The organism is Telluria aromaticivorans, assembly GCF_013003915.1.
GTDB classification, from domain to species: Bacteria; Pseudomonadota; Gammaproteobacteria; order Burkholderiales; family Burkholderiaceae_D; genus Telluria; species Telluria aromaticivorans.
The window spans coordinates 630,843-687,731 of sequence record NZ_JABAIV010000002.1; the positions used below are offsets into that span (position 1 = coordinate 630,843).

General features: G+C 65.5%; 50 protein-coding genes and 1 tRNA gene (1 of these 51 cut by a window edge). 22 read left to right on the plus strand and 29 right to left on the minus strand.

The features are described 5' to 3' along the window. The 5 genes from HGB41_RS08155 to HGB41_RS08175 form a co-directional block, all read right to left on the minus strand. Positions 1-585: the 5' end (the start) of a TolC family outer membrane protein gene (locus HGB41_RS08155; RefSeq protein ID WP_229422908.1), read on the minus strand. The gene continues 726 nt to the left of window position 1, outside the view; only the first 585 of its 1,311 coding nucleotides appear in the window; it begins with the start codon at positions 583-585; the stop codon falls past the left edge of the window. Between the two features lie 57 nt (positions 586-642). Beyond that, positions 643-3,696 carry an efflux RND transporter permease subunit gene (locus tag HGB41_RS08160; protein WP_171082984.1) on the minus strand — a complete coding sequence of 1,018 codons (3,054 nt, stop codon included), beginning with the start codon at positions 3,694-3,696 and terminating at the stop codon, positions 643-645. Beyond that, entirely contained in the window at positions 3,693-4,781 is a 1,089-nt protein-coding gene (locus HGB41_RS08165) for an efflux RND transporter periplasmic adaptor subunit (protein WP_371868485.1), read from the minus strand. The genes HGB41_RS08160 and HGB41_RS08165 overlap by 4 nt, the downstream gene beginning before the upstream one ends. 221 nt (positions 4,782-5,002) lie before the next feature. Beyond that, the gene (locus HGB41_RS08170; protein WP_229422910.1) at positions 5,003-5,740 is read right to left on the minus strand and encodes a TetR/AcrR family transcriptional regulator; all 738 of its coding nucleotides are present in this window, start codon (positions 5,738-5,740) and stop codon (positions 5,003-5,005) included. Next, on the minus strand, positions 5,737-6,468 hold the full coding sequence (locus tag HGB41_RS08175) for a TetR/AcrR family transcriptional regulator (RefSeq protein WP_171082987.1): 732 nt from the start codon (positions 6,466-6,468) through the stop codon (positions 5,737-5,739). Before HGB41_RS08175 ends, HGB41_RS08170 begins: the two co-directional genes overlap by 4 nt. Before the next feature lie 206 nt (positions 6,469-6,674). On the opposite strand from HGB41_RS08175, the gene HGB41_RS08180 reads away from it, so the two are divergent. The 7 genes from HGB41_RS08180 to HGB41_RS08210 all read left to right on the plus strand — a co-directional run bounded on the left by HGB41_RS08180 (position 6,675) and on the right by HGB41_RS08210 (position 16,552). Next, the gene (locus HGB41_RS08180; RefSeq protein WP_171082989.1) at positions 6,675-8,510 is read left to right on the plus strand and encodes an AI-2E family transporter; all 1,836 of its coding nucleotides are present in this window, start codon (positions 6,675-6,677) and stop codon (positions 8,508-8,510) included. 99 nt (positions 8,511-8,609) lie between these two features. Further along, positions 8,610-9,752, plus strand: a complete 1,143-nt coding sequence (locus tag HGB41_RS08185) for a VOC family protein (protein WP_171082991.1) — start codon at positions 8,610-8,612, stop codon at positions 9,750-9,752. Positions 9,753-9,797: 45 nt separating this feature from the next. Continuing rightward, the gene (locus HGB41_RS08190) at positions 9,798-10,754 is read left to right on the plus strand and encodes a fumarylacetoacetate hydrolase family protein (protein WP_171082993.1); all 957 of its coding nucleotides are present in this window, start codon (positions 9,798-9,800) and stop codon (positions 10,752-10,754) included. Next, entirely contained in the window at positions 10,751-11,770 is a 1,020-nt protein-coding gene (locus tag HGB41_RS08195; protein WP_171082994.1) for a quinone oxidoreductase family protein, read from the plus strand. Before HGB41_RS08190 ends, HGB41_RS08195 begins: the two co-directional genes overlap by 4 nt. Before the next feature lie 9 nt (positions 11,771-11,779). Beyond that, positions 11,780-13,720, plus strand: coding sequence for an acyl-CoA synthetase (locus HGB41_RS08200; RefSeq protein WP_171082996.1), 1,941 nt, complete (start codon positions 11,780-11,782; stop codon positions 13,718-13,720). Further along, positions 13,717-15,384: a bifunctional 3-(3-hydroxy-phenyl)propionate/3-hydroxycinnamic acid hydroxylase gene (locus HGB41_RS08205; protein ID WP_171082998.1), complete on the plus strand. Its 1,668-nt coding sequence runs from the start codon at positions 13,717-13,719 to the stop codon at positions 15,382-15,384. Before HGB41_RS08200 ends, HGB41_RS08205 begins: the two co-directional genes overlap by 4 nt. 67 nt (positions 15,385-15,451) lie before the next feature. Next, positions 15,452-16,552: a transporter gene (locus HGB41_RS08210; protein WP_171083000.1), complete on the plus strand. Its 1,101-nt coding sequence runs from the start codon at positions 15,452-15,454 to the stop codon at positions 16,550-16,552. A 70-nt stretch (positions 16,553-16,622) separates the two neighbouring features. Here HGB41_RS08210 and HGB41_RS08215 read toward each other — a convergent pair whose 3' ends face one another. The 3 genes from HGB41_RS08215 to HGB41_RS08225 all read right to left on the minus strand — a co-directional run bounded on the left by HGB41_RS08215 (position 16,623) and on the right by HGB41_RS08225 (position 19,177). Next, complete coding sequence (locus HGB41_RS08215; RefSeq protein WP_171083001.1) at positions 16,623-17,225, minus strand: TetR/AcrR family transcriptional regulator; 603 nt, start codon at positions 17,223-17,225, stop codon at positions 16,623-16,625. Between the two features lie 111 nt (positions 17,226-17,336). Next, positions 17,337-17,960, minus strand: a complete 624-nt coding sequence (locus HGB41_RS08220) for a TetR family transcriptional regulator (protein ID WP_171083005.1) — start codon at positions 17,958-17,960, stop codon at positions 17,337-17,339. Between the two features lie 299 nt (positions 17,961-18,259). Beyond that, on the minus strand, positions 18,260-19,177 hold the full coding sequence (locus tag HGB41_RS08225) for a LysR family transcriptional regulator (protein WP_171083006.1): 918 nt from the start codon (positions 19,175-19,177) through the stop codon (positions 18,260-18,262). Between the two features lie 113 nt (positions 19,178-19,290). Between HGB41_RS08225 and HGB41_RS08230 the strand changes: the two genes are divergently transcribed. From HGB41_RS08230 to HGB41_RS08245, 5 genes are all read left to right on the plus strand, one after another. Next, on the plus strand, positions 19,291-19,938 hold the full coding sequence (locus HGB41_RS08230; RefSeq protein WP_171083008.1) for an FMN-dependent NADH-azoreductase: 648 nt from the start codon (positions 19,291-19,293) through the stop codon (positions 19,936-19,938). A 43-nt stretch (positions 19,939-19,981) separates the two neighbouring features. Next, positions 19,982-20,836 carry a pirin family protein gene (locus tag HGB41_RS08235; RefSeq protein WP_171083011.1) on the plus strand — a complete coding sequence of 285 codons (855 nt, stop codon included), beginning with the start codon at positions 19,982-19,984 and terminating at the stop codon, positions 20,834-20,836. Between the two features lie 376 nt (positions 20,837-21,212). Beyond that, entirely contained in the window at positions 21,213-21,365 is a 153-nt protein-coding gene (locus tag HGB41_RS23435; protein WP_229422912.1) for a hypothetical protein, read from the plus strand. Then, positions 21,346-21,519, plus strand: coding sequence for a hypothetical protein (locus HGB41_RS23440; RefSeq protein ID WP_229422914.1), 174 nt, complete (start codon positions 21,346-21,348; stop codon positions 21,517-21,519). The genes HGB41_RS23435 and HGB41_RS23440 overlap by 20 nt, the downstream gene beginning before the upstream one ends. Before the next feature lie 227 nt (positions 21,520-21,746). After that, positions 21,747-22,325 (plus strand): porin family protein, encoded by a 579-nt coding sequence (locus tag HGB41_RS08245; protein WP_171083013.1) that lies wholly within the window; start codon positions 21,747-21,749, stop codon positions 22,323-22,325. 236 nt (positions 22,326-22,561) lie between these two features. Here the strand turns inward: HGB41_RS08245 and HGB41_RS08250 are convergent. The 11 genes from HGB41_RS08250 to ybiB form a co-directional block, all read right to left on the minus strand. Further along, positions 22,562-22,640: transfer RNA gene (locus HGB41_RS08250), tRNA-Ile, on the minus strand. 136 nt (positions 22,641-22,776) lie between these two features. Continuing rightward, the gene (gene rpoD / locus HGB41_RS08255; protein WP_371868486.1) at positions 22,777-24,969 is read right to left on the minus strand and encodes an RNA polymerase sigma factor RpoD; all 2,193 of its coding nucleotides are present in this window, start codon (positions 24,967-24,969) and stop codon (positions 22,777-22,779) included. A gap of 291 nt (positions 24,970-25,260) precedes the next feature. Next, positions 25,261-27,054, minus strand: coding sequence for a DNA primase (gene dnaG, locus HGB41_RS08260; protein WP_171083017.1), 1,794 nt, complete (start codon positions 27,052-27,054; stop codon positions 25,261-25,263). Between the two features lie 281 nt (positions 27,055-27,335). After that, positions 27,336-27,785: a GatB/YqeY domain-containing protein gene (locus HGB41_RS08265; protein WP_171083019.1), complete on the minus strand. Its 450-nt coding sequence runs from the start codon at positions 27,783-27,785 to the stop codon at positions 27,336-27,338. Positions 27,786-27,924: 139 nt separating this feature from the next. After that, on the minus strand, positions 27,925-28,137 hold the full coding sequence (gene rpsU / locus HGB41_RS08270; RefSeq protein ID WP_005665410.1) for a 30S ribosomal protein S21: 213 nt from the start codon (positions 28,135-28,137) through the stop codon (positions 27,925-27,927). Between the two features lie 108 nt (positions 28,138-28,245). Beyond that, positions 28,246-29,466 carry a BaiN/RdsA family NAD(P)/FAD-dependent oxidoreductase gene (locus HGB41_RS08275; protein WP_171083022.1) on the minus strand — a complete coding sequence of 407 codons (1,221 nt, stop codon included), beginning with the start codon at positions 29,464-29,466 and terminating at the stop codon, positions 28,246-28,248. Between the two features lie 221 nt (positions 29,467-29,687). Then, complete coding sequence (locus HGB41_RS08280; protein ID WP_171083024.1) at positions 29,688-32,267, minus strand: MSCRAMM family protein; 2,580 nt, start codon at positions 32,265-32,267, stop codon at positions 29,688-29,690. Between the two features lie 204 nt (positions 32,268-32,471). Beyond that, positions 32,472-33,329, minus strand: a complete 858-nt coding sequence (locus HGB41_RS08285; protein ID WP_171083025.1) for a fimbrial biogenesis chaperone — start codon at positions 33,327-33,329, stop codon at positions 32,472-32,474. A 9-nt stretch (positions 33,330-33,338) separates the two neighbouring features. Continuing rightward, on the minus strand, positions 33,339-33,833 hold the full coding sequence (locus tag HGB41_RS08290) for a DUF4402 domain-containing protein (RefSeq protein ID WP_171083028.1): 495 nt from the start codon (positions 33,831-33,833) through the stop codon (positions 33,339-33,341). Between the two features lie 34 nt (positions 33,834-33,867). Next, positions 33,868-34,401: a DUF4402 domain-containing protein gene (locus HGB41_RS08295; RefSeq protein WP_171083030.1), complete on the minus strand. Its 534-nt coding sequence runs from the start codon at positions 34,399-34,401 to the stop codon at positions 33,868-33,870. 476 nt (positions 34,402-34,877) lie between these two features. Beyond that, complete coding sequence (gene ybiB / locus HGB41_RS08300; protein WP_171083032.1) at positions 34,878-35,837, minus strand: DNA-binding protein YbiB; 960 nt, start codon at positions 35,835-35,837, stop codon at positions 34,878-34,880. A 120-nt stretch (positions 35,838-35,957) separates the two neighbouring features. Between ybiB and HGB41_RS08305 the strand changes: the two genes are divergently transcribed. The 3 genes from HGB41_RS08305 to HGB41_RS08315 all read left to right on the plus strand — a co-directional run bounded on the left by HGB41_RS08305 (position 35,958) and on the right by HGB41_RS08315 (position 39,254). Then, positions 35,958-37,016 (plus strand): 3-deoxy-7-phosphoheptulonate synthase, encoded by a 1,059-nt coding sequence (locus HGB41_RS08305; RefSeq protein WP_171083517.1) that lies wholly within the window; start codon positions 35,958-35,960, stop codon positions 37,014-37,016. A gap of 197 nt (positions 37,017-37,213) precedes the next feature. Then, on the plus strand, positions 37,214-38,254 hold the full coding sequence (tsaD, locus tag HGB41_RS08310) for a tRNA (adenosine(37)-N6)-threonylcarbamoyltransferase complex transferase subunit TsaD (protein WP_171083034.1): 1,041 nt from the start codon (positions 37,214-37,216) through the stop codon (positions 38,252-38,254). Positions 38,255-38,408: 154 nt separating this feature from the next. Then, positions 38,409-39,254, plus strand: coding sequence for an endonuclease/exonuclease/phosphatase family protein (locus tag HGB41_RS08315; protein ID WP_171083036.1), 846 nt, complete (start codon positions 38,409-38,411; stop codon positions 39,252-39,254). 15 nt (positions 39,255-39,269) lie between these two features. On the opposite strand, the gene HGB41_RS08320 is transcribed toward HGB41_RS08315, so the two are convergent. The 3 genes from HGB41_RS08320 to HGB41_RS08330 all read right to left on the minus strand — a co-directional run bounded on the left by HGB41_RS08320 (position 39,270) and on the right by HGB41_RS08330 (position 41,410). Then, on the minus strand, positions 39,270-39,947 hold the full coding sequence (locus HGB41_RS08320; RefSeq protein WP_171083038.1) for a DsbA family oxidoreductase: 678 nt from the start codon (positions 39,945-39,947) through the stop codon (positions 39,270-39,272). 265 nt (positions 39,948-40,212) lie between these two features. Beyond that, entirely contained in the window at positions 40,213-40,833 is a 621-nt protein-coding gene (plsY, locus tag HGB41_RS08325) for a glycerol-3-phosphate 1-O-acyltransferase PlsY (RefSeq protein ID WP_171083040.1), read from the minus strand. A gap of 88 nt (positions 40,834-40,921) precedes the next feature. Continuing rightward, entirely contained in the window at positions 40,922-41,410 is a 489-nt protein-coding gene (locus tag HGB41_RS08330; protein WP_171083519.1) for an aminoacyl-tRNA deacylase, read from the minus strand. Positions 41,411-41,448: 38 nt separating this feature from the next. Here HGB41_RS08330 and HGB41_RS08335 point away from each other — a divergent pair, with 38 nt between their 5' ends. Further along, positions 41,449-42,423 carry an endonuclease/exonuclease/phosphatase family protein gene (locus HGB41_RS08335; protein WP_171083043.1) on the plus strand — a complete coding sequence of 325 codons (975 nt, stop codon included), beginning with the start codon at positions 41,449-41,451 and terminating at the stop codon, positions 42,421-42,423. A gap of 238 nt (positions 42,424-42,661) precedes the next feature. On the opposite strand, the gene HGB41_RS08340 is transcribed toward HGB41_RS08335, so the two are convergent. From HGB41_RS08340 to HGB41_RS08360, 5 genes are all read right to left on the minus strand, one after another. Then, entirely contained in the window at positions 42,662-44,899 is a 2,238-nt protein-coding gene (locus HGB41_RS08340) for a putative bifunctional diguanylate cyclase/phosphodiesterase (RefSeq protein ID WP_371868487.1), read from the minus strand. Between the two features lie 259 nt (positions 44,900-45,158). After that, a complete protein-coding gene (locus HGB41_RS08345; RefSeq protein WP_171083045.1) occupies positions 45,159-45,353 on the minus strand; it encodes a hypothetical protein in 195 nt (64 codons plus the stop codon). 82 nt (positions 45,354-45,435) lie between these two features. Continuing rightward, entirely contained in the window at positions 45,436-46,341 is a 906-nt protein-coding gene (gene xerD / locus HGB41_RS08350; RefSeq protein ID WP_171083046.1) for a site-specific tyrosine recombinase XerD, read from the minus strand. Then, a complete protein-coding gene (locus HGB41_RS08355; protein WP_171083048.1) occupies positions 46,314-46,838 on the minus strand; it encodes a methylated-DNA--[protein]-cysteine S-methyltransferase in 525 nt (174 codons plus the stop codon). Before HGB41_RS08355 ends, xerD begins: the two co-directional genes overlap by 28 nt. Positions 46,839-47,232: 394 nt before the next feature. Continuing rightward, positions 47,233-48,231 (minus strand): TRAP transporter substrate-binding protein, encoded by a 999-nt coding sequence (locus HGB41_RS08360; RefSeq protein ID WP_171083524.1) that lies wholly within the window; start codon positions 48,229-48,231, stop codon positions 47,233-47,235. 134 nt (positions 48,232-48,365) lie between these two features. Here HGB41_RS08360 and HGB41_RS08365 point away from each other — a divergent pair, with 134 nt between their 5' ends. The 3 genes from HGB41_RS08365 (at position 48,366) to HGB41_RS08375 (ending at position 51,691) form a co-directional block, all read left to right on the plus strand. Further along, complete coding sequence (locus HGB41_RS08365) at positions 48,366-50,381, plus strand: two-component system sensor histidine kinase NtrB (protein ID WP_171083050.1); 2,016 nt, start codon at positions 48,366-48,368, stop codon at positions 50,379-50,381. Between the two features lie 65 nt (positions 50,382-50,446). Beyond that, positions 50,447-51,028, plus strand: a complete 582-nt coding sequence (locus HGB41_RS08370; protein WP_171083052.1) for a response regulator transcription factor — start codon at positions 50,447-50,449, stop codon at positions 51,026-51,028. A gap of 282 nt (positions 51,029-51,310) precedes the next feature. Then, positions 51,311-51,691, plus strand: a complete 381-nt coding sequence (locus tag HGB41_RS08375) for a DUF3052 family protein (protein WP_171083054.1) — start codon at positions 51,311-51,313, stop codon at positions 51,689-51,691. Here HGB41_RS08375 and queG read toward each other — a convergent pair. Continuing rightward, positions 51,686-52,780 carry a tRNA epoxyqueuosine(34) reductase QueG gene (gene queG / locus HGB41_RS08380; RefSeq protein ID WP_171083056.1) on the minus strand — a complete coding sequence of 365 codons (1,095 nt, stop codon included), beginning with the start codon at positions 52,778-52,780 and terminating at the stop codon, positions 51,686-51,688. The two genes, HGB41_RS08375 and queG, sit on opposite strands and share 6 nt — an antisense overlap. A 51-nt stretch (positions 52,781-52,831) precedes the next feature. Here queG and tsaE point away from each other — a divergent pair, with 51 nt between their 5' ends. The 3 genes from tsaE to HGB41_RS08395 are packed head-to-tail and all read left to right on the plus strand — an operon-like array spanning position 52,832 to position 55,531. Then, positions 52,832-53,314 carry a tRNA (adenosine(37)-N6)-threonylcarbamoyltransferase complex ATPase subunit type 1 TsaE gene (tsaE, locus tag HGB41_RS08385; RefSeq protein WP_171083058.1) on the plus strand — a complete coding sequence of 161 codons (483 nt, stop codon included), beginning with the start codon at positions 52,832-52,834 and terminating at the stop codon, positions 53,312-53,314. Then, positions 53,281-54,723 (plus strand): N-acetylmuramoyl-L-alanine amidase, encoded by a 1,443-nt coding sequence (locus tag HGB41_RS08390; protein WP_171083061.1) that lies wholly within the window; start codon positions 53,281-53,283, stop codon positions 54,721-54,723. The genes tsaE and HGB41_RS08390 overlap by 34 nt, the downstream gene beginning before the upstream one ends. Positions 54,724-54,736: 13 nt before the next feature. Further along, a complete protein-coding gene (locus HGB41_RS08395; RefSeq protein ID WP_171083063.1) occupies positions 54,737-55,531 on the plus strand; it encodes an aldose epimerase family protein in 795 nt (264 codons plus the stop codon). 210 nt (positions 55,532-55,741) lie between these two features. On the opposite strand, the gene HGB41_RS08400 is transcribed toward HGB41_RS08395, so the two are convergent. After that, positions 55,742-56,839 (minus strand): carbonic anhydrase, encoded by a 1,098-nt coding sequence (locus HGB41_RS08400; RefSeq protein WP_171083065.1) that lies wholly within the window; start codon positions 56,837-56,839, stop codon positions 55,742-55,744. Positions 56,840-56,889: the final 50 nt, after the last annotated feature.

Consider the following 56,889-nt stretch of genomic DNA (forward strand, 5'->3'; position numbering starts at 1 on the left):
CGTGGCCTGGATCGCCACCTGCTTGGTGGTGACGGCATCCATCCGGGCCTGGGCCTCGCGCACGTCGGTGATATTGCCCTGGCCAACGTCGAAGCGGGCCTGGGCGCGGTCGCGCTGGCGGCGCACCGCCGCCAGTTCGGCTTCGGCCACGCGCACCGCTTCTTCCGCCACCAGCACGCCGAAGTAGTCCTTCGCCACCCGTAGCGCCAGGTCCTGGCGCGCGGCGTCGAAGCGGACCTGGGCCAGCACCGACTGCTCGCGCAGCTGCTCACGGCCGGCGTGGGCGGCGCGGTTGTAGAGCGGCTGCACCAGCTGCACGCTGACCTGGCTCGAGGTGCCGGAACTGCTGGAAGCAAGCAGGCCAGCGATTTGCGGCGGCAGCTCGCCGCCCTGGCTGTGGTGGATGCGGCTGACTCCCGCCTGCAGGTTGACGCGCGGCTTGAGCAGCGCATCGCCCTGTACCGCCATTTCACGTCCGGCCAGCAGGGCCTGGTTGGCCCCCAGGCTGGTCGGTTCGTGGGCAAGGGCCAGGCGGTAGGCCTCGGCCACGTCCATGGCGCTTGCGGCGCCGCCTTGGAGGGACATCAGGAGCGCCGCGGCGCCTGCGAAAATTTTTAGCTTGTTCATCGTTTTACAACCTCATCAAGCGCGGGTGGGACGCTGTGCGCGATACCACGCCGCATACAGGGCCGGCAGGAAAATCAGGGTCAGCAGGGTCGCCACGAACAGGCCGCCCATGATGGCCCAGGCCATCGGGCCCCAGAACACGGAACCGGTCAGCGGCACCATCGCCAGGATCGCGGCAAGCGCCGTCAGGACGATCGGGCGCAGGCGCCGCACCGCGGCTTCGACGATCGCATCCCACAGCGGCACGCCGGCGACGACGTCCTGGTCGATCTGCACCACCAGGATCACCGAGTTCCGGATGATCATCCCGGCCAGTGCGATCACGCCCAGCATCGCCACGAACCCGAAGGGGATCTGGAAGGCCGCCATGATGATCGACACGCCGATCAGGCCCAGCGGCGCAGTCAGCAGCACCAGCGCCATTTTCTTCATGTCCTGCAACTGGAGCATCAGCAGCACCAGCACGACGATGATGGTGATCGGCATGACCTGGAACACCGAGCGCTGCGCCTTGGCGCTCGATTCGGTCGCGCCGCCAGCCTCGATGCCATAGCCGAGCGGCAGTTTCTTGGACAGGGCATCCAGCTTGACCTGGAGGGCAGCCGTGACGTCCGGTGCCTGGGCCCCGGTCACGTCGGCCCGCACGGTCAGGGTCGGGATGCGGTTGCGGCGCCACATTTCGCTCTCCTCGCTGTCGAGGCTGATGCGCGCCACTTGCGAGACCGGCACGAACTTGCCTTCGCGCAGATAGATCCTGGCGTCCTTCAGGTTGTTCAGGTCGGTGCGTTCGGCCGCCACCAGGCGCGCCACCACGGCAATCGCCTGGTCATCCTCGCGGTACTGGGTAATCGGGGTTCCCGACAGCGAAGCCTCGAGCGTGGTCTTGATCTGGTAGGAACTGACGCCGAGGGCACGCGCCTTGTCCTGGTCGACGTCGACGCGCACGCGCTTGACGCGCTCGCCCCAGTCTGCGTTCACGGCGCGTACATGCGGGTCGCTGCGCACGGTGGCAGCCACCTGTGCGCCAATCTCGCGCACCTTCGCCGGATCGTTGCCGAACACCCGGAACTGCACCGGATAGCCGACCGGGGGGCCATTCTCGAGGCGGTTGACGCGGCCCCGCACGTTGGGGAAGCGCTCCTCGAACAGCTTGCGCACGCGTGCCACCACGCGTTCGCGCGCTTCACCGCCCTTGGTCATCACCAGCATCTCGCCCAGGTTCAGGTTCGGCGTCTGCACGTCCAGCGGCAGGTAGAAGCGCGGCGCGCCGTCACCGACGAAGCTGGTCACGGCTTCGACGTCCGGGTCGCCCTTGAGCAGGCCTTCCAGTTCGCGCACTTCGCGCTCGCTGGCCTCGAAGGTGGCCGCCTTCGGCATCCACAGGTCCACCATGAGTTCTGGGCGGTCGGAAGCCGGGAAGAACTGCTGCGGGACCGTCTTGAACAGCATCAGCGAACCGACGAAGGCTGCCAGCGTAATCGCGATCACCCAGCCGCGGCGCTGCAGGCACAGATCGACGAAGCGGCGGAACTTGACATAGAAGCCTCGCTGGTACACCGCGTCCTCGTCGTGCGACGCATCCTTGTGCTCCTTGAGCAGCTTGAAGCCGATATATGGGGTGAACAGCACCGCCACCACCCAGGACAGGACCAGCGAGATGCCCACTACCTGGAACAGCGAGTACACGTATTCGCCGGTACCGGATTTGGCAAAGCCCACCGGAAGGAAGCCGGCCGCCGTGATCAGGGTGCCCGTCAGCATCGGAAACGCGGTCGCCGTATAGGCATAGGTCGCGGCGCGGAACTTGTCCCAGCCTTGCTCCAGCTTGAGCTGCATCATTTCCACCGCGATGATGGCATCGTCCACCAGCAGGCCAAGGGCGATGATCAGGGCCCCCAGCGAGATGCGCTGCAGCTCGATGCCCATGAGGTACATGACCAGGAAGGTCGAAGCCAGCACCAGCGGGATGCACAGCGCCACCACCAATCCGGGGCGCACGCCCAGCGAAAAGAAGCTCACGGCCAGCACGATCAGCACGGCTTCGGCAAGGCTCTTCTTGAATTCATGCACCGATTCCTCGACCACGCGAGGCTGGTCGCTGACGGCATGTATCTCGACCCCGACCGGCAGGCTGGCGCGAATGCGCTTGACTGCCGCGTCGAGTTCCTCGCCGAGATGGATCACGTCGCCGCCCTTGCGCATGCTCACTGCCAGGCCAAGCGCTTCCTGTCCGTTGTAACGCATGCGCGCCACTGCCGGCTCGACGAAGCCGCGCTTCACGTCGGCGATGTCGCCGAGGCGGAAGGTGCGCTCGCCGGCGCGGATGCCGATGGCGCGGATACCCTCGACCGAATCGAATTCGCCGCTGACCGTCAGGCGCACCTGCTCCGCCCTGGTCTGCACCGTACCGGCCGCGGCGACCGCATTGGTCTGTGCCAGCGTGCTTGCGATCAGGGCCGGGTCCAGGCCCAGCGACGCAAGTTTGGCGGTCGACATCTCGACATAGATCTTTTCTTCCTGCTTGCCGACGAGCTCAACCTTGTTGACGTCGGACACGCGCAGGAATTCGTTGCGCGCCGCGTCGGCCATCTTGCGCAGGTCGGCGTAGTCGAAGCCGTCGCCCGTGACCGCATACATGTTGCCGTAGGTATCGCCGAATTCATCGTTGAAGAACGGCCCCTGCACGCCCTGCGGGAGGGTGTGGCGGATATCGGCGACCTTCTTGCGCACCTGGTACCACACGTCCGGCACGCGCGACGGCGGAACTTCCTCGCGCAGGTTGATCTTGATCTGGGTTTCTCCCGGCTTGACATAGGTCGAGGTGTAGTCGATCTCGGCCACGCCCTGCAGCGTGCGCTCGACCCGGTCGGTCACCTGGTCGGCCATCTGCTGGGCCGAGCTACCCGGCCAGTAGGCCTGCACCACCATGGTCTTGATGGTGAAATCCGGGTCTTCCTTCTGGCCCAGGCTGGAATACGCCAGGATCCCGGTGACCGTCATCAGCAGCAGCAGGAAGGCGATCATCTGCTGGTGCTTGAGTGCCCATTCGGACAGGTTAATGCCTTTCACTTGCCACCTCCGCCCAACAGGACCTTCTGGTTGGGCTGCAGCATGTGCACGCCTGCGCTGACGACGATCTCGCCGCCCTCCAGGCCGCTCGTCACCAGCACGCTGTCGTCCTGGGCGCTTCCCAGTTTCACTTCGCGCGCGGCGACACGGCCGCTCTTCGGATCCACGATCCACACGGTGCGCTTCGCGCCATGGTCGACCACGGAGGTCAGCGGCAGCCGGATTGCCCGCTTGCCGTCGACATCGGGGGCCAGCACCGAGGCGGTCATGCCGAGGCGCAGCAGTTGCGGGTCGGGGTCGGCGATGGCGATGCGGGCCGAATAGGTGCGCGTGACGCTATCCGTATCCGGCGCCAGCTCGCGCAGGCTGCCGCTCCAGGTGCGGCCCGGGTAGGCCCAGACCGACACCTGCAGCTTGCTCGATGTGCGCAGTTCACCCACGCGTGATTCGGGAATGCTGATGGCGACTTCGCGTTCGCCGTCGGCCGCCAGTGTGACTACCACTTGTCCGGCGGCCACTACCTGCCCGGTTTCCACGGCCAGCGCGCTGACCACGCCGTCGCGGTCCGCGACCAGGGTCGTGTAGCCGCGCTGGTTGACAGTCAGCTGCTGCTGCGCCAGCGCGGCGCGCAGTTGTGCTTCGGCCTGCTGCAGCGCCAGGCGCTGGTGGTCGAGCTCGGCGCGCGATGCAAACTGGCGGTCCAGCAATTGCTCGGTACGCTGTACGTCCACCTTCGCCTGCGCTACCCGGCTGCGCGCCGCATCCACCCCGGCGCCGGCCGAGGCCAGCTGCAGGGTTTCCTGCGCTGCATCCAGTTGCAGCAGCGGCTGGCCGCGCTTGACGTGGCTACCGACGTCGACCATGCGGGCCACGATCTTGCCGCCCGTCCGGAAGCCCAGGCGGCTCTCGTAGCGGGCGCGGATCTCGCCCGAATAGCTTGCGCCGACCGTCCCGGCGCTTTGCCCGGCCACGACGGCACGCACCGGGCGCACTTCTTCATGCTTGGCGGACGGCGCGGGGGAGCAGCCGGTCATGACGGCGGCTGCGCTCATGACATAGGCAGCAGTACGAATATATTGGTTCACTTGGAGTCCTCCAGAATCAGGAAAACGGAATATACATCATTCCGACAGAAATGTCATCCTGACGTTTTCTTCATCCTGACATTAGTGGCATTTTGCCGACAGGCGTGGCGAAGCCGGCGCCGGATGGGCATCCGGCGCCGGCTGGCAGATAATGAAGGGAGGGGGGTAAGCGGGGGGACGTGCGGGCGAAACGGGAAACGCGGAGGGGTTCGGGCCCTGGCTCAGGCCCCGGCTTGCGCCCCGGCGGCGGCGCGCAGCTGGACGCGGGCCAGCAGCGAGTCTTCGGCAGGGACCAGCCGCGGCAAGGGCTGCGCGGCCAGGCGTTCGGCTTCGCCTGCCGGCATGCCGAGCGCACGCAGGATGCCGGCCACGATGGTGTCGGGGTAGTTCTTCGCAACCCGGCTGTGCGCCATGCGGTCGATGGCGACCAGGGACGCGCCCTTGATGAGGTCGACCAGGGTCTCGACCGGTGCGGCGATGAAGTCGCCGCGCTTCTGCCCTTCTTCCAGGTCGGCCGGCAGGAAGTGATAAACGGCGCTCTGCTGGCGCGCTTCCTTTCCCGCGCCAGCCAGGCGCAGTCCGGCCCCGGCCAGGAAACAGGCCAGCAGGCGGTGCGAACGGGTCAGGTGCAGGTAGGAGCGCAGTGCCAGCGCGACCCGCAGGGGCGGATCGGCCACCTCGCCGACCACGCTTTCGATCAGCACGATCATTTCGCTGCTGAGCTCATTGCTGACGGCGGCCAGCAGGTCTTCGTTGGTGCGGAAATAGTTATAGAAGGAGCCCTGCGACACCTCCGCCGCCGCCACCACGTCCGGGATCACGCTGGCGCCGACGCCTTTGTCGGCAAACACGATCATGGCGCTTTCTACCAGGCGCTTGCGCATGCGTTCGCGCCGTTCGGCGGCGACGCGGGGACGGTGGTCATTCGGGTTGGCGGCGGTCGGCATGGGCGTTGTCATGTTGTGGGAGTCGTCAGGATGATACCAGAAGCAGGCGCGACGGCACCAAGCTCCGGCACTACCTCGGTGCGGCGCAGGATCGAGCTGGCCGGCAGCTCGAAGGCAGGCAAGGGCAGCGTGGCGACCCGCGCCGCCTCGGCGTCGCCCATGCCGAGCGCCCGCAGCAGCGCGCGTGCACTGGCATCGACATAGTTGCGCTCCACCGGCCCGCAGGCCGCCGCATAGGCGGCGCTGAGCACGACCCCGATCGTGACATCGGCGGCCAGCGGCTGGCTGATGTTGCGGAAGCGCCTGGCGCGGATGCCCAGCGCCAGGTCGCGCCCCATGTACTGCAGGCCGAGCAGGCTGCTGTTCGCGGTCGGGAAAGGCAGGCGTGCCATGAAGGTGCCGACCAGGGGAAAGCGCACGACCGCCTGCAGCTGCATCCGCATGCCGCAGGCGATCCGCTCGGCCGGATCGGCGCAGCGCTGCACCGCCGGGTCGATGGCGCGTACCAGTTCGTCGTTGATTTCGCTGGCCACTGCTGCCAGCAACTCCTCATTGGTGCGGAAGTAGTTGTAAAAGGACCCGCGCGCCATGCCGGCGTGGGCGATGACGTCTTCGATGACTGCATGCGGTCCTTTTTGCGCGAAGACCAGCAAGGCGCTTTCCAGCAGCCTTGCGCGGGTCTTTTCTCGCCGGCTCGCGGCGACACGGGTGCGGTGGTTGATTGTCTCTTCTTTGCTCATATCCATTCGTCCTGGGGGCATTCTATCCAGTTTCGTCTTGACAGTCCAGTCATTATGACGCTACTGTCATTTTATCGAATTTCGGCTATCGAATTTCGGCTATCGAATTTCGGCTATCGAATTTCGGCTATCGAATCCCGGCCGTCCAGGCCTGGCGGCGATGCCAGGCAATACCTGCCTTCCCTTACCACCCACAAGGAGTTCCCGTGTCTTCCGCAGTACCCTCCAGCGGCCGGCTGACGTCCAGCACGATCATTGCCGCAAGCTGCGTGCTTGCCCTTCTCTATTTCGGCCGCGACGTGCTGCAGCCGCCTGCGCTGGCGATCATCGCCAGCCTGGTGGTCGCGCCCATGATCCGCGGCCTTGGCCGCATGGGCCTGGCGCGCCTGCCCGCCATGCTGCTGTCGCTGGCGGGCATCGCCGCCTGCGCGACCGGCGCCGGCCTGCTGCTGGCCTCGCAGCTGGCCGGGCTTGCAGCCGAATTGCCGCACTATCACGAGGCCATCCGCAAGAAGACCGGCGAAGTGCGCGCCCTGGCCGAACGCCCGCTGGCCCGCCTCGAGGCCGGCTTCAATGCGCTGGCCGACGCGCCTGCGCGCACCGGCGGACCTGTCGCACCGGCGGCCCAGGCAGTTGCGGCGCCACAGCTCCCGGCCGGGCCTTCGTTGTCGCAGCTACTCGCCATGGCCTGGCGTCCGGCCGGCGCCGCGGGCCTGGTGCTGGTCCTGCTGCTGTTTATCCTGCTCGAACAGGAAACGCTGCAGGACCGCCTGATACGCCTGGCCGGGCAGCGTGAAATCAGCCGCACCCTCGGGGCGCTGGCCGATGCCACCCGCGGCGTCTCCCGCTTCTTCTTTTCCCAGTTCCTGGTCAATGCTGCCTTTGCCATTTGCGCCGGCCTGGCCCTGTGGATGGCCGGGCTTCCCCATGCGCCGCTATGGGGAGCGCTCAGCGGCGTGCTGCGTTACGTGCCCTATCTCGGCGTGCTCGGTGCGGGCATGGGAATCGGCCTGTTCGCTGCCGCGGTCGATCCCGGCTGGAGCCTGGGCCTGACCTGCCTGGCGCTGTTCGCCCTGCTCGAACTGCTGGTGGCCCATGTGATCGAGCCCAAGGTCTATGGCCACAGTACCGGGCTGTCGCCGCTGGCGGTGGTGAGTTCTGCGCTGTTCTGGGGCGTGATCTGGGGGCCGGTGGGACTGCTGGTATCGACGCCGCTGACCGTGTGCCTGGTCGTCGCCGGCCGCTACGTGCGCGCCCTCGAGCCCCTGGCGATCCTGCTGGGACAGGCGCCCAGCGTGACGGCGGCGCAGCGCTTCTACCAGCGCTGCCTGTCGGGCGAGACCGGGGCCATCCTGTGCGATGCCGGCGCTTTCCTGCGCCGCGCGGGCTTCGCCCGCTATTGCGACCACATCCTGCTGCCCGGCCTGGCGCTCGCCGCCGCCGACCTGCAGGCCGGGCGGATCGACGCGCTGCAGCAGGCCCTGATCCGCCGCACGGTGGCCGAGCTGGCCGAAGCCATGGCGCCGAGCGCAGGTGCGCCGGCGCCGCGACTGCGCAGCCGCCGCACCTCGCTGCTCGATGCCAGTATCGGCGCCCACCTGCGCAAGCTGCGCGAGGCGCGCCTGGGGCGCTGGCAAGGCCCGCTCGACGTTCCCCGCCATTCGATCGTCCTGTGCGCCGGGCTCGCGCTCGAACGCGACGAGCTGCTGGGCGAACTGCTGGCGCGCGCCCTGCGCGAAGCCGGAATCGACGCACGCAGCCTGACGCTGCCACTCCCCCACGAGGAACACGATCCGGCCAGGGCGGACCTGGTTTCGACGGTATTCCTGCCTTATCCGCTGGAGGGCACGGTCGGCGCGTGGCTGGAGGCCGTGTCCCGCCTGCGCGCCCTGCTGCCCCATGCGCTGGTGCTCACGATCCGCCACCCGGCCGATGGCCCGGACAGCCAGCACGGCGCCATCGCCCCGCATGTCGACATGGTCCTGCGCTCGTTCGAAGAAGGCCTGGCCTTCGTCTCGCCAGCGCGCCCGCTTTCCGGATGACGAGTCCCTACATTTTAATTGACACGTCTCTCATTATGACGATAATGTCAGTTTAATAGAGTGGCCGCTATCCGGCGGTCCGACTACCTCGGAGACATCGTGTCGCATGCAATCCCAGGCGCCCTGCGCGCTCCCGTCGCCTATCCGGAAAGCCAGCGCCCCGGCTTTGTGCAAAAGCTTGCGCGCCCGCCGGCCCTGCTCAAGGCCCAGTCGCTGGCTTTCCTCATGTTTGAAAAGCCCGACCTCGAGGCCTGCCAGGCCTTCCTGGAAGATTTCGGCATGCGTCCCGCCAGGCGCCTGGCGGACGTATTGTCGATGCGCGGCAGCGGCAGCGAACCCTGCCTCTACCTTGCCCGGCGCGGCAAGCATGCGCGCTACCGCGGTGCCGCCTTCACCGTGCCCGGCCTGGCCTGCCTGCACCGCATGGTGAGCGAAGCCGGGGCGCGGCCGCTGCGGCCTTCGGAAGTCCCGGGCGGCGGCGAAGGCGTCGAACTGGTCGACCCGGCCGGCAACCTGGTGTGGCTGGTCGCGGGCCAGGACCAGCTCGACCCGCTGCCGCTGCGCGCGCCCCTGCACCTGCAGGCCAACACCCTGGTTTCCACACCCCGCATCAACCAGGCCATCCGGCCGCCGCTCGAGCCGGCCCATGTCGCACGGCTCGGCCACGTGGTGCTCCAGACCGTCGATTTCGCCACCATGGCCGACTGGTACATGCGCCACCTGGGGCTGATTCCCACCGACGTCCAGTACCTGGAAGACGGGTCACCCAACCTGTGCTTCTTCCGGCTCGACCTGGGCGAGCGGCCGGCCGACCACCATTCGCTGGTGCTGGCCGGCGGCCTCGAAGAGAAATACGAACACAGCGCCTACGAAGTGGTCGACCTCGACGCCCTCGGCCAGGGCCAGAACGTGCTGCGCGCAGCAGGCCACCGGCACATGTGGGGCATCGGCCGCCACGTGCTGGGCAGCCAGCTGTTCGACTACTGGTACGACCCGGACGGCATGGAGTTCGAACACTACACCGATGGCGACCTGTTCACCGCCGACCACGAAACCCATTACGTGCCGCTCGAGCTTTCAGGCATCTGGGCCTGGGGCGACGACGTCCCCGCGTCGATGGGCGTGAAGCGCGATGCCGCCACGCTCTACAAGATCGCCAGGCTGCTGGCAGGGGGACGGCTGTCGCTGTCCCGCCTCAAGCTGCTCGGCCGCGCCATGGCCCGGCCGCGGCCGTGGCTGTAGGCGCCCTGTCATTTTTCAATCAATTGCAACACAAGGAGAAGCACCATGACCGTCAAGATCGTCCGCTACGAGCATGAAGGGGATGCCGCCTGGGGCGTGGTCCATGGACGGCGCATCGCGCCGCTGCCCGGCCGTTATGCCAGCACCGCCGACTTTATCGAGCAGGGGCTCGACGAGGCCTGGAGCAGCCGTCCGGAGCAGGCCAGCCTGCCGCTCGACGGCGTGGTGCTGCTGTCGCCCGTCACCGGCGGCCAGCAGTTCGTCTGCCAGGGCATCAACTATGCCAGCCATGTGCGCGAGTCGGGCATGGATCCAGCCCGGATCGGTTTCAATACGCTGTTTACCAAGGCGCCGTCGAGCCTGACCTCGGCCCGCGCCGACATCGCCCGTCCGCCCCACGTGCGCCTGCTCGACTACGAAGTCGAACTCGGCCTGGTGATGCGCCGCCCGCTCAAGGAGGCGGCCAGCATCGGCCCCGACCAGCTGCACGAATGGCTTGCAGGGGTCACGATCGTCAACGACATCTCCGCACGCGACGTGCAGCTCCCGCAAACCCAGTTCTACAAAGGCAAGAGCTACCGCGGCTTCGGTCCGACCGGCCCCTTCCTGGTCTTGCTCAGCCCGGACGAATGGAAGCGCTGGCCCGAACTGCGCATGCAGCTGTCGGTGAACGGCAGGGCGCGCCAGGACGCCTTCTGCGGCGACATGATCTTCAGGCCGCACCAGACCCTGACGGAATTGTCGAACCTGCACGACCTGGGGCCGGGCGACCTGATCGCCACCGGCACCCCGGCCGGCTGCGCCGCGCGCGCGCCCGGCAAGCTGGTGCTGTGGGTCATGAAGCACCTGCTGTCGGAGCAGGCCAAGTGGAAGCTCTTCATTAAAAAGGGGCTGGTGAATCCCGCCTACCTCCAGCCGGGCGACCTGATCCAGGCCACCATCGCCACCGAAGACGGCGCGATCGACCTCGGCGAGCAGCTCAACCGCGTGGTGGCAGCATGAGCCGCTCCAGCTTTGCCGCCACCATCGGCCAGTTCGGCGGCCCCAGCCAGCTGGCCGTCGGCGCCCTGCCACGGCCGCAGGCACGCGCCGGCGAGATCGTGGTCGAGGTCGAAGCCGCCTCGGTCAATCCGATCGACGTGCGGCGCCGCGCCGGCTATGGCCGGCGCCTGATGTCCCTGCTCGGGGCCGCACGGCTCCCGCTCGTGCTGGGCAACGACTTCGTCGGGAAAGTCGCCGCGGTGGGACGCGGCGTGAGCGGCCTGCGCGAAGGCGACGCGGTGTTCGGCGCCATCCCGCCATCGAGCCGCGGCACCCATGCCACCCATGTGGCGCTGAAGGCCGTGCATGCGGCGCTGCGCCCGCCCGCTATCGAAGCCGCCACGCTGGCGGCCCTGCCCTACAACTACCTGACCGTGATGCGCGCCTTCGAGGGGGCCGGCATCACACCCAGGAATGCCGCCGGGCGCGAAGTGCTGGTGCACGGCGCCACCGGCGGCCTGGGACGCATCGCCGTCGCGCTGCTGCAGCAGATGGGCGCGCGCATCACTGCCAGCGGCGGACGCCGCAGCGCGGGCCCGGGGCAGCTGTTCGACCAGCGCAGCCCGCCCCTGGCCGCACTGGCCCCGCATTTTGCCGCCACCCTGAATTTCGCCAGTTGGGACGACGAGCCCGCACTGCTGCGCCTGCTGGCGGAAGACGCCATTGGCCACGCCACCACCGTCCACCCGATGCTGGGCTTGCTCGACAGTGCCGGCGTGGTGCGCGGGGGCCTGGCCGCGCTGCGGGCCAAGCGCAGGATGGCGGCCCTCGCGCCGCCGGGCGCGCGCTATGCCTGGAGCGTGTTCCGCCCGGATCCAGCGGCCCTGTCGGCCCTGGCCGGATCGGCCGCCACGCTGCTGCCGGCACTGGTGGAAACCTTCCGCCTCGACCAGGTGGCCGAGGCCCACCGCCACGTCGAACGGCGCGACCCGGGACGCGCCATCCTCCTGCCACAAGAACACATCGACCTGAACTAAGGAGACACCATGTTCCAGACCGACTACGGCGCCAACCCCGGCCAGGGCATCGCCACGCTTGCCGACATCGAGCGGGTGGAGGCAACCCCGTGGGGCGAACTGCTGCCAGCGCGCACCACGTATGCGCTGCTGCGCCTGGCCAGCGAGCGCCATCCGCAGCGCACCGCACTGCGCTTCCTGCTGCATGCCGATCCCGGCGCGCGCGACTTTGCGCTCAGCTACGAGGGACTGGCCGAGCGCGTCACGCAGGCCGCCAACGCCTTCTACCGGGTCGGGGTCACGGCCGGCCAGGCCGTCGCCCTGCTGCTGCCCAACCTGCCCGAGATGCAGTTTTCCCTGTTGGGCGCGCAGGCCGCCGGCATCGCCAATCCCATCAACCCGATGCTGGAAATCGACCACATCGCGGCCATCATCGATGCGACCGGTGCCCGCGTGCTGGTGACATTGGCGCCGCAGCCGGATAATGCGCTGTTGTGGGACAAGGCGCTGGCGCTGGCCGAACGCTGCCCGTCGATCACCTCGATCTTCGCCGTCGACCTGTGCAGCTATGTCGACGCCCGCAGCGCGCAGCAGCTCGAGGCGCTGCGCGTCCAGGCGCCGCGGCCGGCCCGGCCGGAGGTGCGCGTGCTGGGATTCAGCGCCGCGCTGGCGGCCGAGCGCAGCGACCGGCTGGTGTCCGGACGCACCATCCTCGAGTCCGACCTGTGCTCCTACTTCCACACCGGCGGCACCACCGGCCTGCCAAAAGTGGCGGCGCACACCCACCTGAACGAGAGCTTCGTCGCCTGCATGCTCGCGCTGCTGCAGCCGGGACCCAACGTGGTGCTGTGCGGCCTGCCGCTGTTCCATGTCAACGGGGCGATGGCGACCGGGCTCGGCGCCTTCCACGCGGGATGGGAAGTAGTCATGCTGACGCCGCAAGGCTATCGCGGCGAGGGCGTGCTGAAGCATTTCTGGGCGCTGGCCGAACGCTTCCGCGCCAGCAGCTTCAGCGCCGTCCCGACCATCCTTGCAGCCCTCGCCGCCGAGGGCCCGGGCACGGCCGACATCCGCTCGCTGCGCCAGGTCTTCTGCGGCGCCGCGCCGCTGCCGGCCGAAACCGCCCACCGCTTCGAGCAGGTCACCGGCGTACCCGTCTGCGAAGGCTACGGCCTGACCGAAACCGCCTGTCTCGCCACCCTCAACCCGCCCAGCCGTGCGCGCCGCACCGGCAGCGTCGGGCTGCGCCTGCCGCACCAGCAGGTCCGGATCTGGAAGGTCGATGCGGCCGGCCGCGCCGCCGGCGAATGCGCCCCGGGCGAGGTCGGCGTGATCGGGGTGTGCGGCCCGAACGTGTTCCCTGGCTATCTGCGGGCGCACGACAACGAGGGCATCTGGCTCGCACCCGGCTGGCTCAACACGGGCGACCTGGGCTATCTCGATCTTGATGGCTTCCTGCGCCTGACCGGTCGTGCCAAGGATTTGATCATCCGCGGCGGCCACAACATCGATCCGGCGCTGATCGAGGAAGCGCTGCTCAAGCACCCGGATGTGGCGCTGGCGGCCGCGGTCGGCCAGCCCGACGAGCATGCGGGCGAGCTGCCGGTCGCCTTCCTCACCCTGAAACCGGGCAGCACCGCAGGGCCGCAGGAACTGCTGGAGGCGGCGCGCGCCCTGGTGCCGGAACGCGCCGCAGTGCCGGTGCGGATCGAGGTGCTGGCGCAGATGCCGCTGACGCCGATCGGCAAGCTGGCCAAGGCCGAGCTGCGCATGCGCGCCGCCCGCTTCGTGCTGGGCGAGCGCCTGGCCCGGCACGGTATCCCGGCAAGGGTCGAGGTGGCAGCCGATGCGCGCCATGGCGTGCTGGCCACGCTGCACGGCGCCCCCGCGGCCTGCGAGGAAGCACGGCGCGTGCTGGGCGCCTTTGCCATTGCACTTGCCACCGCAGCGGACCCGGACGCGACCGCATGACAACAATAAAGGAGGAGACACCCGTGGATACATTCATACCGCAACAGGTCGACGTGCTGCTGGTGGGCCTGGGGCCGGTGGGCGCAGCCGCCGCCAACCTGCTCGGCCGCCATGGCGTGCGTACGCTGGCGATCGACAAGGCGAAAGAGATCTACACCGCGCCCCGCGCGATCGTGCTGGACAACGAAGCGCTGCGCATCCTGCAGATGGCCGGGCTGGAAGACGGCGCCTTCGCCACGCTGGCGGTGCCGAAAGTGGAAATGCATTCGCCGCTGTTCGGGAATTACGCGCGCGCCTACACCGCCGGCCACGTCGACTGCCATCCGCGGCTGGTGACCTTCTTCCAGCCCGAACTCGAACGCGTCCTGCGCGAGCGCCTCGCCCGGCACGCATGCGTGGACACCGCGCTCGGCGTCGAGCTGACCGGCTTCGAGGAACACGCCGGCGGCGTGCGTGCCACCCTGCTCCTGGAAGACGGCCGTACGCAACAGGTGGAGGCACGCTACCTGGTCGGCGCCGACGGCGCCCATTCGCGCGTGCGGCGACTCGCCGGGATTGCCTTCGACGGCAAGACCTTCAGCCAGGACTGGCTGGTGGTCGATGCCGTCGACGTGCCTGTCCCGATCGACCACGTCGAATTCATCTGCGACCCGCGCCGCCCATCGCCGCACATGGCGGCGCCCGGCAACCGGCAGCGCTGGGAATTCATGCTGCACCCGGGCGAAACGCACGAGCAGATGGAACGGCCGGAACAGATCCGCCGCCTGCTCGCTCCCTGGTGCGATGCCGACCGCGCCACCATCGAGCGCACCGCTGTATACCGCTTCCACGCGCGCATCGTCGACCGCTTTTCGGCAGGCCGCGTGTTCCTGGCCGGCGACGCCGCCCACATCACCCCGCCCTTCGTCGGCCAGGGACTGGTGGCCGGACTGCGCGACGTGGCCAACCTGTGCTGGAAGCTGGCCTGGGTCGTGCAGGACCGCGCCGCGCCGGCGATCCTGGACAGCTACGACGCCGAGCGCCGCCCGCACGCCAAATCGATCATCCAGATGGCCTTGTGGATGGGGCGCCTGGTGATGCCGCGCAACCGCCTGGCCGCCTTCGGCGTGCATGGCCTGATGGCCTTGCTGCAGGCGATTCCCTTCACGCGTTCCTACTTCCAGGACCTCAAGTTCACCCCACCGAACCGGTTCCGCCGCGGCCTGTTCCGCCCGGGCCGGGGCGGCTCCCGCCTGGTGCGCGGCGCACCGCTGCCGCAAGGCCTGGTACGGCGCAGCGTGGACACGCCCTGCGTCCCCAGCGACGACGTGTTCGGGCAGGCGCTGGCGCTGGTCGGCTTCGGCTGCGACCCGGCGCTACAGCTGTCGCCCGGCCTGTCGGCGCAGTGGGAAGCCGCCGGCGGCCGCATCCTGCACCTGCGCCATCGCGGCCAGCCAGGAGATGTCGCGCGCTCATGGGAAGACATGACCGACGCCCTGGTGCCGGACGCCGCCCCGGTGGGCTGGGTGGCGGTGCTGCGTCCGGACCGCACGGTCATGCACGACGGCCCGCTCGACCAGCTCGACCGCCTGGTGAGCGAAGCATTGACGCTGCTCGGCGGGCCGGACCCGGCGGCGCGGCCCGCAGCCGCCCGCGCCGAAGCCGGGCCGCAGCTGGCGGCCTAGCACCACGCCGCAACCAGCCGGCAGGACAAATGAATCGCAGTTCATCAACCCAGAAGAGGAGACAAAGATGTCCGGTTTCATCCGCTACGCCGCATTCCCGCTTTGCCTGTACGCCGCCCAAGGCGGCATCCAAGCAGCCCGCGCCGCCGAGGGCTTCGAGCCGCGCTATAACCTTGCCGGCAGTCTCGGCGGCGAAATCTTCGCCCCGCCCGACCAGGCCGGCTGGGTCTTCGGCACGGCCGCCACCCATGTCCGTGTCGACCGGGTGACCGGGGGCGACGGCGAAACTCTCACCCAGCCCATCGCCGGCGGCACGGTAGCGCTGCCTGCCGGGCTTCCAGCGGCCATGGCGCCCAGCTTTGGCGCGAACGTCGCGACCATCCCAGCCCACGGCAGCCTGGACCGCCTGGACCTGGCGCTCGCGTATTTCTCGCGCGACGTGTATGCCGGCGGCCGGCTGCTCTTCATCGCCGACCTTCCGCTGGCCCGCAAGAAGCAGACCATCCTGCCCCATGCGAAGACGCCGCTGCTGGAATGGAGCCCGCAGGCCCCGGCAACGCTGAGCGGCGCCGTGCAGGCCGGTTTCCATGAGCAGTACCAGGGAGCGCTGGCGGCCCAGGGCAGCGCCATGACCGGCGAAGTGCGCGGCATCGGGGACGTCGAGCTGGCCGCGGCCTGGCAATACATCGGGGAAAAATGGCGGGTACTCGGCGGCGCTTCGCTTGTGCTCCCGACCGGCAAATACGACACCGGTCCGGCACCGGACATCGGCACCGGCACCTTCAAGACCCTGCGGCCCGGCGTGCAGGTCGGCTACCTGCCCACGCCCAAGGTGGCGCTGGCGGCCAAGGTCTCGCTCGGCCTGAACACGCGCAACCGCGACAACGATCTGCGCAGCGGCAACTGGGCCGGGCTTGAACTCGCCGCAGGCTACATGACGCCGGTCGGGGTGGTCGGCGTGCACGCGGTGCGCGTGCAACAGTACCAGGACGACGACAACAATCCGTTCGGTCCAAGCCGGTTCCGCTCCACGAATGCGGGCGCGTTCTTCACGACCAAGGTGCCCGGCCTTGACGCGGCGCTGACCATCCAGTCGATCTCGACCAGGTCGTCGCGCTACGCCAAGGCGGGAACCATGACCCAGGTCCGCCTGATCAAGGGATTCTGACCGGCACGGCGCGCATGCCCTGCTGCTCGCCACGTGGAGGCTGGTGCGGCCAGCAGCAGTCCTCGACGATTCAGGCTTTCCCGTAGTAGGCCAGGAAGATGTCGACGGCCTGCGCCGCGTGGACGGCAAGGTCGACCCCCTCCAGGCCTTTCAAGTCGCCGAGCAGGTGCCGCTCCACGATGCCGGCTTCGTACAGCGCCTTCAGGCTCTCTGCCATCTGCCGCGGATCGCCCGGACGGAGCTCGTCCCGGGCGATCGACGCCGCCAGGAATGCGGCCAGGTTCTCGATCATGACAAGCGGGCCGCGGGTGTAGAACTCACGGCCCAGGGTCGAGCGCTCTCCTGCGGTAATGGCCAGCCGGGCCAGCGCCACGGCTTCCGCCGTCGAAATGAAGCTGAGATGCGCCTCGCCGATCCGGCGCAGGCCTGTCACCACGTCGCCCAGCGCCAGCACCTCGCTGAAAACGGTCACGCTGCGCGTTTCGGCTGCCGACAGGATCACTTCCATCAGCAAGGCTTCCTTTGAAGGGAAATACGAATAGATCGTGGCCTTGGATCCGCCGACCCGCGCAGCGATGTCGGACACCGAGCTGGTTTCGAAACCGTGTTCGCGAAATACCGCGCCGGCGGCGGCAAGGATGGCCTGGCGCTTGGCTTCTGTTTTTTGTCGCATGGTTTGCCCTAGTTGTGATGCGCGCAGTGTAGTTGACAGCGCGGCAAAGTACAGCACGATCCGGACGGCGGCAGGAGCGCCTTCGCCGCTGCATCTGTTCGTCCCCCTGCCCTACCTGGCAGCACGCAGACCTGCCATGTAGGTGGCCAACGTCGACTCCCCCTGCGCGACGAGATCGAAGCGCCTGTCCATCAGCAACCACGTGCGCACCAAGCCATCGATCATGATCCAGATAGCGAGTGCTATCGCGTGTGGAGCGGCTGCCGGCCCGAGCAGCCCCGCTTCCCTGGCCAGCGTCAGGCGCCGCTCCGCATACGACATCCAGCCGCGCCGGATTTCTTGCCAGCGCCGCTGGGCGGCATCGCCATGGTCGAGGATCGTGGCGTTCAGCATCGCGATGCGAAATATGCGTTGCAAGCGCTCGTCGCCGGCGCTGCGGCGTAATGCGGCCAGCACGTGCGCATGCAGGGCGTCGAGCGGGTCAGCCGCACTCACCGGTTCGGACGGGTACTTGCCGACGTCCAGCGGCAGCGAAGCGCGTTCGCACATGAAAGCATCGAACACCGCCGCCTTGTCCTGGAAATGCCAGTAAATGGCGCCTCGTGTCACACCCGCAGCAATGGCGATGTCGTGCAGCGTGGCGCCGGCCACTCCAATGCCCGCAAATACGCGTTCAGCGGCGTCGAGTATGCCTTCGCGCGTCGCTGCCGCGTCCTCCTTGCATCTTCGGGCCATGGATGTCTCTTCTCGCTGTCGATGTTTCAGGGGCGCAGCTCGCTATCGCACCCTCCGCCAATGAGCTCCTGACCTGCTTTCTTGACATGACGGACCACGGTCGGCGCCGCTTCACTTACCGGCACCCTCCGCTTTAACTAAACTATACCGTTTGGTTTAGTTATGTTAGACAGTCTGGCCGTTCGCGTCAAGTACCTTGTGACGGATCTTGTGGCCCTTGTGGCTGCACGCGTCTCGCGTTTTGGCTTGCAAACTTCTCCCGGAGCCGACCACTGGACCGGGGGAGCGGCACCATTTCTTTATGCCGCCTGCGCCACGATACGCTCGCTGAAGATGTTTTCACCGAGAAAATCCAGGAAACGCCGCACGGCAGGCACCATCCCGCGGCGGGAAGGAAATACTGCCAGCACTTGCATCGAGGATGGCGCCCAACCCGGAAGTACCGGCCTGAGCAGACCCCGGCGTACTTCGTCGATGCACATGTAGTCCGGCAGCGCGGTCATGCCGGTGCCCTGCAAAACGGCCAGTTTCAGCATGAGCAAATCGTCGGCCGTGTACACGGGGCGGTGCTGCAGCTCGAAGTCACTGCCGCCCGGACCGGCCAGGGGCCAACTGGTACGCCCATCCAGTGCCGACATCGCGACCGTCGGCACCCGGTGCAGGTCTTCCGGCGACACCGGAGTGCCAACGCGTTCAAGCAGCTCGGGACTCGCGACCAATACAAACGATGTCCGCCCCAGGTTCTTTACCACCAGGCTACCGCTGTCGTCGGGGTTGAAGCGTACGCGCAACGCGACGTCGACTCCCTCTTGCACAAGGTCGACCACGCGATTGGTCACCTGCATTTCCAGGCGTACCTGCGGATGCGCCGCGATGAAACGAGGCAGGATGGGGCCGAGGGTTGTTTGTGCCAGGTTCACTGGGCAGGTAACGCGTACGGTCCCCCTCGGCTCGCTCTGCACGCGTGCGACTGCCTCGTTGGCAGCCTCTGCTTCCTCGCGCACGGCGATGCAATGGCGGTGATAGATTTCGCCCGCCTCGGTGAGCGACAGCTTGCGGGTTGTCCTTTGCAGCAGCCGCACACCCAAGCGGGCCTCGAGTTCGCTGATACGCCGCGACAACCTGGACTTGGGCACACCGAGACTACGGCCAGCCGGCGCGAACCCACCCCGATCCACCACTTCGGCGAAGAAAACCATGTCGTTCAAATCGTGCATCGTTCCACCAGTAGAACAGTCAAATTGTTTTCAGCCATCTTATCAGCGCATTGAGTCGGCTACACAATCTATTCGATGAGCGAGGAAACCGTCCTTGCCCGACAGGAGAAACCATGAAGCTGCTACACATCGATTCGAGCCCGCTGGGCTCCGCCTCCATTTCGCGTGCTCTCAGCAGCAAGACCGTCGCCGCATGGAGCGCCAGCCACCCGGGGACCATTGTGGAGTACCTGGACCTGGCGCTGGACGCCCCTTCGCACCTGAACATGGACTCATTGGGCTTTAAGCTCGGCATCGATGCAGCGCAGCTCACGCCGGCCCAGAAACGGGAAAATGCGCTGTCCGAACTCCTCGTGAGCCAGTTTCTCGCCGCTGATGTCCTCGTGATCGGTGCGCCGATGTACAACTTCACCATCCCTAGCCAGCTGAAAGCCTGGATCGACCGCATCGCGCAGGCTGGCCGCACCTTCCGGTACACGCCGAACGGGCCTGAAGGGCTCGCCAAGGGCAAGACACTGATTGTGGTATCGACCCGCGGCAGCATGTATGCCGGCCTGCCTGTCGAAGTGGTGGATCATCAGGAAAGCTACCTCAAGACGGTATTTGGCTTCGTAGGCATCACCGATGTACGCTTCGTGCGCGCCGAGGGGCTGGCCATGGGCGAGCAGGGCAAGGCCAGGGCGCTCGCCGCGGCCGAAGCAGACATCAGCGCCCAAACGGGCCAGTCCGCCAACAACGCAATGGCAGAAGTCGTCGCCTGAGACGGTAGCGGCGCCATAAAACAGCCCTATTCAGGTGTGACACATGTCTACCATTAACAGACAAGTTCAGCGGGACGTGGCACGGATCGATCGTCCCGAGATCCAAATCGGGATGTCCGATAAGCATCGGCTGCGTCCCCTCGTTCCGCCTGGGGACTGGGTTGGAAGCGATCCGTTTCTTCTCTTGGTGGAGGACTGGTTCCTTGAGAACGTCTTTGACCGTCACCCGCACCGGGGCATCGAGACGGTGACGTACGTGATTGCGGGTGCGATCGAGCACTACGACAACCATGGAAACAAAGGACGTCTCAACCCTGGCGACGTCCAGTGGCTGACGGCGGGGCGCGGCCTGATTCACAACGAACAGCCCGCCGACGGCCAGCTTGCTCATATCCTCCAGCTATGGGTCAACCTGCCCAGTGCGGACAAGCTCGTGCCCGCGCGTCATCAACATCTCCAGGCTGACACCGTCCCAGTGCGACGTGAGCACGGTGCCGAGGTGCGCGTCTTTTCCGGGAGCTCAGCCGGTGTGACTTCGCCCACCAAAAATTACGCCCCAGTGACGATGGTCGAGATCCGCCTCCAGCCTGGTGCTCGCATCGAGCAGGATCTTGCGGCCGGCTACAACGGCTTCGTCGTCGTGGTCGAGGGCAGTGGTGCCCTTGGGATATCGGGGGCTCACACCGGGAAAGGTGACCTTGCCTGGCTGACGCCCTGTGTCGAGCCGAGCAGGCTCACGCTGACCGGCGGCGACCAAGGCCTGCTGGCGCTGCTTTATGCCGGCAAGCCTCTTGGCGAGCCCGTCGCCGCACGGGGACCGTTCGTGATGAACACCGACGCGGAGCTGATTGCGGGTTTTGCCGAGTTCCGCGCCCAAGGTGAGCATTTCGGCCTGTGAGGTAATACCAGCATCCGCCTCGGTCAGATCAGCTATGGACTGACCGCAAAGCTCGATATCTCTCCGATCGAGTCGGTTGGCGCTGGCAGGCTTTTCTCTGGGAAGCGCTGCCGCTCGGTCCGTTCAATGCGAAAAATTTCCTGACCACGATATCCCTTGGATCGTCACGCTAGAAGCCTTGGCGCCGTTCCGTTGCACGCCGTTGCGGGAAGACGGCGACCCGGAAACCCTTGCCTATCGCCGCCCCGCCCGATGCCCCCGAGCACGGTGGTTTCGATATCCAGCTGGAAGTGTGGCTGACCACTAAAAGAGCGGCAACGAGGCGATGCGGCTGAGCCGTTCCAGCTGCCGGCATTCCTACAGGACGCTGGCGCAGATGGTGATCCACCATGCGCAGAGCGGCTGCAACCTGCGTCCGGCCGACCTGCTCGGCACAGGCACGCAGTCCGGCCCGACGCTTGGCGAGGAAGGCTGCCTGCTCGAACTGAGCCAAGGCGGTAGGAAAGCCTGTGATACTGCCGAACGGTGAATCACGCACCTTCCTGGAAGACGGCGACACGGCGGTCATGTATGGGTGGTGCGAGCGCGACGGATACGCGCGCATCGGCTTCGGCGAATGCCGGGGGCAGGTGCTGCTGGCCACCTCGTATGGGTATGCTGACGAACTCGAGCCAGACCGGTAGCTGGGCCGCTGTCAGAGGCATGATCTCGCCTGCGCCGTACCTCCCACGGGCCGAGGAGTGCGGCCTTGCGAGATTACTGTTGGGCGATGGGCCGCGTTTCGAAATGCCACCGCGACCGCACAACATTTATAACTAAACTGTACCGTTCGGTTTCGTTGTGATATTATCTGTCCATCGCAATCGATTGAGCATTGCGAAAAAAGCGTAGAAAACGAAAGGAATTGGTAATGAAAAAGGTCATTCACACCCTGATCGCAGGCGCTGCGGTCGTGAGCGCAACGCAAGCCCAGGCAGGCAACACCGGACGTCCCTATATCGGCTTCGGCGCAGCAAGCGCGGACCATGTTTATTCGGTGGGCAATATTGCAGGAACGAAGCTGGACAGCGATGGCTGGAAGGCATCGGGAAAGGTGTTCGGCGGCTTTGAATTCACCCCGAATCTGGGTGTGGAAGCAGGTTATACAGATTTCCGCAGCGCGGACTTCAGCTACCGGGTCAATGGAAGTACTGTCAACGGCAGTTCCAAGGGCTATGGCGCGTACGTGGCGGCCAAGTACAACGTTCCGGTGAACCAGCAGTTCTCGGCTTACGGCAAGCTGGGTGTGGGCTACAGCGAACGCGAGATCGAGGCGAACCTCGGCCTGAACATCAAGGACCACGACACGGGCGCATATGCGGCCTTGGGTGTCGAGTACAAGCTGAACCCGCACATCGCTGCTGTCGCTGAATATGAGCGCTACGGCAAGAGCAAAAACTATGGCGCCAAGGCCAACGTCGTCACCGTCGGCGTAAAATACAGTTTCTGATCACGCATGAATGATCCGGCTGGATGGGCGCCATGCCTGGCCTGCCCCCGTACCTGCTGCCGCAGGTACGGCAATTCCCCTGCCCTTCCAAGTTACTGCCTTCGAGGCTGTCAATCCCTGCCTGAAAACGCGGTCACCAACCTCATATCGCACATCACGCTGACGTTGCAGCGGCATTCTCAGCACAAACAAAAAAGGGGTTACGACATATCGTAACCCCTTGATCTTGCGGTATTTGGTAGGCCTCCCGTGAGTCGAACACGGCACCAACGGATTATGAGTCCGCTGCTCTAACCAAGCATGAGCTAGAGGCCCAGAAATCGGGACTGTGGCAGAAACAACACTCGCCACTTGCGTCCTGCGGTGCGGAACCGTGGAGCAGAGTGGCGAGAGGATATTGCCATTAGTACAGGTACGTCAAGCCTCAGTTACCAGCATGTGCAGCCAAGCCTCAGCTGCTCCCCTCGAGGAAGCTCTTCAGCTTGTCCGAACGCGACGGGTGGCGCAGCTTGCGCAGCGCCTTCGCTTCGATCTGGCGAATCCGCTCGCGGGTCACGTCGAACTGCTTACCCACCTCTTCCAGCGTGTGATCGGTCGACATCTCGATACCGAAGCGCATGCGCAGCACCTTGGCTTCGCGCGGGGTCAGCGAATCGAGCACGTCCTTCACCACGCCACGCATCGAGGCGTGCAGCGCGGCGTCCGACGGCGCCAGCGTGTTGTTGTCCTCGATGAAGTCACCCAGGTGCGAATCGTCGTCGTCGCCGATTGGCGTCTCCATCGAAATCGGTTCCTTCGCGATCTTCATGATCTTGCGAATCTTATCTTCCGGCATCTCCATCTTGATGGCGAGGGTGGCCGGATCCGGTTCGGCGCCGGTCTCTTGCAGGATCTGGCGCGAGATGCGGTTCATCTTGTTGATCGTCTCGATCATGTGCACCGGAATACGGATCGTGCGCGCCTGGTCCGCGATCGAACGGGTGATGGCCTGACGGATCCACCACGTCGCATAGGTCGAGAACTTGTAGCCGCGGCGGTATTCGAATTTGTCCACCGCCTTCATCAGGCCGATATTGCCTTCCTGGATCAGATCGAGGAACTGCAGGCCGCGGTTGGTGTACTTCTTGGCGATCGAGATCACCAGGCGCAGGTTGGCCTCGGTCATCTCGCGCTTTGCCTTGCGCGCCTTCATCTCGCCGGCCGCCATCTGACGGTTGATGTTGCGCAGGTCCGGCAGCGGAAGCACCACGCGCGCTTGCAGGTCGATCAGGCGTTGCTGCAGTTCCTTGATCGTCGGGATATTGCGGCCCAGGATGGCGCTGTAGGCGTGGCCGGCGTTGACTTCGCCGTCGACCCATTCCAGGTTTGTTTCATTGCCCGGGAAGACCTTGATGAAGTGGGCGCGCGGCATGCCGCAGCGGTTCACGGCAACATCTAAAATCTGCTTCTCGATGTGGCGCACTTCGTCGACCTGGCCGCGCAGCGTGTCGCACAGCTTCTCGACCACCTTGGCGGTGAAGCGGATGCCCAGCAGCTCGTCGGAGATCGCATCCTGCGCCTTGACGTAGGCCTTCGAGTTGTAGCCATCCTTCTCGAAGGCCTTGCGCATCTTGTCGAATTGCTGGGCGATGTGGTTGAACTTGGCCAGCGCCGATTGCTTCAGCGCTTCTAACTGTTCGGCCGAATAGCCGGCGGCGCCGGAGGCGCTGGCGGCTTCTTCTTCCTCTTCCTCGGCGGCTTCTTCTTCGTCTTCTTCTTCGTCGTCGTCGTCGCTCGCGGCCGGAGGCGGGGCGACCGGCGGGGTCTGCTCGTCGCCGTCCGGGTCGACCAGGCCGTCGACGATCTCGTCGATCTTGATTTCGTCTTTTTCGATCTTGCTGGCGGCGTCGATGATTTCGGCGATCGTCACCGGGCAGGCCGAGATGGCCTGGATCATGTCCTTCAGGCCGTCTTCGATGCGCTTGGCGATCTCGATTTCGCCTTCGCGGGTCAGCAGCTCGACCGAGCCCATTTCGCGCATGTACATGCGGACCGGGTCGGTGGTGCGGCCGAAATCGGAGTCGACGGTGGAGAGTGCCGCTTCGGCGGCCGCTTCGGCTTCGTCGTCGCTGGTGACGGTGGCGACATTGTCGGACAGCAGCAGGGTCTCGGCATCGGGGGCGTGCTCGTAGACGGCGATGCCCATGTCGTTGAAGGTGCCGATGATGCCTTCGATCGCTTCCGGATCGACGATGTTTTCCGGCAGGTGGTCGTTGATCTCGGAATAGGTGAGGAAGCCGCGCTCCTTGCCTGACTTGATCAGGGCCTTGAGCTTGTTGCGGCGAATCTCGAGCTCTTCTTCGCTCGCTTCGGTGTCCGACGAGAAGGCGTCTTTCAGCAGCGCTTTTTCCTTGGCCTTGCGGTCCTTGGCCTTGGCTTTGTCGGCGGCTTTCAGTTCGGCGCGCTCGACCGCGTTGAGGGCGGCGATCTCCTCGTTCTCGGGCGTGAATTCCTTCGGCTTGCGACCACGGCGTCCCGGGACCTTGACGGATGGCAGGACATAGCCGGACGTGTCGATCGCGGCCAGGGCGGCCGCATCGGTCGTCTGGCTGACCGGTGCCGGGCTCGCCGTACGAACCTCGGCCGTGTCTTGACCTTTGTCCACCGTGGCGGACGCTCTCGTGGTTTTTACAGCCACTTTGGTTTCGGGTTTCTTGGTTGGCACAGGCGCTTTCGAAGTCACGGACGACTCACACTTTACGATGGTTAAAGATAAACTTTCTTGTTACCTTACATCACCCTGCAAGCAACTTCCGTTGCCTTGCTAACCTTAAATCCACACCCCCTTGAAACGTAAAAGGGTTTCAAAGGTTGCAATAGTTAGCGTTTTATTATAGCACGCACCCCTAGTTTTTCCAGTCGTGAAACCTGCCCTCCAGCACTATGTGGCGCAGGGTCAGCGAGGCGCCCTTTCCGCTACGGCTTCGCGGTCCAGGGCGTCCAGTTCGGCGGCGATTTCACGGTAGCGCGTTATCTGATCTGGGGTCATGCCGGAAGAAGACAACTGGTTAAGCTCCTTCTTTAAGGTGTCAACCTTAATTTGGCGCACAGCACTCATCAGGCAGATTCGATCGGCATCGAGATCCGATTCCGGTTCTGAGGCGATTTCCGAAATGATGCTGTCGTACTCCCCTGTCACTTCCTTGAGTTGTTGCGACAGTGCAGCAAAATTTCCGTGTTCTCCAAGCGCTTGCGCCACGCTCGCAAGGTAACGCAAGCTGTCGGCATCGTCCTGCCCCAGGAAGTCGAATGACTGCAGGATGGTCTCGTCCAGCAGCAAGGCCAGGTGCGGATGCGACACGAGAATGCGCAGCATTTGCAAGGGCAAGCCCACTGGCTGGGGCCGGCCCTGGCGCGGCGGCGCCTTGCGGATGACCGATACCGGCTTGGATAATTCGAACAACGCCTCGAGCTCCGCCGGGGTTGACTCCGTCAGGCTGGCCAGCCCGCGCACGATCTGCAGGCGCAGCGCGGTCGGCGTCATCGATTGCAGCAGCGGCTTGGCCTCGAACTGGGCATGGGCGCGGCCTTCCGGTGTGCTCAGGTCGTGCTCGGTGGTGACTTCGCGCAGCAGGAATTGCGACAGCGGCATCGCCTCGTTGATTTCCTGGGCGAAGGCGTCGCCGCCGCGCTCGCGCACGAAACTGTCCGGGTCGTGCTCTTGCGGCAGGAACAGGAATTTGATGGTCTTGTCGTCGGTTACTTGCGGCAGGCAGGCTTCCAGCGCGCGGCGCGCAGCGCGGCGGCCGGCCTTGTCGCCGTCGAAGCTGAAGACCACGGTGTCGGTCTGGCGCAGCAGCTTTTGCACGTGGGTGCTGGTGCAGGCGGTGCCGAGCGTGGCGACGGCCTGCGGGAAGCCGAGCTGGGCAAGTGCGACAACGTCCATATAGCCTTCGGTCACCAGTACATAGCCGGTGTCGCGGATGGACTGGCGCGCCTCGAACAGGCCGTACAGTTCCAGGCCCTTCTGGAACAGCGGGGTTTCCGGCGAGTTCAGGTATTTCGGTTCACCGCTGTCGAGCACGCGCCCGCCGAAGCCGATCACCTGCCCCTTGGTGTTACGGATCGGGAACATGATGCGCTCGCGGAAGCGGTCGTAGCGCTTCTTGTTGCCGCCGTCTTCATCGACCTTGTCGATCACCAGGCCGGACTCGACCAGCGCCAGCGCGTCGTAGTCGGGGAAGACCGAGCGCAGGTTGTCCCAGCCCGAAGGTGCGTAACCCATGCCGAAGCGGGCCGCGACCTCACCGGTCAGGCCGCGGTTCTTCAGGTAGGCGATGGCGTTGGGCGCCTCGCGCAGCTGGGCGCGGTAGAAAGTGCAGGCCTGGGTCAGCGCGTCGGTCATGGCCAGCGACTGGGCCTGCTGGGCGGCGCGCTGCTGCGGCGGGATCTTGTCGTCGGCCTCCGGCACCACCATGCCCACGCCCTGGGCCAGGTCCTTGACGGCATCGACGAAGCCCATGCCGGAATATTCGATCAGGAAGCCGATCGAGGTGCCGTGGGCGCCGCAGCCGAAGCAATGGTAGAACTGCTTGGTCGGGCTGACGGTGAAGCTGGGGGATTTTTCGTTGTGGAACGGGCACAGCCCCATGTAATTGGCGCCGCCCTTTTTCAGCTGGACGTAACGGCCCACGATATCGACGATATCGACACGGTTGAGCAAATCGGTAATGAAGGATTGCGGAATCACTAGAGGTACTCAGTGTTTGTCTAAGCTCAGATCAGACTATACCGCAGCGCTGACTGCAAATTGATTTATGACAAGGCAATTGCCACGGTGGAGTTGGCGTGTGGCGTGGATGCACAGTGCGAAAAATCACGCGGTGGAGCAAAGCATGAGCCGGTTGAACGCGCGGGCGGGAGACCCGCCCACCCTACGAAAAGCCGCACTCCGTAGGGTGGGCAATGCGTAATTCACGCCATTGGCGTGAATTACCTTGCCCACGCGGTCAACGAACGCTGGCAAACCGATCAGGCGCCAGTCAGCGCCTTCTTCACCAGCCCCGACACCACGGTCATGTCGGCCCGCCCGGCCAGCTTCGGCTTGAGCACGCCCATCACCTTGCCCATGTCCTGCGGGCCGGCAGCGCCAGTGGCGGCCACGGCGGCGGCGACTTCGGTTGCCACTTCTTCGTCCGACAGGCCGGCCGGCATGTAGGCCGACAGGATCACCAGCTCGGCTTTTTCGATATCGGCCAGGTCGGCACGGCCGCCCGCTTCAAACTGCGAAATCGAATCCTTGCGCTGCTTGATCATCTTTTCGATGATGGCCAGCACCTGGGTGTCGTCCAGCTCGATCTGCTCGTCCACTTCCTTGCGCTTGATGTCGGCAAGCATGAGGCGGATGGTGTTCAGGCGGCCGCTTTCCTTGGCGCGCATGGCGGCCTTCATGTCCTCGGTCAGTTGTGCTTTCAGGCTCATGGGATCTCCGTCAGGGATAGGTAATAACGATGGGTATAAACGAACAAAACCCGCCGCGGTAACAACCGGAGCGGGCTTGCGGACGCTCAGCGACTCGCCGGGACAGCGTCTGTCACCGGATCAAGCCGGCAGTGCCGTCTTAGTACAGTTTCTTAGGCAGTTGCTGGCTGCGGATGCGCTTGTAGTGGCGCTTCACGGCAGCGGCCAGCTTACGCTTGCGCTCTGCGGTTGGCTTTTCGTAGAACTCGCGTGCGCGCAGTTCGGTCAGCAGACCAGTTTTTTCGATAGTGCGCTTGAAGCGACGCATTGCGACTTCGAACGGCTCGTTTTCTTTAAGGCGGATAGTGGTCATGTAAAAATGAAACCGTTGGATTTATGAAGAACGAAAGTTTAGCATTGTTTGCGGATCAGTGGAAGGGTTTATCAACGTGTTCCGCAATTGCCACATGAGATCGGAGCCTCAGACGCTGCTGCCGGCGACGAAGCCGGAGGCCCAGGCCCACTGGAAGTTGTAGCCGCCCAGCCAGCCGGTCACGTCGACGCTTTCGCCGATGAAATACAGGCCCGGAACCTTGTTGGCCATCATGGTCTGCTGGGACAGTTCGCGGGTATCTACGCCGCCCAGCGTCACTTCGGCCTTCTTGTAGCCTTCCGAGCCGGCCGGGATGATTTCCCAGCGGTTGATGGCGTCGCCCAGCTTGCGCAGCCTGGCGTCGGGCATGTCGGCCAGGCGGGCGTCCGCTGCGAAGCCGTTGGCCGCGAGCAGGCCCTCGACCAGGCGCGCCGGCAGCCAGCCGGACAGCACGTTGCCGAGCTGCTTCTTCACCGTGGTCTTGGCGCCGATCAGTTCCTCGGCCACGTCCAGGTCGGGCAGCAAGTTCAGAACGATCGGGGTGTCCGGCTGCCAGTAACTCGAAATCTGCAGGATCGCCGGGCCGGACAGGCCGCGGTGGGTGAACAGCAGGTCTTCGCGGAAATGGCCGCCAGCCTTCGCCTTGCCGCCCTTCCCTTTTCCCTCGCTGCCGGTGCTCACTTCGACTTCCAGCGCGATGCCCGCCAAGGGAACAAACGCTTCCCAGCTCGGGCCATCGAAGGTCAACGGCACCAGGCCCGGGCGCGGCTCGATGATCCCAAGGCCGAACTGGGTGGCGATGCGGTAGCCGAAATCGGTCGCGCCGATTTTCGGGATCGACAGGCCGCCGGTAGCGATCACCACGCTGTGGCATTCGATGTCGCCACCTTCCGCGGTAATGTGGAAACCGCTCTCGGTCTTCTCGATGCTGCCGACCTTGCACGGCATGCGCCAGCTGACCTCGCCCGCATCGCATTCGGCGCGCAGCATCGCGATGATGTGCTCGGACGACTCGGTGCAGAACAGCTGGCCCTTGTGCTTCTCGTGGTGGGGAATGCGGTATTTCTTGACCAGGTCGAGGAAATCCTGCGCCGTGTAGCGCGACAGGGCGCTACGGCAGAAATGCGGGTTCTGCGACAGGAAATTGGCCGGGCCGGCGTTGATATTAGTGAAATTGCAACGACCGCCGCCCGAGATGCGGATCTTCTCGGCCAGCTTTGTTGCATGGTCGAGCAGCACCACGCTTTTGCCGCGCCGGGCGGCGACCGCCGCACACATCATGCCGGCCGCGCCTGCACCGATTACTGCCACATCATATTGTTTTGCCATGCTTGCCGTGTCCTTGCGCTGGCGGGGAAATCGCCAAACCGGGCATTGTATCTGACCAGGTCGGGAGGCGCCTTGGCATGTAGGGTGGTCGGCTCTGCCGACCGCGCGTTCAACCAGATCGTGCGTCGCCACAGTGCATGCCAGATTGAACGCGCGGTCGGGAGGACCCGACCACCCTACGAAAATTCGCCGCGCCGTACAGGGCGCCGCTCTGATAGTAGCTACACTCCATCTCCGGCGCGCACGTCGAGGTCGCGCCCGTTGAGCACCGTCCCATCCTTTCCGATGGTGATCATGTGCATGCCCGTATCCGTTAGCCCCAGGCGCTTGAGCTGCTCGGGCGACACGCGCAGGAAATAGTCGCCCGGGAAAATGCCGCTGATGACGAAATAGCCGTCGGCCGCGCTGGTGATGGTGGCCACCACCTTGCGCGCGGCGTCCACCACTTCGAGGCGGAGGTCGCCGATGGCGCGCCGGGCGCCGTTGGCATACAAATAGGTGGTGCCGTCGACCTCGCCCGTCATGTTCACCGCGAACTCGACCTGGCTTACCTTGCCCGGCCGCGGCACGATGCGCACGCCGGGCACCCGCGGCTGCCATTGCGGGTCGTCGAGCGTGTCCGGGTCGAGGCTGATGTCGGTGTTCTGGTGCGTGGGCAGGCGCGGCAGGTAGGCAATGCCGCCGGTGCCGGTGCGGGCCGCGTAATTGGCGCCGTTGACGGTGAAGCCGGCATTGGCGATGGCTTCGTCGGTGCCGTCCATGATGCCGTTCAGGTCCTTGTCGAAGAACACGCGGATCGAGGCGGCGCCCATGTTGGCCATCGGCTGGGCGTCGAGCATCAGGCGGCTGCTGCGCGGCTCCAGGCCCATCGCCATGAAGAACTGCAGGCCGAGCCCGTATTCGCGGCGGTTGGAATAAAAACCGTTGATGCCGAGCCCGTAGCTGCCCAGGCTCTTGTTGAGGGCGCCGGTGGCGCGCAGTTCGCGGTTCTGGAAGCTGCGCATCAGGCCCAGGTTCAGCAGGTAGCCGTCGTTCAGGTAATAGTCGGCTGAAACGGCCGCGCTGCCCAGCGCGGTATCGGGCGACAGCGTGTACTGCAGCTGTCCGGACAGGCCGATGCCGGCCACCCTGCGGCTGACCTGGAACAGGCCGTCAGCGAGTTCGTGGCTGCCGACCTTCTGCCAGCGCAGCGCATTGGTCAGCGCCACGCCGTTGCGATAGGCCGAGATCCTGCCCTGCACATCGAGGTGGCGGACGCCGGAGGCCAGCCGGTCGTGCCGCACCTGCAGCGCGACCGGGAAGAACTGGGTGCCGCCTGGCGCAATGACGCCTTCGACGCGCAGTTCGTCGCGGGTGCGCACCGGGTCGGCGGCCTGGTTGAAGAAGTCGCTGGTGAATTTATTCAATTGCGCGTGGCTGGCCGACACGGCGACGTTGCCCAGCCGGGTCTTGACGCCCAGCTGGGCCAGCGTGCCGCCGTCGTCGGCCCGCGCAGCATCGGCGGTGGCGATGAAGCTGTTCCAGTAGCCGCGCAGGCCCAGGTTGGCATAGGTGCGCGCCGTGCCGTCGAACATCGGCACGCGTTGCCAGCCGCCCAGGGCGTTGATGCTGTCGTTCACGCCCCATTCGAATTGCGCCAGCGCGCGGCCGCGCCCTGCCAGGTCGCGGTGCGCGCCGACGTCATAGTAGAGCGCGCCGCGCGGCACCGCCGACTGCTCCAGCAAAAAACTCTGGCGCTCGACGCGCAGCTGTCCCAGCGGACCGTGGAACACCAGCCGGAACTCGTTGGGGCCATAGGCCAGCGGCATGTCTTCGAAGCTGTACTTGCCGTCCGGGCGTGATTGCTGGAAGCCGACCAGGGCCTCGTTGTAGAACAGTTCGACGTCCCAGCCGGGCGGGAGCGCGCCCTGCAGGGTGTGGCGGTCGAAACTGGTGGGCTGGTTGAGCGGCCGGTTGCTGACCAGGACGCCGTTGCCGGTCGCGCTGCTCGGCGAGATATTGGGTACGCCCGGCAAGGGCACGCTGCCGAACAGCGCCGTGCGCGCGTGCAGCGGACCGAGCAGGCCGGCGTCGGGGTCGTTGCGCCCCAGCGTCAGGCGCAGGCCGGAGGACGGGTCTTGCCGGTTGCGGCCGGCATACAGGGCCGCTTCCATCCCGAGCAGGTCGGTCGTCAGGTAGGCGGTGTAGGCCGCTTCCGTTTGGCGCCGCCCATTCGTATTACTGGTGGACACCCCGATGGTCTGGTCGATGAAGGGCACGTCGGCCAGCCGGTAAGGCGTGGCCAGGCGCGGGTAGCCGGGGTCGACATAGCCGCCCGGCGCGCCCGGCATGCTGCCATGCTTGCGCCGTTCCAGCCTTGCCTGCAAGGGCAGCTGCTCGCGGGGGCGCACCTTCAGGGCGAGGCTCGACATGTCGAGCTCGAGGTCCACCGGCAGCCAGCGTTGCAGCAGGCTGCCGGCAACATAGATCTCATCGGGCTGCAGCTTGAATTGCGCGCGGTCGAGTTCTTCGCGGCGGCCGGCGATCTCGATCACCCGGCCGGGCACGTCGAGGCTGAACCCGCGCTCTTCGCTGAGGATGAAGCCGCTGGCGCGGCCTTCGCCCGGCGACACCCGGATGGCCAGGGTCAGCAGGCGCGACAGTTCACCGAGCGGGAGGAAGACCTCGCGGCCGATCTCGTAGCCGGTGACGGCGTCGGACAGGAGCTGGTTGCCCAGCCGGACTTCGAGAAGGACGAGGTTGGCTTCGGATTGTTGCGACGTCGCCGCCGCCGCCCCCGGCGGCAAAGCCGGCAGCAACATCAATCCTGCAACAAGAAATCCCGTTCGAAAACCCTGCATGGTGCCTGCGCGCGTGCGTACACGTGTTCGCGGCTGACCGGCGGTCAGCCCGACAACACGATTATTGCTCAAAAAACATTGTCCGAGGAAGCTCTTGTGCGATCAGGCAGGAATCAAGAGAGGGAAGATGGCAGGCACCGCATTACGGCAGGCTCATTGGCGACATCATGGCAAATTCAGGCCGGCTTTCGCCAGCAGCTTGCCGCCCGCTTCCGGACGCTCGTGGTAAGCGACCTCGATGGTGCCTCCGGCCAGCGTCACCCCGTCCGGCACCTGCAGCGGCAGCGCGGCCTGGCGCATGCGGTTCGGCGTGTAGACCGCAATGCCGCCGACCTGGCCCAGGCTCACCGGCTTGCCGCCGCGTGGCGTAAAGCTGACGCTGACGTCGCCGTACAGCGAGCTGGACCCTTCACGCTCGAAGCGCAGGGTCAGGACCGGGCGCCTGGCGGCGTCCTTCTGCAGCGCCAGCCCGGCCAGGCCGGCGCTGGCGCCGACGTTCCCGTGGCGCACGATCAGCGGCACCGAAGCGCCCACCATGGCATTGATCGTCACGCCAATCTGGGCCTCTCCTGCGCCACGGTTCTCGATGCTGGCATTGCCTTCGACATCCGGCAGCTTGTCGAACAGCAGGTGCGAGCGGTACTCGCCTTCCGCCAGGTCGGCCGGCTTGCGCAGCATGACGCGCACGGTCTGCGCGGTACCCGGCTGCAGCGTGACCTGGCGCGGCGAATAGCGCAGCATGCTGTCTGCAAAGCGCTCGCCGTCCTGGGCGGTATCGGCCGCCTCGAACTGGCCGGCCTCAGTCATGCGGCGATTGACCAGCGAAATGCGATAGCTGGCCGGCTTGCTGCCGTTGTTGATCAGTTCGATCTGGGCCGCGCGGGTGTTCTTGTCGAACACGAGGCGCGTCGGGTGCAGCATCAATTCGGCAAACGCAGGCGAACACGTCGCCAGCAGCAGGCAGGCGAGGAAAAGGGACAGTGCCCGGCGCAGGGAGCCAAGGTGTGCGGATGCGAAAAACATGATGGAGTCCTACTGGAAATTGACGGTCAGTGGAAACGAACCGGTGTAATTGCCGGGTGGCTGGTTGGGAGCGACGACCAGGGTCGCGCCGACCGACAGGGTGGTGCCGCCACTGGGCACCGAAGCCAGCGATCCCGGGTTGTTGACGAAGGTATTCACGGCCATGCTGTTGGCCCCGCTGTTAAGCCGGGTGCTCCCATTGGCGGGTAGCGAAATGATGACGGCCTTGTTGTTGCCCCCATTGCTGCTTTTCCCCACGTTGAACATGGCCTGGCCGGCCGTGGAGGAATTGAGCAGGATGACGCCGCCGGTGCGCGAACGCACGCCGGTGGGGCTGAGGATGACCGTGCCGCCGGTACCGGCAACGAAACGCCCGAAATCCAGGCCGCGCGCATTGCTGAGCACGATTTGCTGGGCCTGGGCCTCATGCTGGCAGGACAGGATCAGGGCCGCCAGCACCAGGGTGCCGGCGGCGAGAAGTGCGTGGTAGCGACGTACCTGCATGATTCTGGAAGGCTGCGCCGCTGCCGTACCGCCCTCAGTTGTAGTCGACGGTTGCGGTGACGGTGCCGGAATAGCTTCCAGGCGCCTGGTTCGCGCCCACGGTCAGGACGCCGCCGACGAAGATAGTCTGGGTGCCGCCGGTCAGGGCGCCGGCCGTCACAGTGCCGGTGGTGATGGCGCTGGCGGTCAGGTCGGTGATCGGGGTGAAGGCCATCGAGTTGCCGCCCGAGGTCAGTGCGGTGCCCACGACGTTGATCGAATAGGTCGAGGTGCCCTGGCCGGTCACGGTGAACTGGGCCGCGGTGCTGCCGCCCGCCATGCCGGTAACGCCGCCGGTCACGCCGCGCGAGTTGTTCGGGCTGACGGTCACGGTGCCGGGAGCGCCGCCCGATGCGAAGTTGCCGAACGACAGGTCGGCAGCCTGGACGATGTTGATTGGGGTGATCACAGTGCTGCTGGTGGCAGCCTGGGTGCTGGCGGCATGTGCGCTACCGGCGGCAACGGCGACTGCCACTGCCAGGGCTGCAAGCGGAAGGTGGGTCGAAGTAAAACGGGCGTGCTTGGTCATTCTGGTCTTCCTTCAGATAGTGATGGAGCGGCAGATTCTCGCCGGACTGTTCTTACGAACCTTTCACAACGATGTTCGCTAAGAAACATTAAACGTTGCTGCTCGGTATCGTTTTGCTATGTTGCAAGAAAATAATAACGGCTTTTTGTGATAAATCACTATTTCAGCAAGTTCAAACCTGTAAATATCTTGTCAATTTCATCAATAATTGTTAAGAAAATATTCGTCTATACAAGTGGAGCGATAACTATCACCTAAATTTGCCCGCATATAAGGTAAGTTCATGGGAGATTCCCACCATTTTGTAGATGATGTGTGTCTCACAAAAACACGCTGTCAATACGCATAAACATATGTTTTGGCAACACAAATGTTGTTGCGATCCAACGTAATCGAGTCATTAAACGGACAAAAGGCCATCCGTCACGGATGGCCTTTTGGTCAGGTAGCAGAAAATCGGGGGGTGGGCCACCGGCTCAGCGGCGCAGGGCGCGGGCTACCTGCAGGCATTGCGCCAGCTGCGCAGTGATCGGACGGGGAATCGGCACCTCGCCGCGCAAGGCAGCGGCGATCCAGGCTGCCGTGGTGGCAGCGTCGCGCGCCTCCGGCAGCTCGGCCAGCTCGTCGGCCGGCGCATCACGCTCGACCAGCAGGCTGCGCTCGCCCCCATGGAACCAGTCGATCTGCTGTGCCCGGTGCGGGTTGGCGACCGTTTCGCCTTCGGTGCCGCGCATCAGGAAGGCATCGCCCCGCTCCGGCGGCGCGGCCGTGGTGAAATAAGCGCCAAGGGTTTCCAGGTATTCGGGGTGAGTGTATGACACCAGTCGCAGCGCCGGGCAGGTAAATGGCTGCAGGATCTTGACCAGGGTGTGGGTGGAATTGCGTACGCCCAGGATGCGCCGCAGCGCCAGCATGTGCGCCAGCTCGGGCGCCAGGCGCTCGATCGGCATGAAGGCCGGACGGCCTGCTGCTGCCGCCTCGAGGATATCGCTGCTGGAGCCGGCTTCGGCCAGGCCGAGCTCGGCCAGGATCTCGGCCGTGGTGATGCGGCCCGGATCGGTGCGCACCCCATGCACCAGGGTCGGCACGCCTTCGCGCGCCAGCAGCAGCGCCAGCAGCGGCGTCAGGTTGGCCAGCTTGCGCGCGCCGTTATAGCTCGGGATCAGGACCGGGCCATACTCCCCCGGCGGGGCCGGCAGCGGCGCGAACGAATGTTCGGCCGCATCCATGAAGCCGGCCAGCTCCTCGACCGACTCGCCCTTGATGCGCATCGCCAGCAGGATGGCGCCCAGTTCCAGGTCGGAGACGCGGCGTTCGAGCATGGCCGCGTAGAGCGCCCGCGCGTCCAGGCGCGACATGCTGCGCGCGCCTTTCACGCCGCGTCCTATCTCTTTAATGAAGGGTGCGGCGGCAAATCGTTCAGTGGTCTTGTCCATATGGTGGAGCATACAACGCCTTGGCGCGGCCGTGCCGCCTGGAGATTTCGCCGCCCTCTTGTGCAAGTGCAGCATTTTCGGTCTACACTGGTTATTCCCTCCAGACACCACAGCGCCATGATCAATACGCCTGCCATTGAAAATACCAACGTCAGCTCGTTCGCGCAGATGCCGACGCCGAACGAACTCCACGCCTCGCTGCCGCTGAGCGACAGCGCCTTCGCCACCGTGATGGGTGGCCGCGAAACGCTGCGCAATATCCTCGACCGCAAGGACAAGCGCCTGTTCGTGGTCGTCGGCCCCTGCTCGATCCACGACCCGGAAGCCGGCCTGGACTATGCGCGCCGGCTCAAGGCCTTGCAGGCGGAAGTGGCCGACACCATGGTGCTGGTGATGCGGGTGTATTTCGAGAAGCCGCGCACGACCACCGGCTGGAAGGGCTATATCAATGACCCCTTCATGGACGACTCCTTCCGCGTCGATGTCGGCATGGAACGCGCGCGCCGCTTCCTGCTCGACGTCTGCGAACTGGGCCTGCCGACCGCCACCGAAGCGCTGGACCCGATCTCGCCGCAATACCTGGGCGACCTGATTGCCTGGACCGCCATTGGCGCGCGTACCACCGAATCGCAAACCCACCGCGAGATGTCGTCGGGCCTGTCGACTCCGGTCGGCTTCAAGAACGGCACCGACGGGGATGTGAGCATCGCGGTGAACGCGGTGCAGTCCTCGGCCAGCCCGCACGCCTTTTTGGGTATCAATGGCCAGGGCACGGTCTCGATCGTGCGCACCAGCGGCAACGCCTACGGCCACGTAGTGCTGCGCGGCGGCGGCGGCCGTCCCAACTACGATTCGGTGTCGGTGGCGATTGCGGAACAGGCGCTGGCCAAGGCCAGGCTGCCAGCCAACCTGGTGGTGGATTGTTCGCATGCCAACAGCTACAAGAAGCCGGATTTGCAGCCGCTGGTGATGTCGGACGTGATCCAGCAGATCAGGCATGGCAACCGCTCGCTGGTGGGCGTGATGATCGAATCGAACATCGTCAGCGGGGCGCAGGCAATTCCGGAAGATTTGTCGCAGCTGAAGTATGGCTGCTCGGTGACGGATGGGTGCATCGGGTGGGAAGAGACGGAGGAGATGTTGCGCAGCGCGCATCGGGAGCTCCTTCAGCGCCCGTAATATTGTTTGCTGGACGCCGCTTTTGTAGGGTGGGCGGTTTGTAATTCAAGCCACTGGCTTGAATCACTCCCGCCCGCGCGTTCAAACACATCATGAAAACCGGCGCGCGTCATTTCAGGCGTGATTTGAACGCGCGGTCGGCGAAGCCGACCACCCTACGGTAAAATCCTGCTTTTCCTCCTGCTGTTCCCCTCTCCATGATCGTTCTCGGCGTCGAATCCTCCTGCGATGAAACCGGCCTGGCTCTGTATGACACCGAGCGCGGCCTGCTGTCCCATGCCCTGCATTCACAGGTGGCGATGCACGAAGAATACGGCGGCGTCGTGCCCGAACTCGCGTCGCGCGACCACATCCGCCGCGCCTTGCCGCTGCTGGACGAAGTCCTGAAGCGTGCCGATATCCCGATGTCAGCCATCGACGCCATCGCCTATACCCAGGGCCCCGGCCTGGCCGGTGCGCTGCTGGTCGGCTCGTCGGTCGCCTGCAGCCTGGCGCTGGCGCTCGACAAGCCGGTGCTCGGCGTGCACCACCTGGAAGGCCACCTGCTGTCGCCGCTGCTGGCCAGCGAGCGCCCGGATTTTCCTTTTCTTGCGCTGCTGGTCTCGGGCGGCCACACCCAGTTGATGCGGGTGGACGGCGTCGGTCGCTACACGCTGCTGGGCGAGACCTTAGATGATGCCGCCGGCGAAGCCTTCGACAAGTCGGCCAAGCTGCTGGGCCTGGGTTATCCGGGCGGGCCGGCGATTTCGCGCCTGGCCGAATTCGGCGACCCGACCGCCTACACCCTGCCGCGCCCGATGCTGCATTCGAAGGACTTCAATTTCAGCTTCTCGGGCCTGAAGACCGCGGTGCTGACGGTGGTGAAGAACCACGAACAGAAGGTTGTGGCGAATATCTGCGAGCAGGACAAGGCCAATATCGCGCGCGGCTTCGTCGATGCGATCGTGGACGTCTTGACTGCGAAATGCGTGAATGCGCTGCGCCACACGGGCTTGAACCGCCTGGTGATCGCCGGCGGGGTCGGCGCCAACAAGCAGCTGCGCGCCTCGCTGGACGCAGCGGCCGTCAAGCGCCGCTTCAAGGTGTATTACCCGGAGCTCGAATTCTGCACCGACAACGGCGCCATGATCGCGTTTGCCGGCGCCCTGCGCCTGGCCCGCAACCCGGCGCTGGCCCAGCGCGACTACGCCTTCAACGTGCGCCCGCGCTGGCCGCTGGACGAGCTGGAGGCAGCGTAAACGCAAGCAAAAGCGGCCAAAGCGCGGCACCCGAATGGTGCACGCGTGGTGCGCGCGATATTGAACTTGCAAGGCTGACATCGATCCTACGGTGTGACCGCCCCTCGCCAAACGATGGCAATATCCGACGGTTAAGATTTACGGAGGGTTTGCGATGCGCGTAGTAAGTTGGAACATTCATTGGGGCTGTGGCAAGGACGGACGGATCCGTATTCACGCGATCATCGACGTCCTGCGGCGGCTGAATCCGGATGTGGTGTGCCTGCAAGAAGTGGCGGCCAACCATCCGGAACTGAATGGCGGCGCCACCGCGAACCAGTTCAAGCAGCTCGGCGGCGCTTTTGGGGGCTACCACATGATGGAACACGCCCCGAGTGAGCTCTACAAGAACAATTCGCCTCGCCTGTTCGGCAACCTGATCCTTTCGAAATACCGTATCTCGCAGGTCCACCGCCATTTACTGCCGTGGCCGGCCGACCCGGGCAATCCGGCAGGCATGCCGCGCGGCCTGATCGAAGCGGTGCTCGACGCGCCCAACGGCAAGCTGCGCCTGATGACCACCCATCTCGAGTACTACTCGCCGCTGCAGCGCATGGCGCAGGTGCAGCGCATCCGCGAGCTGCATGCCGAGGCCAGCGCCCGCTCGCGCATCTTCCAGCCAGACCCGAACCTCGACGCGCCTTACCAGCTGGGCTTCCGCCCGGCCTCAAGCATCCTGTGCGGCGATTTCAATTTCGCCCCGGATGCCGAGGATTACCAGGCCCTGCTGGCGCCCCTGGATGGCGGCGCCCCGCCCTTCCTCGACGCCTGGCGTGTCGCCAACGGCAATGTCGCCCGCGCGCCGACCACCGGCCTGCATGGCTATCCGTGGCCGGAGCGGCCGGAATGCTACGACCATTTCTTCGTCACCGACGATTTGGCGCCGCGCGTGGCGGCAGTCGAGGTGCAGTCGGAAACGGCGGCCTCGGACCACCAGCCGGTGGTCCTGGATCTCAAATAACGCCTGGAGTAACGCTTACTGCTGCGCCGGCTCGGCCGGCGCGGCATCGAGCTTGGCGGAGATGTCGCGCAGCGCCTGCTCGAACACTTCCGGCGGCTGGCCGCCGGAGATGAGGTGGCGCTGGTTGATGATCACGGCCGGCACCGACTGGATGCCTGCACGCTGGAAGAACTTCTCGCGCTCGCGCACTTCATCGGCATAGTCGGCCGACTGCAGGATGCGGGCAGCCGTTTCCACATCCATGCCGATGCGTTCGACGGCGCGCAGCAGCGCATCGTGGTTACTGGGGTCTTCGCAATGGGTGAAATAGGCTTCGAACAGCGCCATCTTGAGGTCGCGCTGGCGGCCGGATTCCTCGGCCCAGGCCAGCAGGCGGTGGGCATCGAAGGTATTATAGATGCGGCCGCGCCGCTCCATCTCGAACACGAAGCCAACGTCAGATCCACGCTGGCGGATCATCTCGCGGCTGTTCGCCTGCTGCTCGGCGGTAGCGCCGTATTTCTCGGTGATGTGCTCGACGATGTCCTGGCCGTCCGGGCCCATGTCCGGGTTCAGCTCGAAGGGCTGGAAATGCAGGTCGGCCGCGATCTCGCCGTCGACGCGTTCGAGCGCCTGCTCCAGCGATTTGAGGCCGATCGCGCACCACGGGCACGAGACGTCCGATACGAAATCGATCCTGAGTTGCTTGGTCATGAATGCCACCTTTCCTGTTCAATGCGGCACGGTGCGTGCCAGGTGGCGGTATGGTAACGCGATGTGGGGATAGACGTGATGCGAGGGGGATGTTTGACTGCGGAACGCAACTTGGACGAAACGATGCCAGGGGCATCGTTTCCGCCTGCGCCGGGATGACGGTTTTTAAGCTAGTGATGCGAGGTCAAGCCAGCTTTTAGCCCGCTCTCTCGGCAGGTCATCCCGGCGAAGGCCGGGATCCCATTTCTGCAAGCAGCCGCAAGCCTTATTTCTTCTTCGCCCCCGCCGACTTGCTCCCGATCTTCGACTCCTTGCCGGCCATCAGGTTGGCGATATTCCCGCTATGCCGATACAGCAGCAGCGCACTCATCGCGGCCACCGCAAACAGGATCTCGTCGGCGCCGAACAGCAGCCCGTAGTAAAACGGCGCGAACACCGAGGCGACCAGTGCCGCCAGCGACGAATAGCGGAAGGCGTAGGCCACGATCAGCCAGGTCGCCAGCGTCGCCAGTCCCAGCCAGACGTTAATGCCGAGCAGCACACCCAGCGCCGTCGCCACGCCCTTGCCGCCGACGAAGCGGAAGAACACTGGCCATAGGTGGCCCAGGAAGACCGCGATGGCGACCAGCGCCACGCCGGCGTCGTCGATGCCGTATTGCGGACCGTATTTGATCGCCAGCCATACCGCCAGCCAGCCCTTGAAGCCGTCGCCGATCAGGGTGGCGATCGCCGCCTTCTTGTTACCGCTGCGCAGCACGTTGGTGGCGCCCGGGTTCTTGGAACCGTAGGTGCGCGGGTCAGACAGGCCGAACACGCGGCTCATCACGACCGCGAAGGAAATCGAGCCGATCAGGTAAGCGGCAATGGTGGCAATCAGGGTATTCATCTGGTCTCTTGTCTTTGTTGTCGGTTCGGGACTGCGGTATCCCGTGGGGCGCACGGAATATACACCATCGGCTGTGCTGCCTGGAAGCTCACTCCAGCGCGCATTGCACCGGCCGTGCGCCGAGCACCTCGGCCAGCACGGCTGGTGCGATGCCGACCAGGTAGCCGCGGCGGCCGCCGTTGATGTAGATCCGGTCCAGCGCCAGCACGCTTTCTTCGACAAACACCGGCATCGGCTTGCGCAGGCCGAAGGGCGAGGTGCCGCCCACCAGGTAGCCCGAATGGCGCTGCGCCACGTCGGGCTTGCAGGGCTCGACCGACTTGCAGGGAATCGCCCGCGCCAGGTTTTTGGTGGAGACCTTGCAGTCGCCGTGCATCAGCACGATCAGCGGCCGCGCCGCTTCGTCCTGCATTACCAGGGTCTTCACAACATTGTGTTCTGGCACGCCGAGTGCACGCGAGGAAACGGCGGTGCCGCCATGTTCTTCGTAGTCGTAAGGATGTTCGGAAAATGTGACGCCATGCTTGCGCAGGAACTGCGTCGCAGGGGTCTCAGACACGTGCTCTTTCTTGGCCATGCGTGGTACGCTAAAGACGAACATAAGGGGTTTCTATTATGCAGCAAGAAATTCGCTTTGCCACCTTCAATGCCTTCAACCTGGCTCCGCCGGGGGTACGCTGCTACGACAACCTCGAGCCCTGCACCCCGGAACTATACGAAGCCAAGCTGGACTGGACGGCACAGCAACTGGACCTGTTGAACGCCGACGTGATCGGCTTCCAGGAAATCTTTTCGCAGGCTTGCCTGCGCGAGGTACTGGCGCGTACCCGCAACTACCGCGAGGCGACCCACCTGGGCTTCGACCCGGACCCGGAGGCGCCGCGCCTGACGCCGAGCGTGGCACTGGTGTCGCGCCTGCCGCTGGCAAGCCCGGGCCGTGCGCTGTCGCTATTCCCGGAAAGCGTGACCATGCCGCCCGGCAGCCGCGATCCCGACCGCTTCACGCGCGCGCCGCTGCACGCCGAGGTCGAGCTGGCGCCGGGCACGTTTGTTGACGTGGTGGTGGTGCACCTGAAGTCGCGCCGGCCCGACTACCGCAGCAGCGACACCGGCGAAGACCCGAATTTATACGCCCTCGCCTGCCTGCGCTCGCTGATCCGGCGCGGCACCGAAGCCGCCGCGCTGCGGGTGCTGCTTACCGACATGGCGCGCGACCGCCAGCGCCCGCGCGTGGTGCTGGGCGACTTCAACGACGTCGCCGATTCGGTGACCACCGAGATCGTGCTGGGCGAAGGTTCGCCGCTGGCCGAACGGATGTTCGATGCGGCCCGGCTGCGGCGTCACCAGGACGGCCAGCGCAATGTGGGTTTCTCGATCGTGCACGAAAGCCGCCACTCGACCATCGACCATATTTTGGTCTCGCACGAATTCAATCCGCTGGTGCCGAATGCGATCGGCGAGGTGATGGACGTGGTGTATCTCAACGATCACCTCGACCTGGGGCTGGCGCCGGCGTCGGACCATGGGCAAGTGCTGGCGCGGGTGCTGCTGTATCCGCAGGATGGGCAGTTTCATGGCGGGCTGGATTGAAGGGGTAGTGACGCCCCTTCGGCCGCACCATCAATGATTCCGCGACCCGTAGGGTGGGCAGATTCTGCCCACGCGTTCAACCAGTAGCAAGATCATCGCGCCGGGATTTTCCCCACCAGCTAACGCTCCTGACGCGTTCAGCCAGCGGCAAGATCATCGCGCCGGGCATTTCACCTGCTACCTATCACCGCGTGGGCAGGATCTGCCCACCCTACGGTCTAACTCTAGCGGAACCGGATCACCTGGGCGTCAAGCCAAAATCCGGCCGGCTACTCGCCCCCGCCGCATAAAACCCCTGGTACTCGTCGCACCCATGCTCGCGCAAGAAGCGCAGCTGTTCCCCGGTCTCCACGCCTTCCGCCACCACCCGCAGCCGCAAGCTGCGCGCCACCGCAATGATCGCCGGGATCAGCGCCGCATCGTCCGGGTCGTGCTCGATGTCGTTCACGAAGCTGCGGTCGATCTTGAGCTTGGATAGGGGGAAGCGCCGCAGCGAGGACAGGCTGGCCATGCCGGTGCCGAAGCGATCCACCGCCAGCTGCACGCCCCGGGCGCGCAGTGCCGCCACGGTGCCGTCCAGCCCGCCATCGCCCTGCATCAGCGCGCCCTCGGTGATTTCGAGGTGCAGGAAGGCCGGGTCCAGTCCGGACCGGCCCAGCGCCGCGTCGACAGTATCGAACAACTCGTCGTGCAGGAACTGGCCGTCCGACAAATTCACTGCCAGGGTGACTTCGTGTCCCTCGCCGCGCCAGCTGCGCACCTGGCGGCAGGCTTCGTCCAGCACCCATTCGCCGATCGGCACGATCAGGCCGCATTCCTCCGCCACCGGCAGGAATTCGTGCGGCAGCAACAGGCCGCGCTGCGGATGGTGCCAGCGGATCAGGGCCTCGACGCCGATCACCCGGCCGCTGCCGACATCGAGCCCGGGCTGGTATTCGAGCAGGAACTCGCCGTTGTCGAGCGCCTGGCGCAGGCCCTGTTCGAGCTCGCCGCGTTCGACCACGCGGGCGTTTATTTCCGGGCTGAAGAAGCGGAAGCTGTTGCGGCCGTTGTGCTTGGCGTGGTACATCGCCACGTCGGCATGGTGCATCAGGGTGTCGACGTCCTGGCCATCGGTGGGGCAGATGGCGATGCCGATCGAAACCGACAGCCCGAGCACCTGCCCGCCGACGTCGATGGGATGTGAAATCGCCTGCATCACCGAGGCGGCCACGTGCGCGGCCTGGTCGGCGCCGCCGATATCGGCCAGCAGCACCACGAACTCGTCGCCGCCGAGGCGGCTGATGGTGTCGACCCGGCGCACGCATCCGCGCAGGCGCGCGGCGACCTCGCGCAGCACGGCGTCGCCGGCCTGATGGCCATTGTTGTCGTTGATGGACTTGAAACGGTCGAGGTCGAGGAATAGCACGGCGAAGCTGTCGCGCTGGCGGCGCCAGGTGGCCAGCGCCTGGTGCATGCGGTCGAGGAAGAGCGTGCGGTTCGGCAGGCCGGTGAGCGGGTCGTGCTCGGCCTGGTGCCGCACCTGCTCTTCGACCCGCTTGCGTTCGGTGATGTCGGACATCATCGCCATATAGCTGCTGGCCTGGCCGTGCGGGTCGCAGATGGTGGTCAGGGCCACCCAGGAAGTGTAGCGCTCGCCGTTCTTGCGCACCGCCGGCATTTCGCCCTGCCAGTGGTCGTTGCCGTCGAGCTGCGACCAGATGCTTTCGTAAAAGCCGGTTTCGTCCTCGCCCCAAGGCAGGCTGGCCAGGGTCGAGCCGACGATGTCGGCCGCATCGAAACCGGTGATCGCCGTGAAGGCTCCGTTGACCATCTGCACGCGGTATTCGGCATCCATCACGATCATCGCCTCGTGCGCGTTCTGGAACACGCGCGCTGCCTGCATGAGCTTGTCTTCGGCCTGCTTGCGCGCCGTGATGTCCACCTCCATGCAGAACACCTGCTGGGCGGCGCCGTTGCGCTTGACCGGGAAATGGTTGGAGTGCAGCCACAGGCGCCGGCCTCCGGCGGTCTGGACCTTCCAGTCGCGCGGCGCCGGCGCGACGCCGTCGTGCCAGATGCCGGCGATGGTGTCGTCGAACTCGGCCTGGCGCTCGAGGTGCGAGACGATCTCGCGGAAGGGCCGGCCCAGCGCGCGGCTGGCCGGAATGCCGAACAACTGTGCGCAGGCATGATTCCAGAAGCGAATGATGCCGCCGGCATCGACCGAATGCACGGCAACCGCCGGCGCCAGCTCGATCGCCGTCACGAAACGGTAGAGCCAGTCGAGCGCTTCGCGCCCGGGACCGTCGACGTCAAAGCCGTCGAGCGGTCCATCGGGGCGCGGCTGCGGGCCAGGACCGTCGGGGCCGCGCAGGTGGTCGGTGGGGGCCGGAATGTCACGGGACGTAGCAGGGTTTCCGGTCCCTTCGCGTCCCGGATGAGCGCCACCAGCCTGGCCGTCACCGGCCGGCCGATCGTGTTTTGGCTCGCTCACGGGAAAGATCCTTTACAGACGGAAAAAGTCATGACGCCCATGACAATCCCACCATCTTCCACGCTCCCTGCGTATGCCGTTTGCGTAGGCGCAAAAGCATCGCCCTGGCATCAGTTCATCGCGTTTTTCTGCGTTCCAGACCCGCCGCCCGGCGGCCTGTCGCATCCCGCTGGAAGCGGGTGGCCGTGTTCCTTATAGTTTCACCGTGCGCAAGGAGCTCCATCTTGTCACCAAGACGGAGCCCGAGCGCGAACCCATGTCAGCTGGCGTTTTGCGACACCGTCTCTGCGGATTCCCCTTCGGGGGCGTCCGCCGAGACGTCGGACGCTTCGCCCTCAGTGCCGTTCGGCTCGTCACGCTTGGCTTCCTGCTTGCGGCGCGCTTTTTCTTCCGCCTTGCGCTTCTTCTCGAGTTCCCGCTGCCGTTTTTCGTACCCGAAATTTGTCTTTGCCATGTTGTCCTCGTTGCGGTGAAAAAAGATGGTCGTGCGACCGTGCCATGGGCATTATGGACTAGCCGGCCCGTCCCGGCTTAATTTAACCCCTTGGATGATGCTGGGCATGCAGGTGCTTGAGGCGCTCGCGCGCAACATGCGTATAGATCTGTGTGGTCGAAATATCGGCGTGTCCCAGCAGCAGTTGCACTACCCGCAGGTCGGCGCCGTGGTTCAGCAGATGGGTGGCGAACGCATGGCGCAGCGTGTGGGGCGACAGCGGCCCCTTGATCCCGGCCTTGAGGGCGTGCTTCTTGACCAGGATCCAGAACATCTGGCGCGTCATCGGTCCCCCACGGCCAGTCACGAACAGCGCGTCATCCACCTGGCCGTTCAGGATGATACCGCGGGCATCCTTCAGGTAGCGCTCCATCCAGACCCGGGCTTCCTGGCCGAAGGGCACCAGCCGGGTCTTGCTGCCCTTGCCGGTGACGCGCAGCACGCCGTCGTTCAGGCTGACTTCGACCAGTTTCAGGGCCACCAGTTCCGATACCCGCAGTCCGCTCGCATACATCAGTTCGAGCATCGTGCGTTCGCGCAGGCCTAGTGGCGTCGCCACGTCGGGCGCGGCCAGCAGCGCTTCGACCTGGCTTTCGCTCAGGGTATGGACGAAGCGCAACGGCTGCTTGGCCGAGGCCATCTGCAGGCAGGGATCGATCGCAATCTGGTTGCGGCGCAAGGCCAGGGCGTAGAAGCGCTTGAGCACCGACAGGCGGCGGTTGGCGGAACTGGGTAATGTGTCGGCGTGGCGCTCGGCGAAATAGGCGGCGATGTCTTCCGGCCCCACGGCCAGCAGGCTGGCGCGTTCCGGCCGCCTGGCTTCCAGCCAGCCGGCGAACAGCCGCAGGTCGCGGCGGTAGGCATCGAGCGAATTCTTGGCCAGCCCCTGTTCCAGCCAGAGCGTGTCGCAGAATTCGTCGATCAGTCCCAGATCGATTGCTGCTGCCATGGAGATGCGGTGGCGCCTTCGTGCTGCAGCAGCCAGCGCTTGACCGACAGGTGGAAGCCGTTTTCGTCGTCCTGGTTCGAGAAGCCGCCCAGGCCGCCGGACGCCGTCACGCGGTGGCAGGGAATGATCAAGGGGAACCAGTTGGCGCCGCAGGCCTGGCCGACGGCGCGCGGCGCCGAGCCGATCAGCTTGGCGACCTGGCCATAGGTCTTGACGTTGCCGCGCGGGATGGCGGAAATCTCGCTCCAGACGCGGCGCTGGAAGTCGGTGCCGGCTTCGAACAGCGGCAGGTCGAAGCGGAAATCGGGATCCTGCAGGTAGCTTGCCACCTGTCCTGCGGCCTGGGCTGCGACTTCGTTGTCGGCGGCCTTCTCGTCGAACGAGGGCGGCAGGTAGACCAGTTCGCGCACGCGGCCGTCCTGGGTGCGGATGCCGATCGCGCCGAAGGTGGTCGGCACGATGGCGTTGAACAAGGCGGTTCCCTGGTCTGTTTTCATTCTCGCATCTTAACCGCTGGACTCCTCCCCGGCCACCCCCTTTTGCCCCGGCAGGCGGGGAAATAGGGACAAAAAAAAGCGCACCCTGGGTGCGCTCCAATTCGGATCACGTTTCCGGCCGTTTAGCTGTGCCAACGGCTTCTGTAAAACGTGTGTCTCCTCGAATGTCTCCGGTACTAAGACCGTGTTTTATTTAGTACTCCCCAAAACCTTGCTGTGTTCTGTACGCCTACGCACCAAGCTAGTGCGTGAAGGCCCCATCATAACGCAAGCTTTCTGCTCAGGCGTATCTTTTTGGCCACATTACTTTAATTATTTTACTTATGAAGAATTCGCATGAGCGTTCGCTTCGTGCGTGTCATATCCATGTCATCCAGCCGCGATGGCAGGCCGCTCAGCGGGCCACCTCCTGGCGGATCGCGCCGACCACGTCCTTGCCGATCCGCCCTTCCATTTGCGTGTATACCGGCGCCATCGCCCGGCGCCAGGCCGCCTCCTGCGCCGGGGTCAGCGTATGGATGGTGGTCTTGCCCGAGCGCCGGATCGCTTCCAGCGCCTCGTCATTGGTGCGCTGGGCGATGGTTTTCTCGTAGGTAGTGGCATCGACCATCGCCCGCTCCAGGGTCGAGCGGATGTCACGAGGCAAGCCGTCCCAGAACTTCTTGTTGACGATGACGGCGTAGCCGAGATAGCCGTGGTTCGACACCGTCAGGTGCGCCTGCGATTCGTGCATACGCTGGGTAAACATGTTCGAGGGCGTGTTCTCGGTGCCTTCCACCACGCCGTCGCGCAGGGCCGGGGCGGTTTCCGAAAAGGCCAGGGCCAGCGGCTGGGCACCGAGGGCGCGCATCTGCGCGTCCAGTACTTTCGAGGCCTGGATGCGCATGCGCAGGCCGCGGAAATCCCGTGGTTCCAGCAGCGGCTTGTTGGCCGACATGATCTTGAAACCATTGTCCCAATAGGCCAGGCCGGTGATGCCTTTCGGCTCGAGCTTGCGCAGCAGGTTGCGGCCGATACGGCCTTCCAGCACCGCGTACAAGGCCTTCTTGGATGGGAAGATATACGGCAGGTCGAAGGCTTCGAATTCCTTCACGCCCAGCGGCGAGAACTTGGCCAGCGAAGGCGCCAGCATCTGCACCGCGCCGAGCTGCAGGGCTTCGAGCTCCTCGCGGTCCCTGTAGAGCTGGCTGTTCGGGTAGACTTCGACTTTCACCCGGCCCTCCGTGCGCTGCTCGGCCAGCGCCCTGAAGCGCTCGGCGGCCCGCCCTTTCGGCGTATCGGGCGCGACCACGTGGCTGAACTTGATGACGATCGGCGCCTGGGCCCGGGCGCACGGATGGGCGCAGGCAAGAAGTGCGGCGAGGAGCGCGGCAGCCAGGGCGTTCATGTACATGACGGTGTCGGTTCTTCCTGGTGAGGACATTAGAATGCATCCAGTCTGCGCGGCCTTGGCCTGGGCCGCCATCGTGGACTTCCACAATCGCCCGACAGTGTAACGGAGGCCGGAGCCCTTGAAGACTTTCCCCCATGATTAAGCAGCCTGAGCAGCCTCCCTTCCCGCCGCCCGCCGCGCCGAGGGCCACCGAGCGCGTACGCTCGTGGCGCTGGCTGGTGCCGGTGCTGCTGGTGCTGCTGTTCCTGGCGGTGCTGATCTGGCTGCCATGGCAGGCGCGCCAGATGGAAGCCACCGAGCGCCAAGAGCAATTGATCGCGGACACGCTGTGGGTCGAGCAGACCCTGCGCTTCGAACTGGCGCGCAGCGAAGAGGCGCTGACCAACCTCGGCGCCGACCTGGTCAACCGTCCGCCCTCACCGACTGCCCTGCAGGCGCGCTTCAAGCAGATGTTCAACAACGGCCACGAACTGGTGCGCGTGGTCTGGTACGGCCCCGATGGCAAGGTGAGGGCCAGCCACGGCCTGGAGCCGTCCACGCTACTCCCCGCGCCGACCCGGCTCGCGGCCGACGTGGCCGCCGCCACCCGGCGCGCCCGCTACAGCGAGCCCTACGGCGCCACGCCCACCTCACCGGGTCTGCTCGATTTCTACCTGCCGCTGTATGCGGATGGCCAGCCGGCCGGCAGCCTGGTCGCCACCTACAGCCTGCAGGTGCTGCTCGACGAAACCGTGCCCTGGTGGTTCGCCCAGGACAATGCCCTTAGCCTGCTCGACCGCGAGGACCGCACCGTTGCCCGACGCGCGGCCGGCGGCCCGGGACGCGGCGTCTACACGCACCGGCGCGAGCTCGACTTGCCGGGCGCACTCGTCGTGCTGTCCACCGACAGCGTGAAACGCGCGCCGCAACTGCTGCCGAATTTGCTGGTGGGCTCGGTGATCGTGCTGGCGCTCGGCCTGGTGCTGAGCCTGGGGGCGCTGTGGCGCCACATCTCGCGCACCCTGGCGGCCGAGGCCGCGCTGCGCCAGCAGATGGCCTTCCGCACCGCGATGGAAAACTCCCTGATCACCGGCCTGCGGGCGCGCGACCTGGAAGGCCGCGTCACTTATGTGAACCGCGCCTTCTGCGAGATCGTCGGCCTGCCGCAAGAAGAACTGGTCGGCAAGAAGCCGCCCATGGCCTATTGGGCGCCGGAAGTGATGGCCGAATACGAGGAGCGCTTCCGCGGCGTGCTCGCAGGGAATATCACGCCCCAGTTCGAGACCGTGTTCCAGCGCCCGGATGGCGTACGGGTGCCGGTGCTGGTGTTCGAAGCGCCGCTGGTGGACGCCAACGGCCGCCAGTCGGGCTGGATGAGTTCGGTGCAGGACATCACCGACCGCAAGCGCGCCGAAGAACTCAACCGCCAGCAGCAGGAAAAGCTCGAAGCCAGCGCGCGCCTGGCGACCATGGGCGAGATCTCGTCGATGCTGGCGCACGAGCTGAACCAGCCGCTGGCGGCGATTTCGAGCTATACGGCCGGCGCGCTCAACGTGCTCGAGCGCTCCACCCAGGCGGGCGAGCCGGTCAATCCGGGCATGCTCAGGCATGCGCTGGACCAGGCCCGCCAGCAGGCCCAGCGGGCCGGCCAGATCATCCGCAGCGTGCATGAATTCGTGAAGAAGCGCGAACCGCGGCGCGAGCTGGTGACTATCCGCAGCGTGATCGACGGCGTGCATGCGCTGGTCGAGCTGCAGGCGCGCCAGGCCAATGTCGTGCTGCGTATCGAGCAGGCCCCGCAATTGCCGCCGGTGCTGGCCGACCGCGTGCTGCTGGAACAGGTGCTGCTCAACCTGACGCGCAATGCGATCGAGGCGATGCAGGACACGCGACTAGAGATGCGCGTGCTGCGCATTGCTGCGGCCCAGGCCGATGGGCAGGTGACGGTGTCGGTGATCGACCGCGGCCACGGCATCGCGCCGGAAGTGGCGGCCGGCCTGTTCTCGCCCTTCTATTCGACCAAGGCCGAAGGCATGGGCATGGGCCTGTCGATCTGCCGCACCGCGATCGAGTTCCATGGCGGCACCTTGAGCCATGCGCCGAACCCGGGCGGCGGCACCATCTTCACCTTCGCATTGCCGGCGCAAGCGGCGGGCGGGGCGCTGGGCTAAAATCCGCCATGCGGCGTTTGCCGCCATGACAACAACAAGGGCCACGCCCGACCAGGAGACACCACATGCTGCACATCGTCGACGACGAAGACGTCATTCGCGACGCACTGGCCTGGCTGGCGCAGTCGCGCGGCCTGCCGGCGCGCGGCTATGCGAGCGGCGAGGAATTCCTCGACGCCGCCAAGGCGCCCGGTCTCGAGGGCGACTGCGTGCTGCTCGACGTGCGCATGCCCGGCATGAACGGCATCGCGGTTTTTGACCAGTTGTCAAAACTTGGCCTGATTGCGCGCCTGCCGGTGATTTTCCTGACCGGCCACGGCGACGTGCCGATGGCGGTGGATTCCCTCAAGCGCGGCGCCTTCGACTTCTTCGAGAAACCGTTCAACGACAATGTGCTGATGGACCGGGTGGAAGAAGCCATGGCCGCATCGCGCAAGGCGGCTGCGGCGGCCGTGGTGCAGGCGCGTTTGGCCACGCTGTCGGCGCGCGAGCGCGAAGTGCTCGACCTGATCCTGGCCGGGATGATGAACAAGGTCGTGGCGGACAAGCTCGGGATCAGCATGCGTACGGTGGAAGTGCACCGGGCGCATATTTTTGACAAGATGCAGGTGAAGACGGCGGTGGAGCTGGCGGGCCTGCTCAAGTAGCGCGGGCGGCTTCGCCGCCCGCGCGTTCAAACCGTCGTGGCTCCGTCGAACGGTGATTATATTCGGGCACTGGTTGAACGCGCGGGCGCAGGACAGTCCACAGGACTGTCCTGCGCTGCCCACCCTACGGGCCGGCGACGGATTCCAGTGAACCTTCCTACTCTCTATTTCCTCCCGAAAACGCATCCCAAGCGTCCCGGCTATTTGAACGAAGCCTTGTAAAATGCACGCGAACGCGCCGCAGCCTTACCTGCCGCAGCGCACTTGCATCGAGGAATAGCCATGAGCGAAAAGACAGTTGCAGACAAGATGTTTTTGAAGACGGCGAAGTCGATCCAGGTCATCAACGGCCAGGTTCATCCGACCGTGGTGGCCCAGCTGCCCACCGAACTCATCAAGGAAGGCGACGGCCCCTTCGACGTCATCCTGCTGTTCGCCCTGAACCGCAAGGAGCTCGAGCAGTATCTGCCCGCCGCCAAGGAACGCCTCGGCGACAAGGGCTCGCTGTGGATCGCCTACCTCAAGCAGACCGCCTCCAAGGCCACCGACATCAACCGCGATTCGATCAACGCCTATGCCAAGGAAAACGGCATCACCGGCGTGGCGATGATTTCCATCGATCTTGACTGGTCGGCGCTGCGCCTGAAGCGCATCGAGTTATGAAGCGTGGCGGCTGAGCGCCCAGGCCACGTGTTCGCGCACCAGTTCCGACGGATGAGCGGCGCGTGAATGCAGCGCGGCCACGATGGCCGCGTCGCCCTTGCCGGCCGGGCTGGCGGCTGCATTGCCCAGTCCCACCGCCAGGTTGCGCAGCCAGCGCTCGTGGCCGATGCGCCGGATCGGGCTGCCTTCGGTGCGGCGGTTGAATTCCTCTTCTTCCCACGCGAACAGCGCGACCAGGCTGGATTCGCCCAGGCCGTTGCGCTCGTCGAAATCCGGCAACGACGCCCGTTGCGCGAACTTGTTCCATGGACAGACGAGCTGGCAGTCGTCGCAACCATAGATGCGGTTGCCGATCAGCGGGCGCAGCTCTTCCGGGATGCTGCCCTTGAGTTCAATGGTGAGATAGGAAATGCAGCGCCGCGCATCGAGCCGGCCGGGGCCGAGGATGGCCTGGGTCGGGCAGACCTCGATACAGGCCTGGCAGCCGCCGCAGTGGGCGCCGGTCGGCGGGTCCACGGGCAGCGGAATATCCACCAGGATTTCGCCGATGAAGAAGGTCGAGCCGGCCGCGCGCGACAGCAGCAGGGTGTGCTTGCCGCGCCAGCCCAGGCCCGCTTTTTCGGCGAGGGGCAATTCCATCACCGGCGCCGAGTCGGTGAACACGCGGTAGCCCAGCTCGCCCACCGCCGTTTTCACCCGTTCGGCCAGCGCCGCCAGCCGGTTGCGCAGCACCTTGTGGTAGTCGCGGCCCCGCGCATACACCGAGACCACGGCGGCGCCGGGTTCGCGCTGGCGCGCGGCCTCTTCGCCACGCCACTCTTCGCCGCGGGTCATCGGCAGATAATCCATGCGCGCCACGATGGCGCGCACCGTGCCGGGCACCAGTTCGCCCGGGCGCGCACGCTTCATGCCGTGGCTTGCCATATAATCCATCTCGCCATGGCAGCCCGCATCCAGCCAGGCCTGCAGCCCGGCTTCCGCATGCGCCAGGTCGATGTCGGCGATGCGCACGTCGGCAAAACCGAGCTCAAGGCCCCAGGCCTTGATGGCGCGTGCGAGTTCGGGCAGGTCTGGGGAAGTGGTCGGCATGGCAGGATCAACAACACGGCGCGGTGTGCGCTCAACTCGCTATTTTATTCGATGCAGTCTTTCAAAGCCTACCTCCCCGACGAAACCGCCACCGCCGCACTGGGCGCGGCCTTGGCACGCGCGCTCCAGCCCGGCCTGGTGATCTACCTGCACGGCGACCTCGGCGCCGGCAAGACCGCCCTCACCCGCGCCCTGATCCAGGCCGCCGGCCATACCGGTACCGTCAAGAGCCCGACCTATACCTTGTCGGAACCCTATCGCGTGACGGTCGACGGCGAGCCGGTCAACGTGATCCATTACGACCTGTACCGGATGTCGAGCCCGGAAGAATTCCTGGATGCGGGTTTTCGCGAAGATTTCGACGGCAAGAACGTCTGCATCGTCGAATGGCCGGAAAAAGGCGAGCCCGTGTTGCCGCCACCCGACGTACGCGTGTTGCTGGAAGTCAGGGGACACGGCCGTGAGGTAGAATTGAAGGCGTTGTCCCAACCAGGCCTGCTATGCCTCAATCGTCTCGCCTACTCCCCGTCCTGACTCCCGGATCTCCACGCCGCCGCACCCTGCTCAAGGCCGGCGGTACGCTGCTGCTGTCGGTGATGTCGCCGCTGCCCGCCAGCGCCGCCCAGATCCTGGCCGTGCGTGTCTGGCCCGCGCCCGACTACACCCGCGTGACGCTGGAAAACGACAGCAACCTCAAGACCGAGCATTTCCTGGTGCCCGATCCGCCGCGGCTGGTCGTCGACATCGAAGGCCTGGGCTTGAGCAGCACCCTGAAAAGCCTGGTCGCCAAGGTCGAGGCGAACGACCCCTATATCAAGCAGGTGCGCGTCGGCCAGAACCGGCCGAACGTGGTGCGCCTGGTGTTCGACCTGAAGGAAGAAGTCAAGCCGCAGGTGTTCACCCTGGAGCCGGTGGCCGGCTACCAGCACCGCCTGATCTTCGACCTGTACCCGACCAAGCCGGTCGACCCGATCGCGGCCATGATCGAAAAAGGCGAGTGGACCGTGGACGGTACGCCCGCCGCCCCTACCGCCAGCGCTGCCGTCAGCGCCAACCCGTCTTCGCCACTGCCGGCCTCCCCGCCGGCCCAGACCGAAGCGGCGCCGGACGCCATCGCCAAGCTCGAGGCCGAGATGTCGGCCTTGGGCGGCACCCCGCCGCCGCAGGCGGTGCAGCCGACCCCGGCCCCGGCTAGATCCCACCCCAAGGCTGCGCAACTGCCGCAGAAGGTGGTGCGCATGGTGACGATCGCGCTCGACCCCGGCCACGGCGGCGAAGATCCGGGCGCCATCGGCGCCACCGGCGCCTATGAGAAGGACATCGTGCTGTCGGTCGCCAAGCGCCTGAAGGCCAAGCTGGAACAGCTGCCGAACACCCGCGTCATGCTCACCCGCGACGGCGACTATTTCGTGCCGCTCGGCCAGCGCGTGCAAAAGGCGCGCAAGGTGCAGGCCGACCTGTTCGTGTCGATCCATGCGGATGCCTTCGTGTCGCCCACCGCGCGCGGCTCGTCGGTGTTCGTGCTGTCCGAAAAAGGCGCCAGCTCGAGCGCGGCGCGCTGGCTGGCGAACGACCAGAACAAGGCCGACCTGATCGGCGGCACCAATATCGCGACCCAGGACAAGCAGCTCGCCAGCGTGCTGTTCGACCTGTCGACGACGGCCCAGATCAACGACAGCCTGAAGCTCGGCAAGGCCGTGCTGCGCGAGATCGGCAGCATCAACCGGCTGCACAAGAACGCGGTCGAGCAGGCCGGGTTCGCGGTGCTGAAAGCCCCGGACATCCCGTCGATCCTGGTCGAAACCGCCTTCATCTCGAACCGCGAAGAAGAAGCCAAGCTCCGCGACGAGGGTTACCAGAACCAGCTCGCCGAGGCCATCACGAACGGCATCAAGCGCTATTTCGCCGATAATCCGCCCATGGCCAAGAGCCGCATCACCTGACACGGAGCCTTCCATGACCCTCGCCATCCACACCGCCGTCGGGCAGCTGCCAGCGATCCGCCTCTGCGCGCCGGACGGCGCCGAGGCCACCGTGACGCTGTACGGCGCCCACCTGGTGTCGTGGAAGGGCGCGGACGGCAAGGAACGCCTGTTCTGCAGCGCCAAGTCGGCGCTGGACGCTAGCCGCGCCATCCGCGGCGGCGTGCCGGTAATCTTTCCCCAGTTCGCCGAACAGGGCAGCGGCATGCGCCACGGCTTCGCGCGCGTCTCCAACTGGCGTCTGGAAGACAGCGGCCTGGAAGATGGCGCGGCCTGGGCCAGCTTCGGCCTCGCGCTGGGCGACCTGCCGACCACCATCGCCGACGCCTGGCCGCACCAGTTCATGCTCTGCCTGCGCGTGGCCGTGCGCGACAACACGCTGGCAATGGAGCTCACCGTGCGCAACCTCGGCGCCGCGCCCTTCCCCTTCGCGGCGGCGCTGCACACCTATCACCTGGTGCCGGACGTCTGCGAGGTGCGCATCGAAGGCGTGTCGTCGGACGAGATCTCGATGGTTGAGAAGCTGGACAAGATCTACCCGGGCGTCTCGGGGCGCGCGACCATGGCGACCAGCGAAGGAAGCATGGTTATCGAGCAGACCGGATTCACGGATGCCGTCGTGTGGAATCCGGGGCAGGTGGATGCGGCGGCGCTGTCGGACATGGAGAACGACGAGTACAAGCGCTTCGTGTGCATCGAGCCGGCCTTGCTGGATCCGTTCATGCTGGAGCCGGGGGAAGCTTGGACGGGGACGTATCGGGTCAGCTGAATGACGAAGCTCGGCGATACCAGTCACGCTTGAATGGTGAGAACCGTAGGGTGGGCAATTCGTAATTCAGGCCATTGGCCTGAATTACCTTGCCCACGCGTTCAACCAGCGGTAGCACGGACGTGGTGCGGTTTTGCCGCGCTAACTATCACCGCGTCGGCAGGAAAACCTGCCCACCCTACGGGTTAGTGGCAGCGCTGAGCGACACCCTCAATTCGACTCTTTAATCATCCGCCCATTACTCTGCTGCACCGGCCTTGCATTCAGCGGATACAGCCGCGAGAACAGCGCCATCTGCGTCGGCGACGCCTGCATCGGCTGCTTCATGACGATCCACAGCACGTCTTCGGTACACGGCGGCTCGGTCAGCGAACCCATATAAGTGAAGTATTCGCGCTTTTCCGGCAGCGCCTCGTTCACGTCGAGCAGGATCGACGGCGACACCGACTGCTTCTTCTCCAGCGGCAGGTTGTTCCACACAGTCTGGATCAGCGAATTGGCCTTACCACGCTCGAGCAGCACCGCCAGCACCAGCAGCTTGCCTTCGACGCTGCGGTGCACCAGGTGGATCACCATCTCGGTGCCCTTGCCGTTGATGCGCTCTTCCGACGGGCGGTGGAAGTGGAACTGCTGCAGTTCGTAGGCCTGGTTGCCGACCGTGAGGAAGTTGCCGCCGCCGACCGTCACCTGGATGGTGTGGCCGTTGTCGACTTCGCTGAACGAACTCGGATGGTAGTCGAAGGCGATCTGCTCCAGGTCGACCTTCATGCCGTCGCGCAGGTCGATCGGCGACTGGCGGTTGCCGGTGCCGCACCTGGCCCAGGCGGTGTTGATGTTCGACCAGTTGGCCGGGCCGTATTCGCCTTCATAGCTCCAGTGGGTGCCGTTCTTCGGCTTGGCTGCAACCGCAATCGCGGCTTCGGCTTCCTTGCGGCGCCGGGCGTCCGCGGCCCGCTTGGCGCTTGCCGCCTTGGCGGCGCGCACCTGCTGCTGCGCGCGCAGTTCGGCCAGGCGCTCGGCGATGCGCACCGACAGGTCGACTTCGGCCTGGTCTTCGCTGGCAGCGGAAGGCGCAGGCGCAGCGGCAGGCTTGGCGGCCGCGGTGGCGGCATCGGCGGCGGCGGCCATGGCCTTCAGGTCCGGCTTGAGCATGGGCTTGCCTGCGACCGTTGGCTTGCCTTCGAGGATAGCCTTGACGGTGGCCGACTTGGCATCGACCGCAGGTTTCGCGGATTTCGGAGCGGGGTCGCTCGCGCTTGCCGTTGCCATGACAAGGCTGCAAGCGAACAGGGCGATAAGGTGGCGCATGGGATTCCAGGTGTGTGCTGTCTTAATGCTTATCGGCAATTGGACCCTGA

Bases quoted from the DNA above. Each gene is read 5' to 3' on its own strand.
- HGB41_RS08375 (WP_171083054.1), top strand. From the start codon at position 51,311: ATGAGCGAAAAGACAGTTGCAGACAAGATGTTTTTGAAGACGGCGAAG.
- HGB41_RS08330 (WP_171083519.1), bottom strand. From the start codon at position 41,410: ATGGCCAAGAAAGAGCACGTGTCTGAGACCCCTGCGACGCAGTTCCTG.
- HGB41_RS08235 (WP_171083011.1), top strand. From the start codon at position 19,982: ATGTCTACCATTAACAGACAAGTTCAGCGGGACGTGGCACGGATCGAT.
- HGB41_RS08395 (WP_171083063.1), top strand. From the start codon at position 54,737: ATGACCCTCGCCATCCACACCGCCGTCGGGCAGCTGCCAGCGATCCGC.
- HGB41_RS08290 (WP_171083028.1), bottom strand. From the start codon at position 33,833: ATGCAGGTACGTCGCTACCACGCACTTCTCGCCGCCGGCACCCTGGTG.
- tsaE (WP_171083058.1), top strand. From the start codon at position 52,832: ATGCAGTCTTTCAAAGCCTACCTCCCCGACGAAACCGCCACCGCCGCA.
- queG (WP_171083056.1), bottom strand. From the start codon at position 52,780: ATGCCGACCACTTCCCCAGACCTGCCCGAACTCGCACGCGCCATCAAG.
- ybiB (WP_171083032.1), bottom strand. From the start codon at position 35,837: ATGGACAAGACCACTGAACGATTTGCCGCCGCACCCTTCATTAAAGAG.
- HGB41_RS08195 (WP_171082994.1), top strand. From the start codon at position 10,751: ATGAGCCGCTCCAGCTTTGCCGCCACCATCGGCCAGTTCGGCGGCCCC.
- HGB41_RS08360 (WP_171083524.1), bottom strand. From the start codon at position 48,231: ATGTACATGAACGCCCTGGCTGCCGCGCTCCTCGCCGCACTTCTTGCC.
- HGB41_RS08200 (WP_171082996.1), top strand. From the start codon at position 11,780: ATGTTCCAGACCGACTACGGCGCCAACCCCGGCCAGGGCATCGCCACG.
- HGB41_RS08370 (WP_171083052.1), top strand. From the start codon at position 50,447: ATGCTGCACATCGTCGACGACGAAGACGTCATTCGCGACGCACTGGCC.
- HGB41_RS08210 (WP_171083000.1), top strand. From the start codon at position 15,452: ATGTCCGGTTTCATCCGCTACGCCGCATTCCCGCTTTGCCTGTACGCC.
- HGB41_RS08170 (WP_229422910.1), bottom strand. From the start codon at position 5,740: ATGACAACGCCCATGCCGACCGCCGCCAACCCGAATGACCACCGTCCC.
- HGB41_RS08245 (WP_171083013.1), top strand. From the start codon at position 21,747: ATGAAAAAGGTCATTCACACCCTGATCGCAGGCGCTGCGGTCGTGAGC.
- HGB41_RS08355 (WP_171083048.1), bottom strand. From the start codon at position 46,838: ATGAAAACAGACCAGGGAACCGCCTTGTTCAACGCCATCGTGCCGACC.
- xerD (WP_171083046.1), bottom strand. From the start codon at position 46,341: ATGGCAGCAGCAATCGATCTGGGACTGATCGACGAATTCTGCGACACG.
- HGB41_RS08315 (WP_171083036.1), top strand. From the start codon at position 38,409: ATGCGCGTAGTAAGTTGGAACATTCATTGGGGCTGTGGCAAGGACGGA.
- HGB41_RS08275 (WP_171083022.1), bottom strand. From the start codon at position 29,466: ATGGCAAAACAATATGATGTGGCAGTAATCGGTGCAGGCGCGGCCGGC.
- HGB41_RS08175 (WP_171082987.1), bottom strand. From the start codon at position 6,468: ATGAGCAAAGAAGAGACAATCAACCACCGCACCCGTGTCGCCGCGAGC.
- HGB41_RS08365 (WP_171083050.1), top strand. From the start codon at position 48,366: ATGATTAAGCAGCCTGAGCAGCCTCCCTTCCCGCCGCCCGCCGCGCCG.
- HGB41_RS08400 (WP_171083065.1), bottom strand. From the start codon at position 56,839: ATGCGCCACCTTATCGCCCTGTTCGCTTGCAGCCTTGTCATGGCAACG.
- HGB41_RS08320 (WP_171083038.1), bottom strand. From the start codon at position 39,947: ATGACCAAGCAACTCAGGATCGATTTCGTATCGGACGTCTCGTGCCCG.
- plsY (WP_171083040.1), bottom strand. From the start codon at position 40,833: ATGAATACCCTGATTGCCACCATTGCCGCTTACCTGATCGGCTCGATT.
- HGB41_RS08295 (WP_171083030.1), bottom strand. From the start codon at position 34,401: ATGACCAAGCACGCCCGTTTTACTTCGACCCACCTTCCGCTTGCAGCC.
- HGB41_RS08390 (WP_171083061.1), top strand. From the start codon at position 53,281: ATGCCTCAATCGTCTCGCCTACTCCCCGTCCTGACTCCCGGATCTCCA.
- rpsU (WP_005665410.1), bottom strand. From the start codon at position 28,137: ATGACCACTATCCGCCTTAAAGAAAACGAGCCGTTCGAAGTCGCAATG.
- HGB41_RS08215 (WP_171083001.1), bottom strand. From the start codon at position 17,225: ATGCGACAAAAAACAGAAGCCAAGCGCCAGGCCATCCTTGCCGCCGCC.
- HGB41_RS08265 (WP_171083019.1), bottom strand. From the start codon at position 27,785: ATGAGCCTGAAAGCACAACTGACCGAGGACATGAAGGCCGCCATGCGC.
- HGB41_RS08280 (WP_171083024.1), bottom strand. From the start codon at position 32,267: ATGTTGCTGCCGGCTTTGCCGCCGGGGGCGGCGGCGGCGACGTCGCAA.
- HGB41_RS08190 (WP_171082993.1), top strand. From the start codon at position 9,798: ATGACCGTCAAGATCGTCCGCTACGAGCATGAAGGGGATGCCGCCTGG.
- HGB41_RS08205 (WP_171082998.1), top strand. From the start codon at position 13,717: ATGACAACAATAAAGGAGGAGACACCCGTGGATACATTCATACCGCAA.
- HGB41_RS23435 (WP_229422912.1), top strand. From the start codon at position 21,213: ATGGTGATCCACCATGCGCAGAGCGGCTGCAACCTGCGTCCGGCCGAC.
- HGB41_RS08230 (WP_171083008.1), top strand. From the start codon at position 19,291: ATGAAGCTGCTACACATCGATTCGAGCCCGCTGGGCTCCGCCTCCATT.
- HGB41_RS08285 (WP_171083025.1), bottom strand. From the start codon at position 33,329: ATGTTTTTCGCATCCGCACACCTTGGCTCCCTGCGCCGGGCACTGTCC.
- HGB41_RS08335 (WP_171083043.1), top strand. From the start codon at position 41,449: ATGCAGCAAGAAATTCGCTTTGCCACCTTCAATGCCTTCAACCTGGCT.
- HGB41_RS08220 (WP_171083005.1), bottom strand. From the start codon at position 17,960: ATGGCCCGAAGATGCAAGGAGGACGCGGCAGCGACGCGCGAAGGCATA.
- tsaD (WP_171083034.1), top strand. From the start codon at position 37,214: ATGATCGTTCTCGGCGTCGAATCCTCCTGCGATGAAACCGGCCTGGCT.
- HGB41_RS08345 (WP_171083045.1), bottom strand. From the start codon at position 45,353: ATGGCAAAGACAAATTTCGGGTACGAAAAACGGCAGCGGGAACTCGAG.
- HGB41_RS08225 (WP_171083006.1), bottom strand. From the start codon at position 19,177: ATGCACGATTTGAACGACATGGTTTTCTTCGCCGAAGTGGTGGATCGG.